We start from the raw sequence: 57,671 nt of genomic DNA, 5'->3' as shown, positions 1-57,671 counted from the left end.
AACCCTTTTGGCCGATTCGACGTTGGGAAGGTATTTGGATAATATGATTTACTTGTTTTGAAAGAAGCAAAAGAGAGCTTTGCGAATGGTCCTATTCGCATGGCTTTTTTATATTAGAGATTTAAAATATCTGAATTTTTAATCTAGCAAAAAAAGATAGTCTCTTGTATAGTAAATAGAGGAGGGATGGAGTATATATGAAAAAACATATCGCATTTTTTATTGGGATTATCTTTTTATTTTCCACATTTAGTACTGCTTCAGCTGCTCCATTGTTCAAAGATGTGGGGGACGATTATTTAGCAAAAGCAGAGCTAGATTTTTTAGCTTCTAAAGGAATATTAGTTGGAAACCCTTCAAAAAACTTTGGAGTCAATGAAGCGATTACCCGTCTTGAGGCGGCTGAAATGATAGTAAAGTCATTGGGGCTGGCTCCCACAGAACAGATGGAAGTAGACTTTACGGATGTAGATGCGACTCATCCAGGTTACCCATTCATGGCAGCAGTTTCGAATGAAGGAATTATGATAGCAGATGCGAACGGTGCGTTTAACCCAAATGCCCCTTTTACAAGAGGAGAGGGTGCCGTCTATCTCGTGAGGGCTTTTAATTTGAAAGGCACTACAAAGACATCTTTCGTTGATGTACTTCCTGAATATTGGGTATCAGAGGCGATTAACACATTACAATCACTACATATTGCAACAGGTTATACAGATAATACATATAAGCCTTTAGACAATATAACAAAAGGCGATTTTGCCACTTATCTTGCACGTGTGTTGCATCCTGATTTCCGCAAAGCACTTCCTCCTACGCAAGAGGTTAGGGCATGCGAAAAACCAAGTAAAACAAAAACATACAAGGTAAATGTACAGGCAACTTCTCTTTGGCATAATCCAAACATAGCTCGCTCTGTCGATCGCCCTTCCATTTCCACCCCTGTAGATATTTCTAAATGGACGAAAAGTATGAACTTAAAACAAAAATGGTGGTTGGTTGATAAAGTCGATACACAAGCACTGTATGGAGATCAGGTAACTGTGTTAAAAACGAGTGGAAATTGGGTTAGAATAGCGATTAATGATCAGTTCGTACCATATCAAAAAGAAGGATACCCCGGATGGGTCCCTAAAGCACATATCGTGGAAACGGCTACAGACTATAGCAATTGTTCGATTGCTGTTGTAAATGCAAAAAGTGCTACTTTATATAACGATATGGGCAAAAAGAAAAGCTTTATTCAAATCAGCTATTCAACTATCCTACCTATTGTGAAAGAAGAAGGCGAATGGCTACATGTACAAACACCAGCAAACGGTGTTAAATATTTACTGAAAAAGGATGCCAAACCCTTTAAAAATTACGCAGCTATCCCAAAACCAAGCCAAAAGGATATTGTAAACAGTGCAAAAATGTTCTTAGGTCTTCCTTATTTATGGGCAGGAACATCTTCATATGGTTACGACTGTTCGGGAATTATTTACTCTGTTTATAAAAATCATGGAATCCTTATTCCGCGCGATTCCTTTTACCAAGCAACAAAAGGGACAGCAGTCGCAAAGAAAGATCTACAACCTGGAGACTTGGTATTTTTTGCGGGCAATAAAGGAAAAGGAAAAGTATATCACGTCGGTTTGTATATAGGAGATGGGAAAATGTTACACGCTCCAAATGCATCAGACAAAGTCAAAATTGAATCGATTTCCGCAGGAGTTTACAAAACGAATTATTCAAGTGCAAGGAGATATTTAAAATAAAGAAAACCAGTGTCCTCGTAAAAATACTGGGACACTGGTACTTTGATAAGTTGTCTATGTATTTTACACATTAATATCGTCTGCATAACGATACATCAACGAAATATCAGCTTTATTTTTCAGCGGTTGAAATCCCAATTCGCTATAATAAGGAAATTCATTTGTATTTCTAGCTATTAAAACCATGATCCCTACATTTAAAAGTGTTAGTTGTTCGATCATTTTCTTTATAAAAGCTTTGCCTAATCCTTTTCCACGCCAATCTTCTTTTATATTTATGAAATGGCCAGTTGCCACTAATCCCTGGATGCTCTCTACATCACAAATATCTCTTAAACTTATCAATGAGTGAGACAAGTCCGAAGATATACAATCTGCATCCCCACAAACGTCTAAATAAGAACTTTTAACAGGATTAATTAAATAGAAGGAGGCATGCCCCACATTCACCGATTGATCTAAATCCTCTGTAAATATTAAACACTGGGCCTCCACATTAAATAATGAAGTCCCTTCTTCAATATTCAACTTAAAATCAACATAAACATTTACGTTCTCCAAAAAAATCCCCCTAATCAAATCGCTAAACCAAGATAACCTCTGAAGTAATATATTAGCTATTTTTGAATAATATTGTACTTCTGGTTACTTCTAGACACTAGTATAATGGATAGAAAGAATTATTTAAAGTTCCATTATTAGGCACTAAGTAACTGCATCTATTTTTATTATTCAAGATAGTGAGTAAAGATTCTACATTCTACATTTATAAGAAATAATAGGATTGGATGCATTTCCTATTTAGTTGTCTACGTTTGGCATCAAAAGTTCGAATAAAGATTAACTTTGAGAGAGAAAAAAATTTATGATGACAATTATGTAGGCAGATGTTATTATGAACTCGTTCGACAATATTAATACAAAAGTTCTACCGTATAGTTAGGAGTGCTCATTATCGATTAAGTAATTTATATCTTAAAACTATTTCATTTTATCTAGGTTATCTTCAAAATGGAGACTTAGTAATTGCCAATGGATATATAGAGAATAAGTAAAATAGTGTTAGGGGAAATTATTAATAATGAGGAAAATTATCACTGGACTAATGGTTCTTTCAATAGTTTATAGTTTCGGGCATATAACTTCTGTTAAAGCACTTGAAAAAACTACTTATTTAATAACAGAAGAGAACAAAAAAATTGCAATTGGTTTACCTACTATGATTTCTAACGTTAAAACTGAAGCACTCAAAGAAACCTCCTATAGTAAGGTGATGGATGGAAATAGCGAAGTCCTGAACATTACCCTTGTTCCATCTACCTTGGGCACTAAAATTCAGGTACCCCTAGAACTTAATAAAGGTGAAACTGCTGTCTTTTACAAAAATGAATTTGGAAGGACTTTTAATTCGGGTAATATATATAATAAATATAATCATTCAATAGGAGTTATTGATGTAAAAGTAGCCAATAACGATGGAAATACACAAATTATCACTTCGATAGATAGCAACAACATTTTACTGTTAAACGTGAAAACAAAAAACGTTTCTAATTTAATCGATATTCAAGTAAACATGAAAGCAACCTCTTTCTCTACTTATTTCACTAAGAGTGAATGGATATATAGAGGTGGTATAACTTCATTAAGTTTGTCACAAAAACCAGATGTTGCTAGTTCAAAAAACTCCGATCTAAATAAAGTAATAAAAATAGATGCTTGGGATAAAATAAAATCTATACATACTAACAATAGTAAATGGTATAATTCGGAAGGTATGCAAAATCAATTTGATTGCCATTTTGACTTTGCTAAGAAGAAGGACCTTTGGAATTTAGAACCTGATAGACCAAATGTAGATTACTTCTCTACTGTGTTGGCATCATGTAACCCTTAAAAGTAACCTTAAATGAAAAAGAGCAGATTTCTTTTGTCTGTTCTTTTCTTTAACTATTCTGTAACTCAAATTCATTGATGCTATTTTGTAAGCAGATTTATTTATGTATCTATTTGAATTCCTTTCTCTTTTTCATGATACAACGACTTATCATTAATTAAAATAGGAGGCGTGTAGTCTTGCAGCTAAATTTTGATATGAAACTAGATAATATTCTTGGAACCCGCAAAGCTTTTCATATTATGGAATGTGAAATTTGTGGTTTCGATGAAATTTACTATAAAGATCCGAAAACAAATCAACAAATAGGTGTAGCCTGTGAAGGATGTAACTATATAAAAAAATTTGATTTTACTAATTAAATTTGGTTAAGTTCTACAACCAACACTATTCTTAATCACTTCTATTACCCTCATTTGTTGTTCAGCTGTCATCTTTGTATCTGATGGCAAGCAAATTCCATTAGCGAATAGAATTTCACTCACTTTTATTTCTTCATCGTGTGCGTAAAATTCACATTCCTGGAAAATGGGTTGAAGGTGCAGTGGTTTCCATACAGGGCGTGCTTCAATATTTTCTAAGTCAAGTGCATCAATGAGGTCATTGATAGAAATGCTAACCCGCTTAGGGTTTAAAAACATTACACTCAGCCATCTATTAGAAAACGTATTTGGTAATTCAGGACTAAAAGAAATACCTTCGATAGAGCTTAAGCAATCTTTATATCTGCCGAAAATTGCACGCTTTTGTGCTATACGTTCATTTAAAGCTTCCAATTGTCCTAGTCCAATTCCCGCTAACACATTACTTAAGCGATAATTATATCCGATCATACTATGCTGATAATGCTTCGCTTCATCCCGGGCTTGAGTAGCTAAAAAACGAGCATGCTTTATAGCCTCCACGTCATTTGAAATCAGCATTCCTCCACCTGAAGTTGTAATTATTTTATTGCCATTGAATGAATAAATCCCAAATGTACCGAATGTCCCACTTTTTTTTCCTTTATACAGTGAGCCAAGTGATTCTGCTGCATCCTCTATAATTGGTACATCATACTCATTACATATCTTTATTAATTCATCCATTTGTGCACTTTGTCCGTATAAATTAACGATAATAACAGCTCGTGGAAGTTTTTTCCTATCCGAAGCTGCGATAAAAGCTTTTTTTAATGCTTGCGGTGACATATTCCATGTATCGAAATCCGAGTCAATAAAGACTGGAGTTGCCCCTCGATAAACAATCGGGTTTGCGCTTGCAATGAACGTTAAACTTGAACAAAATACAATATCCCCTACTCCTACACCAAGTATATTTAATGCTAAATCAATTGCTGCTGTACCAGAACTAACTGCAGCCGCATCTGCAATTCCTACGTATCTTGCTAATTCTCGTTCAAACTTCTCCACATTTGGACCAAGAGGGGCGATCCAATTCGTTTTAAATGCCTCATTTATATATTTTTGTTCATTTCCACACATATGCGGGGAAGATAATAAGATTCGATTATTCATATTAAACCTTCTTTCTTTATCGACTTAGCTGGCACTCCAACAGCAGTAACATTAGATTCTATATTTGAAATAACAGAACTGCCTGCTCCTATATTTACCCAAGAACCTATTTCAATTCCTGGAATAACAGTGGCTCCTGCTCCAATATGGCTTCCTTCACCGACTTTTACATTTCCCGTTAAAGTAGTCGCAGGGGAAATATGTACATACTCTTCAATTACACAATCATGCTCTATTACACAGTTAGTATTAATAATTGCATGATTTCCAATAGAGACATCAGCATTAACTATTGCTCCTGGCATCACAACCGTTCCAAAACCAATGTTCGCCGAATCACTTATTATCGCACTGTTATGTACGATCTTTGCATATCTTTCTATCGAAAGATCTAATCTTTCCACTAGTTGTTTTCGCACAGAATTGGAGCCAATAGCAATAACAACCTTAACGTCATCTACAAGAATTTCTTCTAGTTGATGTATTGGTCCCTTGAGAATTTGATGTTCATAAGTATTCTTTTGATATTTATCATCTAACTTAGCGATAATTTTTCCATTTTGAGATCGAATGGAATCTGCAATTACCTTTGAATGTCCACTATCGCCAATAAGGATAATCTTCTCCAGGATGTCCACCTACTATCAATTAATTTTGTTTCCTAAAAATTTAGTAATCGTTGCTTGTCCTTCTTGATTAATCCCTTCTCTTATAAATACTTTCTTCACAGTTTTAAGCAAAATCTTCAAATCTAACAAGAAAGACTGATTCTCTACATACCATATATCCAATTCAAACTTTTCTTCCCAAGAGATTGCATTTCTTCCATTAATCTGTGCCCAACCAGTTATACCTGGTCGCACCTCATGCCGCTTTGCCTGCCTCGCATTATATAAAGGTAAATATTCCAATAATAACGGCCTTGGTCCGACAAAACTCATATCACCTTTTAATACATTCCAAAGCTGAGGAAGCTCATCTAAGCTTAACTTTCTTAGAAACCTACCAAAAGACGTCAAGCGAGCATAATCCGGTAGCAGTTCACCTGTTTCATCATGCTCTTGTGTCATAGTTCTAAATTTATATACGACAAACGAGCGCCCCTTTAACCCCGGTCTTTCTTGCTTGAATAAAACCGGAGATCCAATCTTGAAATAAATTAATAGAGAAGTTATCCCTATCACAGGTGACAACAGAATTAGGGCAAAGAAACTAATAATAAAATCAAATATTCTTTTCAAATAAATCACTCTTTATTAAATTATTTTTGTTGAACTTGTTTACATCACTAATCATTTGGGCCTCTAGCTTAGTTGCTAACCTCTCCCAGGAATGATTCTTTTCCACATAGTTTCTAGAATTATTACCTAATCTAACTAACTCTGATTTATCAATATGAGTAAGAAAGTTTACTAGCTCTTCTTCAAAATTCCCCCTAATAACTTGACCTCCGCTAGCTAATTCTACTGGGGTTCCTTCTACATCACATAAAATTACTACCGGCAATGAAGCACCCATATAATCAAATAATTTATTTGGACTTATACCCCATTTGAACACTGGAGAATTTACTAATGGCAATAAACCTACATCTGCATATTTTAAAATTTCGGGAATCATTTCTTTCTTTACAGGAGGGAGCATTGTAACATTAGTTATTTTTTCTCTTTTTATACGTTTTACTAGTCGTTCTTTTTCCGGTCCATCTCCAATTAATACAAAATGAATTTGTGTTTCTTTTTTCATGATTTGACTAGCAGTATTAAGTATGACATCCAGATTATTAGCTTTCCCGTGCGCACCTGTATATATAGCTATCATTTGTTGTTCTAAATTCTTTAGTACTTGCTTTATTTCTGTAGAAAGCTCTATCGAGTTAAAGGTCCTATCCATATCAAATCCATTAGGAATATACAAAAACTTCTCTCTTGAAATTCCTTTTGATTCTCCATAATTAACAGCTTTATCAAATAAGAATATAATTCGATTAGCTTTTCTGAATAAAAAAAGTTCTATTTTGGAAAGTATATAAATAACAGGATTCCTTGGAGACATTTTACCTAAATCTATTAAAGTTTGTGGCCATAAATCCCTTTCTTCGAAATAAAAAATACTATTATATTTTTTGGCTATGAGATAGCCGATGTAAGCTGCAAGTGGATGAACCAAGGATCCAATTACTATATCTGGACGGCTACTCTCTTTTCTTGCGATTGTATAAGCTCGCTTCGTATAAGAGAGCATATTAAAAACTCTTTTAAAATTATTTTTATAATATGGAGTTGTTTTGATCCAGACAAATTTAACACCTTCCGATATAGACTCTTTATGGATACTTTTACTCCCCACTAAGTGCTCTTCAACTAATAATTGATGATTAAAAGAAGATGCATATATTGTAACTGAATGTCCCATCTTCACTAGTTGTTTTGCTAAATCGAAATGCCTCGTTCCACCACTGGAATTAGCACCAGAAGCGTAATGATTGAAAATCCAAATATTCATTATAAAACCTCTCTACTACTTTAAATTTCCTTAGTAATTTCTAAGAACCAAAATATTTTATAAGACTACAAAATCTCCAAATCTTCCGATACTTTAAAAGGGAGCTACCTTACAATTTTTTTCAGATAGTACTTTACAAACCCAACGCGAAATCATTTACAAAAGCTCTTATATACTTCTATCATTTTCCTACTCTCTTCTTCCCAATTAAATTCCCTCTCTATAGCTATCCTCCCGTTCCTTCCCATTTCTTGAGCCACGTCGGGATTGTTCAATAGATAATTTATCGCATCTGCAATAGCCTTAGGATCTTCTGGATTTACACATATTCCGCATTTATACTTTTCAATAATAGTGCCCCATAATGGAAAATCTGAACAAATTACTGGAATTCCAGCAGACATATATTCAAACATTTTATTTGGTTGTGCGTTAACATTATTCGGCTCAGGCAAAAATGTAACAATACCAGCCACTGATGTATGTAATAATTCTCTAACTTCAGGACGTTTTAATATTCCTACATATTCTATATTTCTATGAGCACTTAAAGTTATCTCCATATCCTTCGGGTGCACTGGACCAGCAAATATGATTTTTCCCTCAATTAGTTCTGCTGCTTTTATTAATTCATACATCCCCCTAATGGGAACCAAGCCACCAATATAACAAACTTGTCCATATGAATTAAATAAATCCCTAGAATTCGTCATTAGCTCATCGAGGAGTGGAAAATTATTAACATTGACCGTATTTCGGTTAACTTTTTTAAATCTTTCTGTAATATATGGTGTTGCAGTTATCAAACAATCTAATTTACGAGCACAATAATTCTCAAAAATTTCAATAATAGTTGCTGTAGGCTTTCTCATAAATGAAGATATCCATGGTTTAGATAAGATTGCTCTAGGTAAATCTTCATGAATATCATAAATTACTATTTTCCCTCTTTTTTTTAAAGCTAATCCTACTGGAAGCAGTTCTGGGTCATGGAAATGATAGATATCAGCATTTATCTCCTTTGCCTTATTAAAAACTTCTAATACTGTTTTTGTCATTCTCATAAAACGGTTACCCTTTCCCTTCTTAACCCCTTTCACATTTACTCCATTGATTATTGAATTTTCAACTCCCGGAACGACATAGGTTACTTCAAATCCTGCGCTTACTAAAGTTAAGCATTCCTTCAGATATATCCTCGTATCATAAACAGTATGAACAGAAGTTAAATGACAAATTTTAATGTTTATTCACTACCTTTGCGCATGATTTTTTATTCTATATAATATTTTTATCATTAATGCCTTTATTCTATAATTAGTATTAATTAAGTACTTTTCCCATTTAGTGGATATATGCATCAAATAACTATTATTAGTTTTATGTGCGATAAATTTTAATTGGGTAACATGTAGCATATGATAGATTATTGTTGAAATATTTCTTACTTTTTTTCCCTCTAGATGTAAATCATAATAGGACCAAAATCCAGCATCCCATCTATCAATATTTTTTTCTAATGATGTCACTGCATTATTAATTAACTTACTAAGTTCGCGTGTTTCTAATTTTCTATCCTGTAATTTTTCTAGTACTTCCTTAAACTCTATTAAACCAATTAAAGAATATAAAAAACCATTTAACACATGTACGGGTTTATCTGTAGGGTACTCTTCAAAAAAAATAGAATCATCATTTACATAAGAAACCACCCCTTTATCTTTAATAGTTTTCTTGAATGGTTCTATCGCTTTAATAGCAAGATTAATATATTTTTCATCTGAAGTTAGTAGATATCCTCTAGTTAAAATACTTATTCCTTCTCCTTGTGCCATACAAGATATCCAATATTTCTCTAAATCGTTCCATTCAAATTCATAAAACCAGAGACCATTTTGGTTATTTTCACAAAACCAACAAAGTACGTTCATAAATGCATTTTTGTGTATTTCTTTCCCATTTGTTTGATATCTACCCCAATGAGCGAATCCATAAGAAGCGATTCTAGTAGGATTATATTGTTTTCCTTTAGATGAATAGATTTTCATAGGAATACCATTTTCATCAAAGGGATGGTAGTAATTTACTTCGTCATCTAGAGTGAAATCTAAATCTACTGGATAAATTGCTTTGCTAGGATCAGTCTTCAAGTTATATTTTTTTTTAACTAGCAAAAACTCAAAAATATCCTTACTAAACTTTTTAAATCTCATGTTTTACTCCTTTATATACACTATCTTTAACAGAAAAATAATTCTTCTGTGTAGAGATTATTTTTAATAGCAAGAATAACAAAGGGATGGATACGAATCCTCTACCGAGTGATACTGAATAAAAGTTGGAAAGCATTAGGTGAATCATTCCTAAAAGGACAATTACTTTCCCTGCTGTATAAAGAAAAGTAGTATTCAGCTTAAAAAAATAGTCTAATGAGACTAAAAACATACTAATAAATATGGTTGAAAATATAACTCCGTAAAGACCCCAATCTGCGTAAAAGGACGCAAAATAAGATGCATTTACAAGTCCCCCCTGTATAGTAGTGTTAAAATAATTTTCATATATATAACTTGGTATATTAATATATTCTTGACCTGTAAAAAAAGAAAGTACCTTATTTGATGAAAAACCCATGGATAAATTATGGTTACTAAAATAATCAAAATACACTCCACTTGCATAAGAAGGAACCCATGTAAGTCTTCTCCAAAGACTATCAATAAGGACTATCATGCTGTTCAGTCCAGATGAACCATACAACAATGGGTATATAGCGGCTGGAATTAAAAGAACAATAATTATTCCCATAGTTATTTTTTTAATCTTTAACCTTCCTTCAATTGCAAAGTTATACCCAAAGAGTCCACTTATCATAAAAATGACAACTGGTGACTTCGCGGTAGTGGATAAACAAAAGAATATACCTGTAAGCATAATCAGAAAGTAATGCCATTTTCCTATTTTCTTCTTCGCAAATAAGATGGATAGAAAAGAGAAATATAAGGGAAATATTAAAGTTCTCGAGTAAGCATAAATATAAGTTAGTAAAGGGGTAATGTTGGATGTTAATCCAGAAATTCTTTGATTCATTACTTCTATACTATTATTTGGACTAATAAATAATGTGAATAAAGCTATATTCGAAAAACCAATATCAACTATAAAAACCACTATTATCGTCAAAAATATCAATGAAAAGAAATGAATTCTGCTATATAAGAATTTATCTGTTGCATTGAAATGTAGATTACTAATCCTCAAATTAAAAGAGTATGTTGACTTTAAAACGACAATTTTTATAAAAGAAGCTACCAATACCACTATTAAAGGAATCATCCATACTGACAGAAGAAAATGAATATTTCCAAAAAGTTCGTACACCTCAAGTGCCCTAATATAGATCAAAAACAAAAAGGAATAGAGAAATATATGGACAAATGAAAAACTTAGAACCTGACCATAACTAATTTTAATAATCATTATACTTACTAGTGGTATTAAACAATGTATTAGAAATAGCAGCATATTTTATCCTTTCCACTTTCACTTTGATAAAGACTACTTACCTTTTTGCATCTCTTCTAAAATAAATAAGAAGCAACGAATAATTGTATAAACACTTAATAAGTATCCCTACTGAATAACCGTATGCAAAAGAAACTAATGAATTTTCATAGAATATTATAGATATACCAATAAAAAATAGAAGAGCAATTAAATCTGATATAACTTTATATCCTTCAGAATAGTATTTAATAATGAATCCCCTTAATAGGTAATCTACAACCAACAAGGCATTTCCTATATTCAAGACTTTAAATATACCCATAGCTTCTGTATAATACGTTGGATATAAAAGTTTGATCAGAATGGGGCCTAGAAAAGAACTAATAATTAATAGGAATATAAAGAGGAAAACTGGTATATATATTAGAAGCTTTAATAGGGTTTTTCCGATTGTATTTTTTTGTGCGATGTAACTGAATACCACATTGGAAAGAACATTAAAGGGTATAGCGAATATTAAACCAGTTATATTCGCAACATAAAAAATAGGTATAAATTCAATATTCATATAATGCCCGATTAAAACACGGTCAACATATTTATATAAAGTATAAAAAACAGATGAGAATAATAGTAAGAATACAGAATAATATAACTTTTTATCTTGAATTTTATTAACTATAGAAAATAATCTAATATGATTTTTATCTATTGCCAAAAAAACGATTAAAAATGATAACTCTGAAAAGAGGATTATTAAAAATACATTAATTGAAATATCCGCTTTTAGTAATAGCCATCCAACAAAATAAATACTAGAAACTATTAAATTCAAGAGAAAAATAACTTTATAATCTAGTTTTGCTCGAAGCCAGGTTGTTAAAATTACTCGCATTTGATTGAAAAAAGTAATCGCAAAAATAAACAAGATAAATCTATTAGATAGAGTAATTCCAAGTTGTTGTTGAATGCTTATAACCAAGAAGCCAAGAAAAATAACTATTAACAAAGCAATAGAAATGTAGAGTAAGCTACTAAACTTTTGATAGTAAGTATTATGGATTTTCCAAGAAGAATAGTTTTTTAAGAATACATTACTTATTGTTCCTCCGATTAAGGAACCTACTAAATTTATAATAGTGATGATATATATAAATTCTCCAAAAAATCCTTCACTGAAATGTTTTGAGATTTCTGGATAATATAGTATTTGTATAGCAAATAAAAAAACAAAAGAACTAAGTAGATTTATATAGACATCAGAAAGTATTTTTTTTTTCATTTTATCTTCTCTTTTTCTTAATTTAATTTTCTTTGAATGTTTGTCTTAACGCTTAATATGATCCCATTGGGAATTGAATATTTTCTTTATTCGCCAAACCAATTAATATGTCTTTCATCTCCTCGACTTTCATACCTTTCAATTTGTCCAATACATAATCAAGCTCCACTTCATTTATAGGATTAGCTTTTCCAATATGTATTTTAGGGAAGATGAATTTATCTTGAATTTCATTGTCATTTAATAACTCTTCGTATAATTTTTCTCCTGGGCGAGAGCCAGTGAAATAGATATCGATTTCGTCTTCGGTATATCCAGATAATTTTATAAGATTTTTGGCTAGATCTACGATTTTCACTGGTTCCCCCATATCAAGAACAAATATTTCTCCGCCATTTGCAAGAGTACCTGCTTGGAGAACTAATCTCGAAGCCTCTGGAATTGTCATAAAATAACGGGTCATATTTGGATCTGTTACAGTTATTGGTCCCCCCATAGCAATTTGCTTTTTAAATAGGGGAACGACACTACCCCTTGAACCGAGAACGTTACCAAATCGGACTGCTGCAAATTTAGTATTACTTTTCTTCGCAAGATTCTGAACTATCATTTCAGCAAAACGTTTTGTCGCACCCATGATGTTGGGAGGGTTTACTGCCTTATCAGTCGAAATCATGACAAAGTGTTTTATACCAAAAGTGTCGGCTGCTTCTGCAATATTTTTTGTTCCAAAAATATTATTTTTCACTGCTTCCATTGGATTATATTCCATTAAAGGGACATGTTTATGTGCTGCAGCATGATAGATGACATCAGGTTTGTGAGTAGAAATAATATCAAAAACTCTCTGTCTGTCTTGAATGTCCGCAATAATCGGAATAATTTTGATCACTGACGAAACCTTTTGCCTCAACTCCATGTCAATCGTGTATATTGAGTTTTCTCCGTGTCCCAACAAAATAATTTCACTCGGCTCAAATTTGGCTACTTGTCTACAAATTTCCGATCCGATTGAACCTCCTGCTCCAGTGACTAATATTTTTTTATTTGTTAACTTCATTGAGATAGATTCTGTGTCCAGCACTACTTCATCACGTCCTAGTAAATCTTCAATTCGTACATCCCTAATCTCATTAACTGATACTTTACCGGTCAACAAATCCTCAATAAGTGGCATTGTTTGAGTATGAATCCCCGTATCGAGACATTTTTGCATAAGGTAGGAACTTCTGTGTTTTTCTAAGGAAGGAATGGCAATAATGATATGCTCAATATCTAAGTCCTTTACGACATTCTCAATAAGTTCTGTTGGTCCCATTACCCTTATATTAAATATTTCTAAACCTTTTTTTGTGCAATCATCATCTAAAAAAGCAATTGGTTTTAATGGTGAATCCGTATTATTTAATAATTGACGTGCTATCATCGAACCAGCCGATCCTGCTCCAATTATTAACGTTCGCTTTTCGGCTTTATTTACCTTTTTTTCCCCTATCAAGTATGAATCCCTGAAAACTCTCCAAGATAGTCTAGACCCACCGATTAGTAACATATGGAGCATCCATGTAATGGACAATGCTCTTATTAAGATATCCCCCATGAAAAGAAATTGTATAGTGGCAACCGTTAGAATTGTAAAACATACAGCTTTAGCAATAGAGACTAATTCTCTGATTGATGCATACTCCCATACTTTCCGATAAAGACCATAATACAAAGCAAAAAAATGATGTGCCATAAAAATTGTTAACGCACTTAACAATAAAAAAGTATAGTTAAAAGGATTTTCTATAGGATGAAGTACAAAATACCCAATATATATGGAAAAGAACACAATGCAAGAATCTACAAAAATTAATAAAGATATTCTTTTTCTAAGAGACATTTCTTCTTCATTCCTTTCTTTAAAACATTTGTTCTTAATGAAATAGTTTCCACCATTTAGTTGCTGGGACTTCCGTTGGTTCAAGGAGAATGACATCACTATTGTTAAGTATTCTAAAATTGTTCTCTAAAAAGATGTCTACAGCGTCTAGTCTTTTATATTTTTCTAAGTAGCTTAACCCTTCATCAAATAGTAAAGGGCGATTCGTTAAGCTATGTACATCAGATCCATATGCATGTACTAAATTCGCATCCACCAATTGGAGTGAAATTTTTTGAATGTTTTTTCCAAAGTGTCCTGCCACACTACCAGCAGTAATTTGAGCAATCGCACCACTTTTTATTAATTTCATTAGGTGCTGTGGGTTATTTGCAATGGTACGATTCCTTTCTGGATGAGCTATTACTGGAATTTTATCTAATTGTATAATTTCCTGTATTACTGGTACTGTGAACAATGGTATCCCTTCACTAGGAAGCTCAATAAGGATGTATTTGGAGCTTGCTAGAGGTAGTACCTCTCCTTCAGAAATTTTCCTTCCTGTAGAATGTTGTATTCTTACTTCCTGTCCAGCGTGGATTTTAATCGGTAGTTCATATTTATTTATTTCCACAGTTAGTAATTCAATTTTCTCTTTTACCAGTTTTGCAGGCACATCATAATGAGGACTAAACGCGTGTGGAGTCACAATAATATCAGTGATTCCCTCTATAATAGATTGCTTTATAAGTTCCATAGATTCTTCTAATGTTTTTGGACCATCGTCGGCTCCTGGAAGAATATGCGCATGTATATCAACCATTTTTATACCTCTTTTTCTAATGTTTAAATAAAGCTTCGCATTCACTAGGCATTTCCGTAATATTGGTAGTAATAATGATTTTTTTGAAGCTGAAAATTATTTAACACTACTCCCAATATATTGGCTTTCGATGATTTTAAAGTTTCTTTCGCTTTTAAAAGAGCATTTTTTTCTGTTTTTCCAGAGTTTAATATTAAAACCGTCCCTTCACATTTGTTTGAAAGAATTTGTGCATCTGTGACCGATAAAACAGGTGGAGCATCGAAAATAACAAGATCATATTTATTCGACATTTCTCCCAAAAGCTTTTGCATTGTTTGAGAGCTAAGTAGTTCGGCTGGATTAGGAGGTATTGGACCACATGTAATAATAGACAAATTATCAATTTCACAAGTTTTTACTACATCTTCTAATACAGATTTCCTAGATAACAAATTAGAAATACCTTCTGTATTGGTTACATGAAAAGTGTGATGTACAGTAGGTTTTCGCATATCTGCATCCACTAAGAGGACTCTTTTTCCTTCTTGTGAAAAAACCACTGCCATATTTGCTGCTACTGTCGATTTACCTTCTCCAGGAGAAGACGATGTGATAAGAAGTGTCTTCAATTCTTTATCAGGCATAGAAAAGTTTATATTCGTACGTAGTGTACGGAATTGTTCAGAAACTATTGATTTTGAACTCAAGCCTGTTACTAATTTCCTTGCTGCGGTTTGAAAAGACTTTTTCTTTATATCCTTTTTTTTCCTAACCATCTAACTACCTCTTTCTGCGGATTGTCACTTCCGCCATAGTATTTTTAATATCCTTATTAGAGATAGGACTGATTAGTCCAAGTATTGGTAAGTTTATAAGTTCATCCACATCCTGTTCGTTCTTTATCGTTGTATCAAAATACTCTATTAAAAAAGCCAAACCTATCCCTACCATTAATCCTACAACTGCTGCAATAGCCATATTGATCCATGGATCAGGTTTTACAGGTACGGGATTTTCCGGTAAAAACGCAGGTGTTAGAATACTCACATTGTCTACTTTCATTAATTTTTTTATCTCAGTCTGAAAAACTGAAGCTGTTTTATTGGCGATTTCTACAGCTAGTTTGGGATCTGAATCCTGGACAGTAATATTTACCACTTGAGAGTTTTGTTCGTTATTGACTGTGATTTTACTATTTAAAGCTGCTGGTGTAGTATCTAGTCCTAATTCTTCAATCACCTTCGATAAAATAGCAGGACTTTTGATTATCACGTTGTATGTATTGATGAGTTGTAAATTTGTTTGTATATCTTGTGCGGTGAATGTAGTAACATCTACCTTTTCTTGATTGACTAGTATTTGTGTAGAAGACTGATATATAGGTGTTAATAATGTAAAACTAATGACACCACTAATTACAATTGCTACAATCGTCGAAAGTACAATTAAAGTAAATCTTTTTTTAATCGTTTTAAATATATCCTGGAGGCTGATTGTCTCTTCCATTAAATTCTTAACTCCTTTAATTTCAATTTCTTCTCTTTTTAAATACTGTTTAATATTTATTAAATTGAGCTGAAATTAAACATCGTAAAAATAAGCACTTCTTTTGTTTTTAGCGATTGCCAAGGGCTTTACTTATTAAACTATCTCTTCTTGCTTTTTTCTTAGCTTCGTATTCATCTTTCAATATTTGCACGTTAGATTTGTCAAATGCATTTGCCGCTAACTCCTTTTCAATTACTTTTATAACAGAATTAAAGACCCTATCTGTATTTGCTTCTAGATTATTAGCCGCAGACATGTACTTATTGTAAAAATAAGCGAAGTCTATTTTCTCGCCGTTTGTTTTCTTTTCTTGATATTCTCCCACTGCTCGTCCAATGAGTGCATTAATTTTTGTATCTGCTTGTCCTTCCAGCCCTTCTAATGCTGGTTTATATTTTTCAATTATTGTTTCAGCAGAAGATGGCTTTACACTCGAGATTTTGGTTTGAGTAGTATTTCCACTTGTGGAGGTTGTATCCTTTCCCTCCGTTTCTATAGCGCTAGCTACTTCTTCCGTAGTTACAGTAATAGAATCTGTTTTAGTAGTATCTTTTTCAATGGACTTTGATGTTCCATTACTTTCTTCTAAAGGTTTGTCTATTATAAGCAGGTTCCCATCTGGAAGTTCGACTTTATAATCATCTTCTATAATTTTCTCTACTTGCTCATCAGCGACATCATAGTCTTTAAATTTAAACGTATAGAGTAGATAACTACCCATCCCTACAACAATCACAAGTGCTGCGATTAAGAAAATTTTTAATTTCTTCATAACGTTCCCCTTTCCGATTAAAAGTACCTAATCTATTTGAGTAAAGCTAGACAATTAATATCCCGAATATCTTTTACTAATTGGATGGATAGATATTCGGGATGTGGTAGGTATATATTAGTTTTATTGAAAATGAATTGTAAAGTTAACTTCTAGTTCTGAACCATTGTTTACAGTTAAAGGAATAACTAAAGATTTTCCTTTCATTTCATGCGTAGTTGTCACACCTGGAAAAAGGCTAGCCAGATATGTTATAGCCTGTGGAGAAGTAGGCGCATTTCCATTTACTTTAGTTACTCCGAGTTGGCTCGTAAATGCTGAATAGAATCCTTTATCTAGAAATTCAACAACACTAGCATTCTCTTTCACATGAATCACAATAGAATTTGTAGCGTTTGTCGATATAGTAAAATATGGACTTTGTGTATTATTTAAAAATGTTGTTAAACTGTCCACTTTCTTATTTAGAACATCTTGCGGTGAACTCTGTAGATCATCAACAGCGGCCTTAGCTTTAGCAACTTCTTCTAATAAAGCAGCAACAAATTTATTGGTAGATGCGTTCGGAAGACGAGATAAAAGCGCTTCAATTTCAGCATACGATGAAATAGCATCTTCATTTCTGCCATTAGATACGTAGTCATTAATTTTGATTGTCTCCATATAAATTGTTACAGGTACCATTAACTCATCACGTTTTGCATCTGCTGTTTTTTTGTATCTATCTAACAATAAATCACGAGCCGCTTTTCCAGAAAAACGATATAAAATTGCAGATCTACCTTTTAGTTGATAGGAAAGTTTATGATATTCTTTTTCGACGGCAGCAAAGTCCTTTCTGTCCTGAGCATCTTGAATATTGCTCATAATTGGAGCCAAATATTTTACTGCATAGTTATATGCATCTATATAAGGAACCAATCCTTCTGTAATTTTTTCGTTATAGAGGTTATCAATTTCCTCAATCATTGCTAGTTTTTGTGCAGTAGAAACTGAGGACGAGTGTATAAGACTTCTAGTCCTCTCATATTTTTTCTTTGCACTGTTTAAAGCTGGATATAATGCTTCACTTGAGATAAGTTTTCCTTCAATAGCTGGATATACATAGTGCATAGTTCCCTTACTTAGTTCTGTTTTCGTTCTGTCGATAGATTGATTCAATGAGGTGTTTCCATATGCGATTGTGGAAAATGATAAAACTGAAGTTGATAACAATACTGCAACTGTTGCTTGCTTCAAGATTCTTCCTCTCATTTTGCTCCTCCTCTTAATCGAATAGTTATTAAAGAACACACCCCAATAACTATCAGAATATTACCCAATTACCCCATTTTCAGATTATTAGACATAAAAATATAATTTTTTTATTATTTGTGCTATTTTTCCCTTATAATCAGCTAATATTTAGTGCTTTTTGGATGGTTAAAATTTGTTGAAGGTTTAGTTAATTAACATTAATTTGCTTATGTTCAAAGGATAATATTTTATTTCAGAATTTGTTAATAACTGGAATCATCACCAGTTTGCCAATGCTATTTTAAGATCGTTCCTTCGCTGGATGATTAAAAGCCCATATACTTTTTGAAACCAAAAGGTCATTGGAATATTATCCCAATTACCTTTTCGACAGATCCACTCAAGGAAAAGGATACTTGGGTGGATTAATTGCAAATTATTATAAATAGATTGCTATAAGGGCCATGAATTTCAGAATTCCACATCGTTATAGTTCATCTACTTAGAATCCTTCGGGAAAATAAGGAGAATATATTCATCATAAAAAAACAGCAAAGAATCTCTCCCAAGCTGTTTCTTTTAATATAGTCATCTAATGGGGGATTCGATTGTTGGTTTGGGGAACTCGATGGATGGTTTGGGGGACTCAACGCTGGGTTTGGGGAACTCGGGGGATACTTTGGGGAACTCGGATGGTTCTTTGGGGGACTCATGGTTTACTGGGGAACTCGGATGGTTCTTTGGGGAACTCGACGCTGCGTTTGGGGAACTCGGAGGATACTTTGGGGAACTCGGATGGTTCTTTGGGGGACTCATGGTTTACTAGGAAACTCGGTGCTGGGTTTGGGGAACTCGATGCTGGGTTTGGGGAACTCGGGGGATACTTTGGGGAACTCGGATGGTTCTTTGGGGGACTCATGGTTTACTGGGGAACTCGACGCTTGGTTTAGAGAACTCAACGCTGGGTTTGAGAGATTGAGTAGGTAAAGAGTAAAAAAGAAACAGCAAGGGAACTGTCCCAAGCTGTTTCTTTTAGTCACACTTATAGGGTTGGAATTGCTGCTCCAGTTCCTGGCATCAAGAAGTCAAAACTCGGTATAGAGTATTCTGGACTAGGTATTAATAATTCTGGATTTGGCACTAAGGACTCAGCATCTGGAACTAACATTTCGGAGCCTGGTACTACTGATTTAATACTAGCTTCGTTAACGTTAACATTTACAGTCAATTCTTTTCCGCTATATTTAACCGTAATCGATGTGCTACCTGCTTTTAGTGCTCTTACTAAACCATTGTTTACAGTAGCCACTTTTTTATCCCCTACTTTATAGGAAGCAGCTGATGTCACATCTCTTTCACTCGCTGTGCCATCTGCTGTTGTGGTTACTTCTTTAATAGTCAGTTGCATTTCTTTTCCTGCTTCCAGATCAATTTGCGTAGTGTCTGCAAGTAGGGTTACTTCAGGTGCTGTCACAGATACATTTACAGTAAGTTCATTTGAACCGTACTTAACAGTAATTGCTGTGATTCCTGGATTTTTTGCTCTGACTACACCATTTGTTACAGAAACTACTTTACCATCTGCTACTTTATAAGTTGCAGCAGTTGTCACAATTTTTTCATTTGTTTTTCCATCAGCTGATGTTGTTACTTCTGTAATTTTCAGAAGCGCCTCTTTTCCTGGTTCCAAATCAATTTGTGTTGCATTTGAAACGAGGGTCACTTCTGGCTGTGTTACATTTACATTTACAGTAAGTTCTTTTTTATCGTATTTAACAGTGATTGTTGTAGATCCAGCATTTTTTGCTCTTACAACACCTTCTGTTACAGAAGCTACCTTACCATCTGCCACTTTATAAGTTGCCGCTGTCGTCACGTTTCTTTCCTTTGTTTTTCCATCTGCTGTTGTTGTTACTTCCATGATTTTTAGTTTTGCTTCTTTTCCTGGCTCTAGATCAATTTGTGTAGTATTGGTAGTTAGTGTCACTTCTGGCACTGTAACTGCTACATTAATAGTAACTTCATTCTTACCGTATTTAGCAGTGATCGTTGTAGTTCCAGCTGCTTTTGCTTGCACTAAACCACTAGCATTTACAGTTGCTACTTTATTAGTTGCAGATTTGTATGTTGCAAGTGATGTTATATCTGTCTTTTTCGTTTTACCGTCTGCAGAAGTGATTACTTCTGTAATTTTTAACTGCGCTTCTTTTCCTGGTTCTAGGTCAATTTGTGTTTTGTTTGCTTCTAGTGTCACTGCTGGTTCTGTAACTGTTACATTGATTGTGACTTCATTTTTACCGTATTTAGCAGTAATCGTTGTAGTTCCAACAGCTTTTGCAATTACTAGACCGTTCGTCACCTCAGCTACTTTACCATTTGCTACTTTATAGGTTGCAGCTTTTGTTACGTCTGTCTTTTTCGTTTTGCCATCCGCTGTTGTTGTTTCTTCGGTAATTTTCAGTTGCGCTTCTTTTCCTGTTTCCAAATTCACTTCTGTTTTATTCGCCGTTAAAGTAACAACTGATTCTGTAACAGTTACTTGTACGGTTACTTCATTTTTACCGTATTTAGCAGTAATTGTAGTTGTTCCTGCATTTTTTGCAGTTACTAAACCACTCTTTACAGAAGCTACTTTGTTGTCTGCTACTGAATATTTTGCAGAACCGGTTACGTCTACCTTTTTAGATTTTCCATCCGCAGTTGTCGTTACTTCCGTAATTTTCAGCTGCGCTTCTTTTCCTTTTTGCAAATCAAGTTCTGTTTTGTTTGAAGTTAGCGTCACGCCTAGTTCAGTAACTGTCACATTTACAGTAAGCTCGTTTTTACCATATTTCACAGTAATCGTTGTGCTTCCTGGATTCTTCCCTGTTACTAAACCATCTTTTACAGTAGCAATTTTACCGTCCGCTACTTTATAAGTTGCAGCTTTTGTTACATCTTGCTGTTTTGTTTTACCATCAGCAGTTGTTGTTACTTCTTTGATTTTCAGTTGGTCTTCTTTACCTTTTAACAAATTCACTTCCGTTTTGTTGGCAGTCAGTTTAACACCTGGTACAATAACGTCTGAATCTTTTACAGTTACATTAACTGTCACTGTATTTTCTCCATGAGAAACAGCAATCGTAGTTGAACCTTTTCCTACTGCAGTTACTAAACCATTTGTAACCGTTGCGATGCTTTCATCAGCTACAATATACGTAGCATTATTCGTTACATCGACTACTGTTGCTTCGCCTTCTTTAGGTGTTGAAGTTTCCTTAACAGTAAGTTGAGCTGTTTTCCCAGTTGTTAAATCTAAATTCGTTGGGTTAACCGCAAGCGTTACTACCTGTTCTTCTTTTTCATAAACTAATTTTTCCCCTACATTACCCGCTGCATCTTTAACAATAACTTTCACAGAGTCAGCACCATCTGCTACTGGGAATGTAAATGAGCCATCTTGTGCCAAATCAAAGTCTACCGCAGGTGTTGCTTCTCCATTTACCGTTGTAATATAAGAAGCATTTAGTTTTTCATTTAAGTCATATTCTAAGCCATACAAATATAGTTCTTCGTTATATTCAATATACTTATCAGTTACTTGCCCTGTCGCTACTCCTTCTTTAACCGAACCTGTAACTTCTGGTTTCGTTGTTTTAACTATAACTGGTCCAACATAGTCGCCAATTGCTCCAGATGCTGCTAGTCCGTTAAAGTCGATTGTATATAGGCCATCTGGAATCGTAGTAGCTGGTTTACCACTCCAAGGTTGGTACTCACCATCTACAGTTAGCTTCCAAGAGCCTGCCGCAAGTGAAGTTCCTGCATGTAAATACCCGATATAGCCGTCTCCGTATTCTCCACCTTCAGGGTCCATAATATCCCAAACTTCAATATAGTTTGTTGTAACAGGACCTGTCAGTGTGAATCGAAGCTCTGCTGAATCTTTCACACCGTCTCCGTCGAAGGATAAGTCTGTTTCTGTAATACTCATATCTTTTATTTCTGTTGCTGCTACACCACTAAAGTCAGCTGCAAATGGCAATGAAATTTCTGAGCCGCCTCCGTTAATGTAGATATAACCTAATATTTCAGATCCTTTTGGTGGTGCCGTTACTTTGGAAGCAGTCAATGTTACATTAATCACTTGTTCCCCAGCAAGAGTAAACGAAGGTTTATCAACCGTCACCTTAGCATCACCGAAAGTTTTCGTTGTATCTACTGTTACATTGTAATTTCCACCAGCAGCCTTAATATCTTTTACAAGAATTTGTTTAGTAACAGATAGATTTTCTTTTAATGACTGCGGACCAAATGTAACAGTTCCTTTTAAGTTGTCAACGATTGCTCCACTTCCGTCTAGCACTGCTGTATCAAGCGCATAAGCAAGTACATCCGGATGAGCTGCTGCATAAGCATTTACTCGTCCAGCACCTTGAGCAAAGACATCATATTTTGACTTATCAAGCACTTTCGCAGTATTAGATAGCGCTACTTTTACATCGAATGCGCTCCAGCTTGGATTTGCTTGTTTGATAAGTGCCGCAATTCCTGCAATATGAGGTGTAGCCATGGATGTTCCTGTTTTACGATCGTATGCTTCATCATAAACTGCATCTGGGAAATCTGCCTTGTACATAGGAATGGTAGACATAATATTCGTTCCTGGTGCACTTACATCAGGTTTGATATCAAAGTTTGGAGTAGATGGTCCACGTGAACTTGAATCATTTACCTCATCTCCAACAGTCGCTGTAGAGTTAAAATTACCAAAGGAAACCTTTCCTGCTCCCCCTTTTAACGCTGCACGAATTGCATCCCCATCCGTTTGGGACATATCAAATGTTGGAAGAAATGCAAATGAGTCACCTAGGAATGTTCCAGATGCATTTGGTGCATTCGTACCACCTGCAAAGTTATGGATAATAGTTGCAATTGCACCGTTTTCTTTTGCATATGCAATTTTATCGACAAATGCAATGCTACCACGGGAGATCAATGCAACTTTGCCGTTTACATCGATTCCTTGATAATCCTTTGCTTCTCCATTTCCAGGAACTGCAACTAAGTCAAATTCCCCTTGAAGTTGTGTTGCTACATCTTTACCGAAAGTTGTTCCCATTAACTGTAATTGTTTTGTGAGATTATAGTCACCAACCGTAACATTTACTTCTCCGTTATACATCGTTTCTGGATTAGTTGTGTTACCAACCGCAATTCCTAAACGAGAAGTAGCCGGAGTTCCCATCGTTCCACGGTTAGGACCATCATTACCAGTTGCAGTTACTGTAATTGTTCCAGCCATCATTGCGTTATTAAGAGCAAACGATCCGCCGTCTGTTTCTGTGTTAGCACCACCACCAAGTGATAGATTAATAACATCCATTTTTTCAATAACAGCTGTGTCAATTGCTTTTATGATACCTGAAGAAGATCCACTACCATATGCACCAAGTACACGGTAAGCGTAAAGATCTACTTTTGGAGCGATCCCTTTAATACCGTATTCGTTTGCACCGATTGCTGCAATTGTCCCAGCAACATGCGAGCCGTGAGAAGTATAGAACGCACTTCCTGTAGTAGGATGAAATTCAGGCGTTCCTGCTGGACGTTCTACAGGAGAAGTTTCCGATGCATCATTGTCCGCACGAGTTCTTGTATAAGTAGATGAATTTGGAATAAAGTTCTTTCCACCTTTATAAATACCTGCGAACTCTGGGTGGTCCGCATCAATTCCTGTATCAAGGACTGCAACTTTAACACCTTGTCCTTGGATGCCTTCGTTCCAAAGCTTTTCAATTCCTAGAAAGGAAATACTTGTATTCATTTTTGCATCTACGATTTTGTCTTTATTAATCGTAGAAGGTTTTGTCGGTTTCGTTTTTTGTGGTTCCTCTGAAGCATAAACGATCGTGTCAGGTTCTACGAGAGTCACTCCTTGAACTGCAAGAAGTTTTGGAAGATCGTTTGCTTTCACAACCGCTGCAAACCCGTTCAATACTGTATCAAATGAGTATCCCTTTTTAACAGAGATATTTTTAACAGTCAGTTCCTTTTGGACGGATGTTTGTTGGGCTTTTACTTTAGATCTAACTTGGCTTTCTTGAGAAGCGGAGAATGCCTTCCCTTTTAATTGGCTTATACCTTTTTCAAGGGCAACAGGTTTTTCAGATAAATGTACGATTACTGCAACGTCTTGGTTACCAGATAGGTCTTGTAAATCCTTGTGTAGTTTTGGTCCACCATCCAATACATTTAGTTGTTCCGCGATCGCTGCTTTTAATTGCATTGTGCTTTCGCTTGGCATGTTTTGTTTGAATGGCTTTACTTCAGAGTTTGCAGAAGCGGTAATGGCCGGACTCAACATCGTAAAGACCATAGCTAGTACCATAAATAGGCTAAATAACTTATTTAATGATTTGTTCTTCAATACATTTCCCCCTTTTTCCACAGTTAGTTACTCTACGAACCTATAAGTTTGTCCATTTCTATTGCTTTTCTATAAAAACCGCTTCCCTCCTATGAAAATAATTAGAGTTACATACGCTAGAGATTTGCATCATGTAATGCTGTCTATAGTGTATGTGCTAGTCCATGTTGATATGACATGTCCTTGCTCAAGATTAAATTCAGCTCTCTTCTGAAAATTTCTTCTCCTCTTCGCTCATTGTATTATAAATATTCAGAATGTTGAAACACTGTTTTTATACCTAATTATGTGAAATAAATAGTCTTTTAATTTTTATTAATAGGAAAATATATCTTATTGTTTCAAAATTAGATAAAAAGATTTTATAAACGACAAACAAAAGGGAAAGAAATCCAACTATATTTTTCTATATAAAAAAGCTGACACTTTCTATTCTTAAATGAATAGTAAATGTCAGCTTTTGAAATTAAAATGTGTCCCAGTTTATAACACTGTTTTATTCTTTTCCAGAAATATAAGCCCATTTATAGCTATAGTCGCCAGTGAACGGGTGAGCAATAATCCCATGTACATAAGGCTTTTGCAACGACATAGAGCCCGTTTGGTACATGTTTGCAATACCTGCTTCTTCTTCTACAATTATTTTTTCAGCTTCAGCCAATGCTTTCCAACGTGCAGGAGGATCTAATGCCAGTTCGCCTTTTGCTTTAGCTAAAAGTGCATCAAATTTTTCATTAGAGAAAGACATATTATTTTGAGATGATTCTGATTGGAATAGATCCACAAAAGTGATTGGGTCCTGGAAGTCAGGTGCCCAACCAGTGCTTTGGATATCATAGTCTTGAGCAGCGTCTAGGTCTAATTTAACATTGAAAGGAACGTTTTTCACATTAAGAGTAAGTCCTTTAAGGTTTTTCTCCATCTGTGACTGCAAGTAAGCGTCCATGTTTTTTGCGAGATCCGTATCACCACTAATATACTCGAGTGTCAGCTTAGTTAAGCCTTCCTCTTTCATGCCTTCTTCCCATAACTTCGCTGCTTCTTCCGCATTAAATGGGAGCATATCGCCATTTACTTCACGGAAATCTTGTTGATTTTCATCGTATGCAAACTCTGTCGGCACAAGGAAATCCGCTGGAATAGAGCCATTTGCTAGAACAACATCGACTAAGTCTTGTTTATTGAAAGACATAGCTAGCGCTTTTCTTAGCTTTACATTTGAAAGCGGTGTTTTTACTCCATTACGTTCTTGATTGAATTTTAAATAGTACACTGTCGGTTTTAGAACTTGATCTACTTCTTTGTCACCTGCATATTGCATCGCAAATTCACCAGAAAGTCCCACGCGATCTTTTTCTCCGTTATTATACAAGTTAACAGATGTACTTGCTTCTTTAATAACATCTACGTTAATTGTATCAAGTTTAACTGTGTCTGCATCCCAGTATTCCGGGTTCTTTTCCATTGTCCAAGAAAGACCATTCCCATCCCAATTTTTCAATATAAACGGACCGTTTGACAACAGGTTTTCCGAATTGGAAGCATAGTTCTTACCTTGAGCAACAACGTACTCCTCTTTTTGTGGATAAAAAGTCCCGAACGCCATAAGAGATTCAAAATAAGGAATCGGCCGTACTAGTGATACAACTAATGTTTTGTCATCTTTTGCTTCTACCCCAAGTTCCGACTTGTCCAATGAGCCAGCAGATATTTCCGTAGCATTTTTGATAGTGCCAGACATCATGTAAGGTCCATAAGTCGAACCGGTAGCCGGATCAACTGCACGTTGCCATGCAAATACAAAGTCGTTAGCAGTTACAGCTGTACCATCAGACCATTTCGCATCACGTAATTTGAATGTATACGTTAAACCATCTTCACTAACTTCAGGTTTACCCTCAGCCATAGCCGGGATCGCTATATTATCTTGGTTCAGACGAAATAATCCTTCTGCTACATTATTTAGAGCATTGAAGGAAACAGCATCATCTGCAAGAACTGAATCCATTGATGGAATTTCTGCGCGCTCTACTAAATTTAATATTTGTTCATCATCAAGTTCTTCACTTATTTCCTCTTTCGTGCCAGTGGAATTATCCGGTTCTTTTGTATCATCAGAAGTACTTGCGTTTTCTCCTTTTCCACATGCCACTAAAAAAATACCGAGAATCATTACAATTCCCAAAAGCCATATTAATTTATTTTTCTTCATTAAACATTCCCCTTTATGTTTTCGTAAAATAATAATCCCCTTTTTATTATACCTTATACGTTTAAACTATCTAGAATGATTTTCAGAATTTCAAAAATTAAGAATCCATTTACATATAAATAATCTATTTAAATCCACACTCAATTATTTCAATATAGTATTAATCTTATATATTTATGACCGATATTATAGTTTAGACAATAATATATTAATATAGAATAGGAAGTAATAGGATGTATACAATTAAATCGAGTAAAAGAACGCAAAGTGTAATAGCTGATTCAAGGCACGTCCCTGTTCTTATCATTTTTGCTTTCATAATTTTAGTGAGCATTATTACGGCATTTATCATGAAAATACCTTTTTTACTAAACGCTTTTATGGTACTAGTTGGAATTCTGTTAGTAGGCACAGGTTGGCAATTAGCCAAAAAGAAATACTGGACGTTAGTTATTCCTTATATCAGTATAATAGGCGTAATTGTTTTTTTTACTATACTAATCATTTATTCGGGGGTTTTCTACTCGATCATTTTGCTTTACTTAGGTCTTATTTTTGCGACCATTTATTATAATTACAAGCATACAATTGTCGCAATGATCCTTTCTAGCATAATTTTAATCGTACTTTTCATGACACTGCAAACCACCGTCTTCCTTGGTTATTCGAGTTTGAAAGTACTGCTTATATTATTTGCACTTTTAATTCTCACCTTCATCATCGCAATTTTATTTACCTTTATAGGAACTGCATCGATCAATATGGCCATCGCTTCTGTAGACCGGGCAAAAAGTTCTGAAGAAAGGATAATAACTTTGCTGGAGCAAGTTTCCCACTCTGTTGACGGACTAAATGAGTTCTACTCCGTCTTACGGAACAATGCCGTATCAACTGGTGATATTTCATTAGAGGTGAAAAACGCATTTACCGCTGTTGCTAAACAAATTGAGGAACAAGTAGCGAGCACAGATGCAATTAAAAATTCGATTAACGTCTTTGATTATGAAATCCAAAATGCAGCGGTCGCATCAGATAAGATGCACTCAATTTCATCAACTACAGGTGGGTTAACACAAAAAGGATTACAGGATTTTCACTCACTTACTACTGAAATAAATACGATTGGTATAAACACAAAAAAAACAGCGGTGCTTATGGACGAATTAAATGCTGAAAACCAAGTCATCCTGACAATCTTAACGACCATCGAGGATATTTCCAATCAAACGAATTTAATTGCCTTGAATGCCTCCATCGAAGCTGCTCGGGCTGGAGAATATGGGAAGAGTTTTGCCGTTGTTGCCAATGAAATCCGAAAGCTTGCTGAGAATAGTCACCAAGCTGCTTCTCAAATTCATAACATCTTAACTACAATCCGTACTAAGTCGGATGAAGTTACAACAGGTGTTTATCAAAGCCTAGAATCAGCAAATATGATTACAGAAAAGACAAATCAGGTGAAAGCTGTTTTTGAACAAATTGAAGACAATACAAAACAAGTAATCAGCCAATCCACCAGTCTAGAAGAAATGCTACAGAAAACTACGCAATCTTCGCGAATTGCAACAGCAGGGGTCAACACAGTTGCCCAAATCACGGAAGAAAATGCAGCAGCTGTTGAAGAGGTTGTTTCCCGTTCAGAAAGTCAGTATACACTAGTCAACCAAATCATCTCTAACTTTGAGCAACTCAACGAATTGCTTATAGGTTTACAGGCGTTGACACGAAATTAATAAAAAATAGAAAGCAGAACCCGTATTTAAAATGAAATCGGGTTCTGCTTGTTTAGTTCGTGCTTCTTTCTATTGCTAGACAGTATTGATGAAGCACTTTAATATTGTAGGTTATACAATTTAAAGAAATAATACCAGTTCAATCATATTAAATTAGAATAATACATTTATTCAGTATATTTAGACTATACTTTCATATAGGTATTTGCTAATATATTTATAGGAGGTATATTAAGGGGAGGAAAAATTTTGAAGAATTTTTGTTCTAACTTAATTAGTCGAAAAGTTTTGTTAGTGAAATCAGCTTTTATCGGGGATCATAAATCAGAAATCATGACAACGAACGGTATTATTTATTCGAATATGTCCGTACTTAACCTGCTTAATAACGCTTGTATCCGCTATGCTTCCACTTTAGAAGGTCGTATACATGCTGCAAAGGTAATGATGAATTATGCGCATAAAACACCAGTGATTATTGCTCCAAACGAAATCGGCGCATTCCCAACGACATCCTATAAAAATGTAGACTGTGTCTGGATTTTTAATCATCTATTTTCGGTAAATGATTTAGGAAACGGTATATCCCAGATCGTATTTAATAATGGAATTCAGACTACAGTAAGAGTTTCCAAGAATGTTTTATTAAAACAACAACAACGACTTCATACGCTATTAAATATATTTAGTAATCTCGAGCGTGAAGGTTAAGGATTAAGCTGTAAAAAAATCAATATATCTCCTGATGTTAATCAATGAAGAAAAGTGGCTAGGTTTCATCATAGCCATTTTTTTTATGTCTATTTTTTCTATTAGTCTTTTAAAAAGTGTATAGAACTTCTAGCCATACTCTCCGTTTCATAGTAGCAAACTATCTATTTATCCACTCGAACATCTATTACATTCTGTCTATTCTATAGGTACCTAGGAATAACCGAATCGTGCACGACTCAAAAGGAAGCCATGTTGAGAGAGTTTGAGGATATACTTACACAGTATGAGCCAATGATTTCAGCCTGTATGCGCAAACTGAATATCTATAAAAATCATGAACTATATAAACAATCGGGAAGAATAGCTTTATGGAGGGCTTGGATGAAATTCGATGAGCAAAAAGGTAACTTCCCCCCTTATGCCTACCGCAGTATATATGGGGCAATGCTAGATGAGTTAAAAAAGGAAGTACATCGGGAAGAATATATCGATCCAGTGGAAGATGAAAAACTAGCGGTTATTATCGAACAATCATTTACGACAAGTTTCATCCATGAAGAGTTGGGCGACGTAATCGACAAGCTATCACGTACCGAACAGGATTTACTACTTTGGATTTTTGTCGAAGGAATATCTCTTTCTCAGGCTGCAGACCGTGCTGGCATCACTATCTCCGGTATAAAAAAACGACGAGAACGTCTGTTGAATAAGCTTAGGGAAAGGTTGGCTTAGGTCTATTATTAGTAATAAAAATCAATAACCTTCTTAGCCAATGCGAAAAATCCCTGAAAAGCAATGTTGCTCTTTAGGGATTTTTATTTACCTTCATATTTTCTAACATTTACCACAACGAAAAAACTTTCCAATTAAAATTAAAAAAGCAACTAAAGATTTACTCTAGCCGCTTTTCTATCTCCTATTCTATTAAATGTTTTTAAACGGTAAAACGATCGGGTGCAACTTTCTTTTTAATCTTCATAGATATAAAATATATTGCTATCGAAACGAATAGTGATTGAACAGCAGGTAAACCCATCGGACTAACATATTGTGTAATGTAACCGACAATAACACCTGCCACGACTGCAATGGTTGCCATCCAGTTCCAGCCTGGAATGTCTTCCCACTGTTGTCTACGGATGAAGAAAAAGTCACCCATCATAACTCCTGCAATCGCTGGATATAAAAGTGCTGTTAAATATAAGAAGTCTTCAAAATATTGTAGAATACCCATTAATGCTATGATGATGGCAATGATTGTACCGATTAATGTAAGGAGTGCTCTACCTTTACTTGAGTTAACATTTAATACGTTGGCTAATGCCAAGCCCATACTGTAATTATTTACAAGCTGAGATGTCCAAGTAGCCAGCCATAAGATTAGAAAACCCCATACAGGAAATCCAAGGTTCATCATTACATTTACAATATCCGCATCGCCGACTCCAACAGACATGATTGCCCCAACAATAAATAAAGGAAAACCAATTACAACGATACCGCTTGGAATAATCCAGTTATCTTTCCATGTTGGTTTTGCATAACGCGTATAGTCAGAGGCAATTACCCATTGAGAAACATTCACCCCAATTACTAAGCTAATCGCAGTAAAAATGGTCATCGTAGGTTCAGGGCTCCACGATACAATCGTATTCCAACCTGTATTTTTAAATGCTAGGTAAATACCACCAATTATTAATAAAAGTCCAGAAGGAACAGCTAGGTAATCTGTCCACTTCATAGAGTCATATCCTATAATAGAAGGTAATGCAAAAAGGATTCCTGCAATCGTTGTTACAATCGCCCAGCCAATCCAGTTAGTTTCGTAGTCAATCCCAATCATTGCGGACATCGCATTTCCCGCCACGGCAGTTTGAAGTGCCCACCATCCGAGAGACACGATGAAAATTGTTAGTCCTACTATAACTTTTGCTTGAACCGATCCAAAGCTTGCTTTAGCTATTACGGAAGAAGATCGACCAGTTTTCGCACCAATATAGCCTTGTAACGTGTTTCCAGTCCATTGAAATACAAATAATGCAATAATAAGAATTAGCAATATTTTACTTAAACCAAAACTAGCTGTAAGTGCTGCCCCTACCATTAATACTGGTATTGTAAATTCTAAACCTCCAAAAATCATTGCCGGCGTTATCCAGTGCTGACGATCTTTTTCAGGAATTGCCGAAAGAGCTGGGTCATTTCCTAAAAAGGATTTCTTCTCTGCTGACTGATTTTTGTCCATTTTATTTCACCCCTTTTATATTTGTATAATAATCGAAGGTATTTCTACCTTCGATTTCTATATTTAAGCTTTCACTAATGCAAATACTAGTTCGACTGATTCTTCACCATTATTCACACACCAATGCTGTTCACCTGCGGGAATAAAAGATGCCTCTCCAGCACTAATTTCATATGCTTCTCCATTTGATTCACCACGTAGAGTTCCTTTTAATAGATAGGAATACTCTTGCTCTTCATGTGCATTGGTCCCTTCGGAAGGAAGACGCTCCCCTGCTGGTATTGTTACATAACCAAATTTAACTTCTGCATTTGGATATTGATCGTGGAATAAGTTTTGAACAATTTCATTCGATGCTTGTAGTGTTGTTTTTTTCATCATGTGATTCCCCTTTAATCATTTTCTACCTGCTAATTCCTCATATTCAAATGTATCCCCGTTTACTTCTACTAAAAAATACTGACGCGCTTCTTCAACGGTGAAGTACCCATTTTTCACATCTTCTGCTACTTGTGCAGCCGGTCGTTCCAAAGGATTACCATAGCCTCCACCTGTTCCCGTCATCAGCTGAACTACATCATTCGTGTTTAGTTTGTATCTTGGGTAAACACCATAAGGACCATCTACTTCTCCAGACGATTTTTTTACATAGAATTCGTTCGGAGACCCATCATGACCTTTATCGATTCCCCATGGTAAAAACTTATTGCGACCAAATGTCACAGTTACCGCCTGCCCATCTGAGAGAGCACGATAAGAACGAATAACACCTTTACCACCGATAAATTTTCCTGCTCCTGCCCCATTTCCATCTTGGCGAAGACTATACTCATCTAGTAGTACGCCATATCTAGTTTCTGCAACCTCAACTGGTACATTATAAGTTTCCCCATCTGAGAAACAGAATTGTCCAGAAGCTCCGTCCTTATCTATAGAACCTCCCCACCCACCAACAGATGGTTCGACGATTAGAAAAGGTTCGTCTGTATCCTGATGATTACCGGACAATGTTACCGCACAAACAGATAAAAACTGTCCTGCATTTAAACGAGACGGGATGTGGGGAGCCATCGCTTTCCAAACTAAATCTAAGCTGCCCAAGAGTGTTTCAAAATAATTGGATACTGGTACTGGACGCTCAGCTGACATTATAGATTTGGTATCTACTATGATTTTCAACGGACGGAAAACACCATCGTTTACGTCTTGTGCAGGGTTTGTAATTGCAAGGAAAATTGCACGTACAGCTGACACAAGCCCTGTGTAAGAACAGTTCATTGGTCCTGGCACTTGTGGTGAACTTCCTCTAAAATCACAAATAAATTCATCATCTGTGATGGTAACCTTTACTTTGATAGGGAAAGGACCATTGCCAATACCATCTGTATCGATAAAATCCTCCGCATAGAAATCACCCTTCGGTAATTTCTTTAACTCTTGACGAGAAATGAGCTCTCCGTGATTAAGATGATATTCAATCGCTGCTAAAATCGTTTCCATTGAGTGTTTCTCACATAATTCTCTTACACGTCGCTCCCCTGTACGAAGTGCGGCAACCTGTGCAAACATATCTCCGAGAGATAAGTCTGGAAAGCGAACGTTTGACCGTATAATTTCTACAATTCCTTCATTCAACTTTCCTTCGTCATAAAGCTTAATGCAAGAAAATTGAAGTCCTTCTTGGAAAATATCTACTGAATCATTTGTAAACGATCCCGGATCTTTCCCTCCCACTTCTGTCCAATGGGCTTTATTCGCAGAAAATGCTACGAGCTCTCCCTGATAGAAAATAGGCATAACTAGACCAACATCGGAAAGGTGAGAACCCCCTCCTTGGTAGGGGTCATTAATAATAATGATGTCTCCTTCTTTCAACTTTTCACCTGGATACTTATTTAGCGTTTCTTTTACCATAAACGTTAGCATCCCAATGAAACCTGTTACCCCGTTCCCTTGTGTCAATAAGTTCCCATGTGCATCCGTCAAACCACTCGCATAGTCAAGTACTTCATATATAATAGGACTCATCGAAGTACGCGCAAGTGCTACAAACATTTCATCCCCAGCTGATAAAAGAGAGTCTTTCACAATCTCCAAAGTAAATGGATCTAGTTTAGTCATCGTAGTCATGTTAGTTTTCCTCCTTCTCAATGATAATGTTTCCGTAATCATCCAAATAGAGTTTTTGTTGCTTATAAATAACCGTTACTGCAGCCTTTTCTTCCACAATTGCTGGACCTGTAATCGTTTGTCTAGTTGGTAACTTATCACGATCATAAATAGGAGTACTCACCCAACCATCTTCTTCATAGTAAACGTCACGTATTTCTTTCTTCGCTTCTTCTAGAGTTCCGGTTCGCTCTAATTTGAGTAGTTGTGGTTTTGGGACTTTTCCAAATGCCGTCACATGAATATTGACAATTTCGGTTTGTGCATCTGGTAAGTTGAATGTAAAGTTTTTCTCGTGTAGCATGTGAAAATCTTCAATTGCTTGCTGTTTTTGTGATTCCGTCCAATCACCGTTGGACACCGGGACTTTCACAGTATGCTCTTGACCAAGGTAACGCATGTCAGCAAAACGTTGGAATACTACATTACTAGCTTCCATCCCTTCTTCTTCAAAGTGAGCAAATGCATTACGCTCAATTTCATCCCATTGCCGATTGATTTCTTCGATGGTCAATTCATTCATACGTTTGATATACGTTTGAATATAGTCATGACGAAGATCCGTCATCAGCATTCCCCATGCAGAGAAAACTGGCGAAGCAACTGGAATAACTACTTTCTTCACTCCAAGTTCTAACGCTAGAGCCGGTGCGTGCATCGAACCACCACCACCAAAGGCAAGCAATGTAAATTCCTGTGGATTATGACCTTTTCGGATAGAAATGAGTTTTAGTGCATTTAACATATTAGAGTTCGCTATTCGAATAATGCCAAGCGCTGCTTCTTCAGCCGATATACCAAAATGATTGCCTATTTTTGTAGAAATAGCTGACTTCACGTTTTCTAAATTTACATCATAATCGAAATTCTTGGATGAAAGTCGACCAGTTAACAAGTTTGCATCTGTTGTCGTCGGCTCCGTTCCACCTTGTCCATAAGCAACAGGGCCAGGGCTTGCCCCTGCTGATTGAGGACCGACCTTTAAAGAACCTGCTTCATCTATCCAAGCAATCGATCCACCACCATTACCAATTTCCACAATATCAACAACCGGTGTTTTTATCGGATAACCAGCATTGCGGCTATCTTTTTCAATATAATAATCGGTAGATACTTTCACCTCTCCATCTTCGATAAGAGAACATTTAGCTGTTGTTCCTCCTATATCAAACGCAATAATATTTTTCTCTCCGATCATTTCACCTAAAACTGCTGCGCCAAGAATCCCTGCAACCGGGCCAGATTCAACCATGTTAATAGGAGACTCCTTCGCTTTTGCAAACTTGGTTGTGCCGCCGTTTGATTGCATAATATAGCGTTGGTCTATTTCCACTTGTTGTCGCAATTCCTGCTCCAGACGATCGATATATGTTGTAGCGGCAGGTTGAACGTATGCATTTAACACCGCTGTATTTGTTCTTTCGTATTCACGCCACTCTTGCGTAATATCACTTGACGCAGTAACTTTCACCTCAGGCCAAATTTCTTTTATCAGTTGCACTGTTTGTTGTTCGTGAAGAGGATTTACATAGGAATGAAGGAATGATACGGCAATTGCCTCTACTCCCTCCTGTTTAAAATAATCTACCGCTTCTTTTACCTCTTCCATATTCAGTTCGGTCAGAACCTCTCCTTTATAGTTCAACCGTTCGCTTACCTCTTTTCGCAAATAACGATCAACGAATGGTTTTGGTTTATCATATTTAACGTTAAATAAATCTGGTCTATTTCCACGTGCAATCTCTAATACATCTCGGAAACCTTTTGTCGTTATTAGTGCTGTTTTTGCCCCTTTTCTTTCGGTTAAAGAATTAATGATTACGGTCGTCCCATGAATAAACATGGTGAGTGGAGATTTATTTATCCCACTCTTTTCAATCACATCTAGTACACCTTTTTCGAAATGTGGAGGAGTTGTATTACTTTTAGCAATACCAAAGTTCCCATTATCATCGACATACACTAAATCTGTAAAAGTACCTCCAATATCCGTCGCTACTCTCATTTTTCCCACTCTCCTATTATTATTAAATTCGCCTTAGCAATCATTTTCTTGTTGAATAAAATTAAAAAATAATCGGCGTAACTATACTTAATACTTCTGATTCTGTTGATAAGGGATTTTCCCATTGATGACTAATGCTCGAGGGAAAGTGAATCGTATCCCCTTCGTATAAGTGAAACTTCTCCTTATTTAGATAAAAAATAACTTCACCCTTTAGAATGAAATACATTTCTTCTCCGTTATGGCTGTATGGGTGATTCTCGTTCATATGGGGAGGAAGTGTAACAATTAAAGGCTCCAGTTTCCTTCCTGGAAATGTGCCAGATAATCTTGTATACAATTGGCTACCTAAATTAGTACTGAAACTATGACGATTTTCTTTACGAACGACAAAGTTTTGATGGTCACTCTTCTCAAGAAAAAAATAATTGATATGAATATTTAAGGCGTCTGAAATCTTCTTTAGTGAGGTAATAGATAATGAAGATGCGCCACGTTCAATTTGCGATAGGAAACTTAAAGACAATCCTGTTTCCTCACTTAAATCTTTAAGTGTCATATTTAGCTCTTGTCTCAAGGCTTTAATCTTTAGGTGAATATCTTCCATGAAAAAAACACTCCTTTGAAATTACAGTATTACTGTAATGATTATGAATATAGCATAATAGTTTTTAGAATGGAAGGACTATTTATAATTATCAGTCAACAATAAGCAAATATATCTAGTTCTTCTTTAAGACTAAATACATACTCCCGTTTGAATATAATTGAATCTTAAAGTCAAAAAGAGTCTCTAAAGACCGTTAAATACATTAAACGGACTTAGAGACTCTTCTAACTTATAGATATGTGATTGGTTTTATAATTTTTCTTTCAATTCATATACAGCTACAGTGCCTGATACTTCATGGGTCGCTATAAGTAATGCTTGGCCAGTTGGACTTTTATCAGCTGTTACAAAACGTAGACCTTCTGGAGAAACGTCCCCTTTTATATCAGCATTGAAATCACGACTAGAAATAAGTTTTACAAAGGAAGGCTTTAATGGATTGGATAGGTCATATACGATAATTCCGCTAACTCGCTCTAATGCGATGAATGCATATTGAGTACCATTCACTTCACCTGTAACGACTGTTTCGGGTTCTGGTCCTTTTGCAGAGCTTCGTTTATCGTATGCAATTTCTTCATTGTCTGTATTAAAATATTTAGGCATTGCAGCGGACGTGATTTTCTCAAATTCACTTCCACTATCAAAAACAAGGTCCATCGTTTTGGCGTCAAAAATGGAGAAGCTTCTAGCACCAAATGAATAAAGCGCTTCGTATGTCCCTTCTTTTGTCTGCCCATTCTCCAATGTTATTTTTGTTTTTTTCATATCCTTAAAAAGTCCATCCGCTACCATTTTATCTAATTCCTGTTGAGTAAAGCCTTTATAATTTTTGGCATCTAATTTTATCTTGTCCGCTATATCTCCGATTTCAGCTTCTTCGGAATATGCTTTATAAGCACGAGAATCTCCTTCATTTGGTGTGATAATATACGTTTTACCTTCAACCGTAAATGAATCAATTGCATCAGGCATATATAGCCCTAAAAGTGGAAGACGTTCAATTTTTGTTTGCCCATCACGCTTTCCATCTAGTTCGTTTCCAACAACTGAATGATCTTTAACGCCTAACCCCTGTACATGTAGTATTTTCTCAGTAGTTAAATCTACTGTTGCGATCGCATTATTTTCTTGCATAGAAACATAAGCAAACTTACTATCTACTGAAACTGTCACATATTCGGGTTCTAGTTGTTGAAGAACAGTCCCTCTTGAACTAACCCGTACTTTTTCATCAAGTGGTACATTTTTGAACGAAAGATTATTTACATTAAACTTAGAAGGATTTGAGACATCAATGATGGATATTGTTCCTTCAGGGTCTACTTTATAATCATCACTTGGTTCGCCTTCATTCGCAATGATTGCTTTGTTTCCATCCGGTGTAAAAGTAACCATATCTGGCAAAGAACCTACTTGTGCAGACGCTAGATACTTCCCTTCTTTAGTTAGAAAAACAATATAGCCAGGGTTAGTTTTAGGGTCACTCACAACGGAAACCGCCAGTAAATCTTTTGTAGGATGTGATGCAATACTCGTTATGTCCTTGACATTTTCGATACCAAAATCTTTTAGAAATATTCGTTTCGTCGACTGTATATTTTCAAAATCCTTCGATTTCAGTGAGTTAAATGAAAGAATATCGATTGCAGATTTCGCTCCATTCGTAACAAATGCTCTTTTAAGCTGTTCATCATACGCTAAGATTTCGGTCCCACCAATCCCAGATTTGCTATCGTATTGAGCAATTTGGGATACATCCAATTGTTTCTTGTTATACTCAAATAATGGTTGTTGTTCCTTAGCTAAAACATTAAAAGACTGACTTCCTACCAATAAAATACTAGCTGCCGTAAAACTCACCAGTAACTTCTTATTCAATTTCAATATTGCTTCCCCCTCTATTCTTCTCATCTAGATTAAGTATATATTCCTAATGTAAAGTCCACGTTAACTTACTGTAATTTTTTTGTTCAGGAAATTTCCACCTGTGGAGGACGAAGACTTGAAGGACTTTTGCGAATAAAGAAAAGCTAGGAATTTTACAACACGTCCAATTAATTTGGTGGCTCTAGCGGGTGAACTGGTTGCTTTTTAATCATATTCGGTCTATTTTTATCACTTACTAGATTTTCATCAAGTATATAGTCCCGTTCTATAAGTTCCAAGGACTTCATAAGAAGATCAAAACCTGTATCAATCGTTTTCTAAGTGCTTTGGGAAGACTTATGCTATATGATAACCGGCTTTTTTTAAGAGATGTTGATCATGACTAACGTCATGGTCAACATCTCTTTTCTCGGTAATCTTATGCCGTTTGACTGTCCGCCGCCCTTCTAAAAATTTAGGAACAGGTTTCTTTCATGTTTGTGTAAGGAAAGAAAAGATTACTTCCAAATGAATAGAGTAAGCTCTCGAAAATGCAATTTCGTTCGCAATTTCGCCTCTTTATTTGGTAAATACTAACTATTACTTTATAATTCCGCTACTCCTCATAGCAATCATCAATCAATGACAAAAGAATTGGGAGTACAATCACTCTATTGATTGCAGTGATAAGCGGTGCTTTTAGTTTTTATACCCACCTGAAACGAAATCAGTAGTATTACTCTCTCTTAAAAGTATTAGAAATTCAGTGTACACCTTACATTTTTATTTATAAAAAAAAGAATGTAACCAAAACTCCCTTTGGTTACACTCTCGAAATAAGTTTATTTTTCTAATTTAATATATCGGCTATAAACATAACCTGTTTTCCCTTTATAAGAAATTTTATACCAGCCTTTTTCTTCTCCAAGAATTGTTATTTCTGTATTTCTGGAGATTGCTCCTATTGATTTGCCGTTGTTTGCTGGCTTAGAGCGAACATTTAAAAAGTAGGAAGTAACAATCCCTTTATCTTTACTTACTGTCGGTTTCGTAACAGTAGGTTTCGATTTATCTGGTGCTGGTTTGCTTGGAATCGTCGGCTTTTCTACTGGTTTGTTTGTTCCTTTGTCAACTACCGGAGTATTCATCACTTTGACAAGCTGTTGATAAAAATCTCCTGTTGTTTTTACTTGTGAGAGTTTAGTAGAATCTACTTTTGCTTTTTGCGCTAACTCTTTTATCTCTTCTTTTGTTATTGCATCGTTTACATTGATGGAGGAAATGTTTGTAAATTTGCCATCTTCCGTTGTAGGAATTGCTAAGATGCCTTTATTAATAAGTTCCACAACAGCAGCACGTGCAGGTGAATTTGTATCGACACCTACGATTTCCCAGTTATGTTGGATAACAGGTTCATATTTACCTTTCATCTCATCTTTCAAATATCTAATTGCTAGATTACGGATAGTTCCTCCAGTTTCTCCATATGCACTCTCATCTTTCGATGACCAAATCATGTTAAATTTACGTCCTTCAAGTGCCTGCCCTTTTGATAGAAGGAAGTCCATTCTATACGCATTCATTCCAAGTTTCAGGTTATCTTCCATCTGGATAGGTGTTTCATCTAATTTACGAAGATTTTTTATTCTATTTCCTGGTTGCTCAGTTAAATCGATTTCATATTTAACATTGCCGAAAAAGTCATTCGTACTATATTTAGAAGCACGTCGAGTTTTATCAAAACTAATCGTCACATCTCCATCGCGTGTACTGTTAAAGTAACCAACAGCCCACTCCATATAGTCCTTTAAGTCTTTCCCAGTTACTTCATATACCGATACTTCCCCGCCGGCAAATTGATAATTATAAGCTATATCCTTTTTCTTGATAGGACCAATATCTAATAATGCTTTGTCGTTATCAATCTGATGTGCAACTACATCTGCCTTACTATAGTGTAGCATCACCTCATGAAAGAAGTCAGACAAAGGTGTCTCTTGAATTTGTACAGCAGGTATTCCATTAATTTCATTTTTAGGAACAAGATTTGTTCCTTTTAGCTGTGCTACTTCAATATTAGCATCTGCACGAGCGAACTCATGGTATGGTTTTAATATCTTTTCAAGCTCTTTGTCTGATTCAACAAATGTCCCATCTTCGTTCTTTACTGGAATAGTCGAAGCATCTTTATTTGTTAACGTCAGCTGCTCTCCTTGGCGGGTAAATGTTAAATCGATTCGTGAAATATGTGTTCCGTATTTGTTAGGTTCTGTTATAAGGATTCCGTTAACATCTTCTTTATTGATAAGTACATGATTGTGACCTGCAAATATCGCAGCTAGTTCTGGAATAGCGTTAGCCATTTCCTTTACGCCTGTTCCTGGATTACCGTTCTCATTTTCCAATCCCATATGCATCAGGCCAATCATTACATCTACTTTACCTTCTAATTCTTTCACTGCTTTTTTAGTTTCATCTACGGGATTTTTTACGACTAATCCTTCTAGATGATTTGTGCCTTTCTCATATTCTGTAATCATTGGAGTCACCATACCAATAATTCCGATTTTAACGCCTTCACGCTCGATAATTGTATATGCTGGTAAATAGCGTTCCCCATTTTCTTTATATACATTTCCAGCTAGTTTGGGTCCTTTAAATTGACTAGAAACTTTGTCCAATACGTCCAAGCCGAAATTGAACTCGTGATTTCCATATGTCCAGGCTTCATAACCCATTGCATTAATAGCAACGGTCATTGGTGATTCTGGTTGATCATTGAATAATTCCGCAGAGTTATCTTGTATTAAATCCCCGTTATCTAACAAAATAGTATTCGGGTTGTCTTTACGAATACCTTTTATAATTGTATGTAATTGAGTTAAACTTCCAGTTAGATTAGGACCATCAATCGCATAATCCCAAGGCATGAAACGCCCATGAATATCTGATGTAGCAAGGAGTGTAATATTAATCTCCTTTTCTTTCTCTTGTGCATTTACAGGTGTTTGCTTAACGAAAACCCCTGCTGCAAGTATCAATACCAATGCAATAAGTATGGACATGCTCTTTTTAAATTTACCCATTTTCCAAACCTCCCCCTTTTGTTCTGAATTTTAAGACTAACTGAATAAGTATAGCATTCTAGTGCTTTACTCACAATATAGCATTTATTATTAAAATCCTTACTTCTCTAAGGTTTTGGAAATCACTTGCTATTAGTTACATTATTTGAAGGTTAAGTAGATGTCTTGAACTATATCTCAATGAAGTTTCTATTCGACAATTGAAATTTCTTCCAACAATAAATATCTGATATATTTTTATTTATTTGTCCTATTTAATGTAAAACAAACGTACCGATAGTAATTATATAAAGAAATTTTATACTAAGGTAAGTACGGTATTTCATTCTTTAACTACAACACGAGGAGATCAAGTTATATGACAATTGGAAAGAAAATTTATGGCGGATTCTTAATTGTTTTGCTTATTCTACTATCTTTTGCTGCCACTAGCATCATGCAGGTCGACAAAGTAAGTAAAGAATATCAAAATATGATTGATAATCGTATTAAGCAATCGCAATTAGCCAGCGCAATTCAGCTAGAGGTAGCATCACAAGGATTATTTGCAAGAGCGTATGTTTTAAGCAATGACGAAGTTTCACTTTCCAATTTAGAAGCAAAACAACAATTGTTAAAAGACCGCGTCGACGAATTATCTAAAATGGTTTCTTCTGACGAGATGAAAGGCTATATCAAACAAATACAAGATACTATTCCATTATTTGACGAAGGTGTATCAAAAGTTATTGACCGTGTAAAGAAAGGTCAAGAAGACCAAGCAGTTGTATTGATCAATACTGTAGTGAATGATGCTAATAGAACCATTAACGAAGCGGCTGAAGGTATGGTCACTTACCAGGATAAGCATATTGCACTGGAACGCAAAGTATCCGAAGAGGCGACGTTAATGTCAAAGCGTTCACTAATACTAGGCACTATTGTTGATATAATATTAGGACTCATTATTGCAACAATTATTAACCGGACTATTTCCCGCCCTGTGAGAAGACTCGCAGAAGCAACCTCTATCATTGCCGATGGTGACCTTACGAAGGAAGATATTGTTGTCAAGTCAAAAGATGAGTTAAGAGATTTGGCAAACTCTTTCAATACAATGAAGCAAAATTTACGTAATCTAATCGGTAGTGTGAATGATAATGCGCTTCACGTGACCTCTGCTGCAGAGGAGTTGTCCGCTAGCACAGAAGAGGTGGCAATAGCTTCAAAAGACGTCAGTAGCAATATGGAATCAATGTGGAGTGGTTCTCAAACTGCGGCAGCAGCTGCAATGGAAAGCTCACTAGCAATGGAAGAAACAGCGTCTGGGGTTCAACGTATTGCGGAATCCGCACAAGGACTGTTAGAGAATGCAATAGATACAGAGAAACTAGCCGGGGATAGTGTGAAATCTGTAAAATCGGCAAAAGAACAAATGAGTCTTATTTACGATTCATCTTATCAAACAAATGAGCTAATCAAGCAATTGAGTAAGCAAACAACTGAGATAGAAAATATCACAAAAGTTATCACAGATATTACAGAGCAAACGAATTTGCTTGCTTTAAATGCGGCAATCGAGGCAGCTAGAGCTGGAGAGCATGGAAAAGGTTTCGCAGTTGTAGCAGATGAAGTACGAAAACTTGCTGAGCAATCCAAATTTTCAGCTACACAAATTGTCAACCTGACGATGAATATCCAAAATGACACGAGAAACGTTGAACAAGCTGTTTCGGAAAGTCTGAAAAATGTGGAGCATGGCGTTCAAGTCATTGAGGACGCCGGCACCGCCTTCTCGACAATCGTGAGTGCAGTCCAAACAATGAACGGTCAAATCGAAGAAATATCTGCTGCTACAGAAGAAATATCAGCAAGTGCCGAGCAAGTCGTTGCTTCCGTGCATGAAATTGCTGCACAATCAACTACAGCTTCCACCCAAGCTGAACAAAATTCTGCTGCCGTCCAAGAACAGTTGGCGACAATGGAGGAAATCAATTCAGTCGCTAGAGATTTAAGCGAACAGGCTGTGAACTTACAGGATATTATTCAGCAGTTTAGGGTCTAGTTTTTGGAGGTGCCAGTTCAAACGATTTGTATATAACAGATTACAAAAAGCCCTGTAGATATTACTCCACAGGGCTTAACTATTTTATACAAACATACCATATTGGCAGAATTATATTAGAACCTGGTATCTCTGACTACGGTGTATGTGTTCCCATGTATCCATATGTTCCTTTAGGGAAAACGTTCCATTCACCGTTTAGGTTAAAGTTTTGTGAACCAGTATATATTTTAGATTTTCTAACAATGGTCCCACCATTTTTTAAAAATTGTTCTTGGGAATTAATATCTCCTAAAATATCTACAATGCGCCCGTTCTTCTTCAAAACAAAGGCTGTAACAGCATATTTATTTGGATTATAAATATCTAAAGAATCATCATTATAATATGTTGTTTTTGTAAGATCCATAAAATCATAAAAAATTCCACTTATTAGAATGTATGGTGAATTTACTTTATCAGAAAAAATAGGAGTTTTTGAAACTTGAATAGTTTTAGTAGCTTTTACATATTTATAAACTTCCAATTCATATCCAGTCAGTTCTGAATTCGTTATACCATTATAGTAAAGTTCCAATGCAATTCTTCCATCTCCACCATCCAGATATTCAGAAAAATATATTTCCGAAGTGCCTTGAGCAACTGAGGTAATATCTAATACTATTGCGGTACCATCATCTGCTATTAACCATACATATCTATCCATCGCGTTTCCTGTCCAAACATTCCCTTTTAATAATTCAGGATCGTGCAATACAAAATACCGTGTGCCTTCATATACCAAAAATTCACTCTGCCCGGGAAAATATTCACTTAGATCAAATGATATTTGATCTACACCTTGTTTTGTCACAACTTTTCTAAAACCATTATTTACAAGTGGTGCATTTCGGACGGTAACAGTTGTAGATGTTGTACCTCCTTTTCTATCGTCCGCTTCAATCGTAATCGTTGTCTCGCCAGCAATTGAACCTGGTGCAATAAATAAATTACCATTATTTATTGTTGCATTAGTAATGCCCAAATCATTATTAACAAGATTGTACGAAAGACTATCACCATCTGGATCACTAAACAATTGTGATAAATCAAAGCTTCGTGATTCTGTTATTCCCTCTGTAACTACTTGAGATGGAATTATACCTTCTACAATTGGATTTTGGTTACCGGATGGTTGTGGAGGAATAACCACAGATACACTTATTATTCCAGTATTCGCTTTTTTCCCAGAAGCAAGATGGGTTACTGTATATATAACTTCCGAAGTGCCGTTTGTTTGGATTTTACCATCCAAATCGTATATTACCTGATTTGAAGATGAACTTACTTCAATAGAGAAACCTTCTCTTACTGTAGGAAAAGAACTCGTACCCGCTTCTGCTGTTGGTGGAAAGAAAGTGCTTAGTATAGCGGCGGCCTCAGCGTTCACTATTTCTTGTTGTTCTTCCGCAATTGTTTGTACCATATCGATAGCTGTTTTGGCATTTGATAGTTCTTGAGTCACTTCAGTTGTAGTCGTGGCTAGCATAATAGCGTTTGTTCCAGTTGTCTTTGCAGCTTGAATAGTTAACCAGTTTACTGAACTATAGTCTGTTTCTATTTTGTAACCCATCAACTCTTCTATGGCTGAGGTTTTTGCCGTGTCTAGCTCGTTTTGTTGTTCTGTTTCCTCTTCCGCACGTGTTTTTACTGTATCGATAGTCGCTTTTGCATTCACTAATGCTTGAGCCACTTCACTAATAGTTATGGCTGTGGTAATCGCGTTTGCCCCAGTTGTTTGTAAGGATTGAATCATCAACCAATTTTCCGAACTATAGTCTGTTTCTATTTTGTAACTCATCAACTCTTCTATCGCTGAGTTTTTTGCTGTGGCTAGGACATCTTGTTGTTCTGTTTCCTCTTCCGCACGTGTTTTTACTGTATCGATAGTAGCTTTTGCATTAACTAATACTTGAGCCACTTCACTAATAGTCGTGGCTGTAGTGATTGCCTTAGTCCCAGTTGTTTGCAGAGATTGAATCATCATCCAATTTTCCGCACTATAGTTGGTTTCTATTTTATAACTCTTCAACTCTTCTATGGCTGAGGTTTTTGCCGTGGCTAGGGCATTTTGTTTTTCTATTTCCTCTTGGGAAAGTGTTTGTACCAAATCGATAGCTATTTTGGCATTTGATAATGCTTCGTTCACTTCACTTATAGTCGTGGCTGCTGTGATTGCGTTTATCCCGGTGCTTTTCGCGGATTGAACGATTAACCATTTTGCTGAACTATAGTCTGTTTCTACCTTATAGCTCGTCAACTCCTTAATAGCATTATTTTTTGCTATGCTTAATTTTCTATCTGCACCACTTTCGGAAGGTCCTTCGTTGTCCCCACCATTCACAGATGGATTGCTTGGAACTTCTGGTGTAGGGGTTGGATTAGTAGAGAAAAGTGCTTCTGCTTCCTTCACCTCTTTGGATAACAAAATTGAATAGTTTGTTTTCCCATTGTCGTAGGCTTTCGTAGCAAGGTCTAATACCTCATCCATCACTTTTCTTGCCTCTTCTATTTTTCCTTCCTTCCACAACCTCAAGACTTCGTTATTTTTCATATAGATTGTTACAGGAATTCGTAGTTCGTCTCTTTTTGCGTCAGACGGTTTTTTATATTTTTCTAACAATAGATCGCGTGGTGCTTTACCCGTAAAGCGGTATAAGATCGATGTACGGGAATCTAATTGGGACGATAACTTGTGATATGCACGTTCAACGCCGTCTAAATCCCCTGTAGCATGGGCATCTAACATTTCTTTTAATATCGGATCCAAATATTTTACCGCATAATTGTATGCATCAATATATGGTATGACTCCCTTGATGATTTTTTCCTCATACAATGCATCTAATTCTGTTATCTTTGCCTTCTGTTCTTTTGGAGAAAGTTTCGAAGATTGTATTTGTTGTTTTACCTCTTTATAATGCTTTTTCACATTATTCAGTACAGGATATAATTCTTGACTTGACTCTATTACACTTTTAAATGCGGGGTCTACATAATAGAGAGGAGCCTTTTTCATCTCTATTTTCAGAGCATCTATTGATTGCTGGATAGTCGTCTCTTTACCGTAAGTTACTGAAGTAAATGAGAAAATAGATGATGTGAGTAAAGCAGCAACAACGGTTTGTTTAACTATTCTTTTGTTCATTCTGGATGTCCTTCCTTCCGTATTTTTCTTTATTTCAAAAGTAGTGAAAAGTTCGATAGGCATGAACTTTTCACTAAAATTAAATGTTATTTAGTTTTTTGCAGAATTACTGATTCACCTTGCACTACATATTTTCCGTTCCCGATACTATACATTCCAGGAACATATCGATATACACGATATTGCTCACCTTTTTTCAAAATACGAGCAATTTTATTAGTTTTATTGATTTTTTCCCAAATAACAGTATCTGCTAAAATAGTGACTTTGCCGATTTGACCAGGACGGAGCTCCAGTCCTTTCCATATTTGCTTTTGTCGACTCGTCCCAGTAAGAGCATTTTTCTCAAGCATGGATTTGGAAGGTGTTTCGTAACGAATAGCGTTTGTTCGTTCCACCCAAATATCTCCGCCTAATCCAAGCATAGGTGAAATGTTATCATATGCTGGAACTGCTTGCCCTTCTTTCAATACATCCACTTTTTTCAATCGATTGTTTACAAGTTCATATACAGGTACAGATTTTTTAATGCTCAAGCAACCAATTGAACTTGCTGAAAGTGTGTCAGTTCCACAACCTTTACCATCAAAAAATGCTTTTGCACCATCCATGTATACGATTGAGAAGGTACTGAACTTAGAGATTGAAAACTCAAGACCTAGCTCGCTATCTTTTTGATAAGGAACCACTTTTCCTCTAACAATTTCTTTAGTCCCATCACTATGTTCAACAAAAATCACGAGGTTTTCCAACATTGTACCACGTGCTTTTGCATCTGTTGGCAAGCCTTCTTTCAATGGAAGTACAATAGAAACTTCTCTACTTTGCATATTTGTATCTATTTCCATTGGACGCCCTAAGAGTTGAACTGTTTGATTTTTAGCTACATCTTGGATTAATTTCTCTTTCTTTGCACGCTCTTCCACTAGATTTTGTTGTTCCTTAGATTTGATTGGAACAACTTTGAAATATAGATCTTCGTTAAATGTGGATAATGAATTAGTTGGAATCGAAATTACAGCGTTTTCCGTTGCTATTTCTAGTTTCATTTTTCCATCGTTTAATTGTTTTAATGCTGTCTTAGGAATCTCTACTACTACTTCAGAAACTTTATCATTCGTGTCTGGAATGATAATTCGTGCAGTATCAGTACCTTGCTGTTTTGCTTTATTTACAGTTTCTTTCGCGATATCCTCTGACATGGAAACGTGGTCTTTCACTTTTCCACTTGAATCTGTTGTACGAGTAATTGGTGTTTTTGTTAGGTTTGTCCCGTCTTTCCCATCAACGTCGACGACAATCTTTTCCGTGTTAGAAGACGATGATGACTGCCCTCCATTATCCTCACTAGAAGAAGCTGGGTTTTTCGTAAAGATTACTACTGCAACTTTTCCAAATGGTGTACTTCCAGTTGCCTTCACTCGGATTTGTACGGTTACATTTCCTGTGAATGTTGGGGCTTGTTCTGGATTATAGTTTATCCAACTAACACCCCCGTCAGTTGAATATTCCATTGTATTGTCTACTCCGATAAGCTTGTTTGTCACATCATCCCCATTTACATTTGGGGCAGATGGTGTTACTGGTGGAAGATTATTAGCAGTGAAGGTTACTGTTGTTATCTCTCCCGCCGGTATGTTTCCATTAGCTTTCACACGGATTTTTACTGTTACATTTCCTATAAATATTGGAGCTTCCTGTTCCGTATAAGTTGTCCAACTAATACCGCTATCTGTTGAATATTCCATTGTCTCGTCTGCGCCGATAAGTTTGTTTGTCACATCATTGCCACTTACATTCGGTGTTGACGGGGTAAAGAAACGATCAAATGCCATTTGGATTTCTAAATAATTTGCATACCCTTTTTCTGGTCGCTGATTTATCATCCATTGAGCGAGCTCCTGATACCTAGCGAAAGTAAAGTCGGGGTCATCTACTTTCTTTAAATCAAGTGCAAAAATATCCATACCATATTGAGGATAATCTAAAATAAGTTGACTAGATTCTTTTTGCAATAAACGTAGATTGACTAAGATATTATACATATCAACCTTTTTAATCACTCTATTAATTGGTCGATAAGTAGAAAATGTGGCAGTTAGGGTTTCAAGTATTTGATCTCTCGTAATTTGTGCATTTAAAAAATGAAATTTTGTTCGATAGGCAAAAATACTTTTATCGATATCAGACATGTTAACATAGGATTCACCCATTTGAGATAAAGACTCAAATTGATCATTACTAGGGAATATTTCCTTACTTTGTGCAAACATCGTAAAATAAGTTATTAAGTTATTATTAATACTATCAAGCTCTATGTCATCGAAAGCTATCATTGGAAAAGTAGCAAGATCTACAACATATTGTACTTGTGCCTTACTTTCATAATCTTCGTCTATTATATACATAACTGTTTCTGCTACAGAATTTTTTAAATCAGTTCCCCAACTTAAAAAGTCATTCGGAAGGCTCAAATCTAGTGCTGGATTTGTTATTGCAGCCAATGCATTCTCATTACTATTTGTTTTCTTAGCGGCATTCACCTTTTCCAAAGGTGTTAAATCATTAGAGGTAGAGTCAAACTTACTTACTTTAGAAGTACTAATAGTAATATCTTCATTATCACCTTCCATACCTCCATACTCTACAATATACCCCTCGACACGTTCTGGCAGACTATCCGGAAAGTCGTTCCATTTACCATATCCTGCTGGGTCATTGTTGTTCCAAAAAGCTCCGTCTGTACCTAGAATATGTGCGTAATGTTCACCACCACTATTATTAGGTTCACCGCGTACTCCATTGGTATCAACATACCAATTCTCATAACGACCATCTACCGAGGAACCATAACTTCCCCCTTGCCAAAATTGGGTACCAGTTTCAGGGCCTGTCACCCAGTACCACTGTCCTTCAGCTTGGTTTTGATTACTATAATTTTTGCCTGAGACTCTATTAAGTTCTGTATAATAATCGGATGCACCTATCCAACCATTTCCGCTAGTTTTTTCTTTAATAAAATCATTTTCTCCTTGTGTTGTAACTGTTGCTAAATAGCCCTTTCGACCAAAAAATGATTTTGCTTCAGCAGCTACCCTTGCTTCGGTCCAGGAAATCCCACTAGCTTTTATAAACTCATAGTAATGATTATTGTAAGAAAGGGAGCTTCCAAGATTGAAAGTGAATGTTCTATCTGAAATATTCTCTGATATAGTTGAATATAAAACAGAACGTAGTGCTTCTTGATAGTCTACTGAACTAGCGCTTCCTTTTAATACCAGTACACCGTTTGTTCGATTGAACTCACCAGTTATGTTTTCAGTATTAGTAAAATTAAGCTGATCACCACTATTAAAATTATTGATAACAATTGAAGCGCCATCTAATTCATCCGTTATACCTAAAATTTTTAAATTAGGATCAATTGAAACAGCTACTCCATTATTTCCAAAAGTTGAAGAATAATTAGAATTAAATATTCCTTTCGATTCAAATTCTATTTCTTCTTCTGATTCAGACTGCCTTTCTTCATGCAATTCAGTTGCAGCATTTTCTTCACTTTCTGCGCTTACTACGTCAATATTGTATGATAATAATGAAATTAGCATCATAGCGATTAGTATACATGCAAACATTTTTCTTCTAATCAATTGATATTCCTCCTAGTCTTTTTATAATAGTGCTATTTAATTATTTTAGCACTTTAGTCTAGACATTTTCTGAACAACGCTTACAAAAAACGACAAAAAATCCACCTTATCGATAAAATCGAGGTGGATTTAGTCATTTTTATATGCTTTTCATTAAATTTATTAGTTCTTCCTGTGGCTTTATCCCTAATTGTTTCCAAAGAGTAAGCTTATACTTATTATAAACTTCTAGTGCAGCCCGGTTGTTTCCTTGTTGAATATAATATTGAACTAACAGCTTTGTATATCGTTCTTCCCAAGGATCCATCTCTATTAGCTTTTCAATCGCTTCTTTCAATAAACTCTCTGTTTCCATAAAATACTGTTCAACGAATTTCTCTAAAAACTGGGCAACTCTTTTTTGCAACTGCTCTCGTTCTTCCATTGCCCAGTCATAATATTCTTCGGCTAAGTAATGATTCTTATATAAATCTATCAGCTTTTTTGCTTCTTCTGTTGCAACTTGTGTTTGGTTTACTATTTTTTTTATGACCTGCACATCACTATTAATCTCTATCGATAAGGAATAGCGCTCATCTACATACTTGACGGAATCATGATATCCATGATTTTTTAGTTCTTTTCGTAAATGATATACACTTGTGTGTAATGCTACGGATGCCTTATCTATAGTTTTTTCAGACCAAAGCTCTTCCATAATTTTTTCTCTGTGTACAGGTTTGTTTTGATGGATGAGATAGGCACAGAACTCTTTTACCTTTTTCGTTCGCCATTTGATAGGTTCCTGTTGGGGATCAAGTAGTCGGAAGCTTCCAAGAAGACTTGCTTTTAAAGATGGCTCGTGTTGAGGTGAAGAAACAGGTTGTCTATGCCGTTGTATTCGTTTCACGGTTTTTTCTAGGCGACTCTTTTCAATCGGTTTTAAAATATAGCCCACAGCATCGACATTAAACGCTTCTAGTGCATATTCATTGTACGCTGTAACGAATACGATATCCATTTGAGCATCCAATGATTCGATTTTTTCTGCTAGTTTTATACCGTTCATTTCTTTCATTTCTATATCAAGAAATAGGATATCAGGTTGAAGAGCAGACAAGTTTTCTAATCCTTCTAGTGGGTTAGAAAACTTGCCTATAATTTCGATTCCTCCAATTTCCTTTAGCATTGCTTCTAATAACTCGAGGGCCAACAGTTCGTCATCAACCAATACAGCTTTTAACATTTAATGTCCCTCCTTTTCAATGTGTATGAATGGAAATATTACTTCCACTATTGTTCCTCTATTTTCCTCGCTATTAATATGAATAGAAGCATCTTCATAATACTTCAGTCGTTTTTCAATATTTTGTAGCCCTACACCTTGTCCATTATTCTTTTCTTTATTCCAAATTTCTTTTAACCGTTGCTCTGATATCCCAGCTCCATTATCCTTTATTTGGAAAACAATCATTTCATTTTCCCTTCTTACGTTAAGCTTCACAGTTCCTTGGCCTTCCTTCGTTTTAAGACCATGAACGATTGCATTCTCCACAATAGGCTGCAATAGTAATGGGGGTATAAGACAATGAAATGGCTCTTCCATTTGTATTTCCCATACTAACCGCTTTGGAAACCTAGTACGTTGTATATTTACGTATGATTGAATCAAGGACAGTTCCTTCTCTAATGGTACAAGACTATGCGTATTTTCAAAGGAGAAGCTGCCTCTCATAAAGTTTGCAAAATCCGTAATCATGACACGCGCCTTATCCAAATCTATATAACTGAGTGACAGTATTGAATTTAACACATTAAATATAAAATGCGGTTTGATTTGCGCCTGTAAAAAAGCTACCTCCATTTTCACAGCGTTTTCGGACGATTCTTTCATTAGAAGTAAATTTCTTATTCTCGTTTTTAACTCCGATGTATCTAATGGTTTGTGTAGAAAATCATTCGCACCGGATCGGAACGCTGCAATCATATCTTCTGGACGAACAGCCGCTGTCAGCATTAAAACAGGAAGCTCAGAAGGTAGATAAGACCTCCTCAATTGTTGACATACTTCATACCCAGAAAGCCCTGGCATCATAATATCTAAGATGACAAGATCCACATCGGGATGTTTTTTCACCTGCTCCAGAACCGCTTTTCCACTATCGACTGCAATGATGAAATAGTTCTCTGTCATAAGCGTATCTATCAAAACTTTCAAATTCACATGATCATCATCTGCAATAATGATTTTTTTCCGATCCTTATTTTCAATCATATAAGGTAGTGGAAGAGTAAATGGTTGCTGTGTAGATTCGTTAAATTTCATTGCTTTCGGAAGCGAAACTGTAAAAGTGGTTCCTTTATGAACGACCGATTCTACAGTGATGGTCCCACCCTGAATCTGAACAAGCTCTCTTGTAACACTTAAACCAAGGCCTGTTCCTCCAATTGAATTGCTGTACTGTCGAAAAGGCTCGAATACGGTTTTTAAATTCTCTGGAGCAATTCCAATACCTGTATCACTAACTTCTATTACTAAATTTCCTCCGTGTTCGAAGCACTTAATCTCTACTTTCCCTCGAACAGTATATTTAACCGCGTTATCAATTAAGTTATATAATATTTGTCGCAGTCTTTCCTCGTCAGCTAATACAAACTGCCCCCGCTGGATATGATTAACGACCTCCACATCCTTGTCTATCATATAAGCGAAAGTCTCAACTACGACATGTGTAATAGCAAACAAATCCACGGAAGTAATACGGACACGCAAATCCCCTTCCTTCAACTTCGAAAAATCCAAAATATCATTGACAAGATTAGACAAACGCTGGGCAGTGCCTACGATTAACCCCATCTTCTCTTCCTCATCCACTGTCAAAGAAGACTTTCTGTTTTCTAGCATCGATTGAGAGATAGCTATAATTCCATGCAAAGGGGTTCGAAATTCATGAGAAGTCTTTGCAAGAAACCCATCCTTCAGCTTATCCACACGTAGAAGCGCTTTGGACAACTCTTCTTTTTTCAGGAATGAATCCATGAAACGATGGGAAATGTAAAGCGAAAGCATCGTTAAACAAATAAAAGGAAATAAAGGTGGCAATGAATTAAGCGCATAATTTGCCGAAACATTTAACGTTCCTATAGTAAAATAAATAAAGATGGTGAAGCTGCTAAAGATTAGATAAGAAGCACCCACTGCCTTTTTGGATATTGCAATACTTTGTAAATAAATGATATATACTAAAATAATAAATATATAAAGTGAATAGTAGATTTGTAGGCTAGAGTTAATCTTTACTGGCAAAAGGGCTGAAATAGTCAGCAAGATACTTAGCAAATACAAAAACTTCACTATTCTTTTATGAGCAAAAGGTTTTAAAGATATTGCAAAAAAACATAACATAAACAAACCTATCCAAATACTTGATAATGATTGAATTCTTTCAAAAACCGCATAAGAAATGGAAGGTAACAGCCCCATCAATACCTTTTCTCCATGAGAAACTGCATACAACACATTCACGAAACAAAATAGAGAAAAGAAAAGCTGTTCTGGACCTATCCTTGCGTGTAGATAAGAGCCTAAAAAGTAAACAAACATGGTTGAAAAAGCGGCAATAGTTATCCAATCATATGCAAGGGAACTTTCACGTAGTTTCCCTATACTATCTTGATCCCCTATTAGGATAGAGCCCAAAATCCCCCCACCCGATGCGTAGTCAAAATTCGCAACCTGTACAATCAACTCTATCTCATTCCCGTTGGGGGAAAAGTAAGAAACAAACGGGGTATTATGAGGTGTATAAGAAGAGTCTTCTGCAGGATTTCCGCTTTTACCTAACAGTTTTCCATCTATATAAACGGCATTCGACATACGAATATTAGTTGTTTTTATCCCTAACACTTCGGGCGAATCACTTAACAGGATTCTTAGGCGATAGGTTCCACTAGTATATTTGGGTACTTGTTCACCATCCCATTCGTAGTGAGTCCAGAGTGATGGAACTGGAACAAGATAGGATGGTTGCCTATCAAATGTAGAAGAGTCTACTAGCTTATTAGGAACAAACTCCCACTTCCCATTCATTTCAACTGGTTCGTTTCCATTAAAGTCGTAATTACGTAAATCTAAAACACCATCTATTGCTTTTGGGGAAACATTTTTATCTTTCACTAAGATAGAATTCAGGGCAAATCCACTTATGAATAAAATTCCTATGATGGCAACGATTTTGATAAAGTTTTTTTTCATGCTTTTTTGTTTCCTTATATTAATTATTTGATATGTTGATTGTATGTGGAAATGTCGGTTTATACAATGTTTTTTTATATTGTTTTGGTTCTTTTGTCCCTGTGCAAGATACAATTCAGACATTATTCTGAACTGTATCCTGCTGGGACATAAAAAAGCCCCCCAATCGATTTCTCGATCAAGAGACTTCCTCCTTCTCACAACCTGGCTTTCTCAATCCTTATTGTCAGAATCGCTTTAGAAGTATCGCTCTTCTCTTATAAAGGAAACGTCGGGAAAATCACTTCTAATGTAATTTTAAGGCAGAGAAAATGAATCAAAAATGGGCAAGTGACGTGACTGAATTCCATCTCTTTGGAGAAAAACGTTATTTGTCACCTATTCTAGATTTATGTAATGGTAAAATCATCGCATATAAAGTCATGAATCATCCAGTCTGCCAACTTGTAGGGAAATATGTTAGACGGAAGCTGTTCCGTGCCAGCACCAAGGAGAAGAAGTCATCCTTCATTCCGTTCAAGGCTGGCATTCTCAAACGAAAAAGTATCAACAGACATTACAAGCACCACCAATAAAGTAGTGACTAATATTGTAATAAACCAAAGTGTGAAAAATAGGGAATATATAGATTATCCCGAGACATCGGAGGAAAAAGAAACTTACAAACACTTATTTATGCCTGATGACGCAATATTCGAATACGCGGAAGTATACAAACATGACAGTATTCCAAAGTACGGTGATATATATACAAGCCAATAAATTGGTGAGAGCAAAACTATACATCCATCCTATTATGAGTACAAATCTAATCCATCGCGGTTTGTAGTAGCTTCTAAACATAATACGCAAGGCAAAAACGAAATGCTCTTATATTATCTTTCAATCGATACTAATCCTTGGGAAGAAGGCCATGAAATAATTGAATGCACAGAGTGACCCATTTAGGGTGTTTTTTTGTTGTTGCTAGGTCCCTGTGTAAGACACTATTCTGAATTGTGTCTTACACAGGGAACTTTAAAAAAGGAAAAGAGTATTGCCAAAGCAATTCTTTTTCCTTTCTTTTTTCTTTAGTCTAGGCTCGTCCACTCCACCTGACACCCTATTTCAAAACTTTACAATTGTCGTTTCAATATTGTTTCCGTATAAAAATAGTAAGTCTTCTACAAGTAAGCTTTTTCTTACGCTAAACTCATAATCCGATTCATGTACTGGTGGATCTGGTAAATTGAACAATTGCGTCGTTTTTCCTGTAGCAATATCGTATTTCATATATTGGCCTATTCTTGTATAAACTACGCTTTCTCCATTAGTAGTAGGAAAAAATACATTAGCAATTTGACTTTCTCCAGTAAATGCTCTTTTTATAACCGTTTTTGTTTCACCTGTTTTCATATTGTATAAATACACACCATCAGATTCATAGACGATCCAATCTCCTGCCACTTGAAAGTTAATCGGACTTTTCATATTTTCTAATATTCGGTGTTTTCCTGTCTTCACGTTATAAGCAAAAAATCTTACAACTTTATTTTTACTTGTATCTACCATTTTCCCATCAATAATTATTTTAATACCAATTTTATTCGTTTCTTCTTCAAAATCCGAAATGCCTTGATATATTAATTCATCCCCGCTCCATGGATTTAATGAATCTATCTGGGAATCTTCATAGAGAGGTATCATTTTATTTTTTTCTACATCGTAAAGATATTTACGTTTTTTCTTTGGACTTCTATCTTCATAATAGATAGAAATAGCGATAAACTTTCCATCTGGTTTTACACTCAATCGATAAATAAAACCATTGTCAGGAGCGTCCACTTTTTTCTGTTTCTTTGTAGTCAAATCATATAAGGTAATTGTCTTTCGACTGTCAGATGACCAGACAACAATGTTACCCCCTATTGACATATGCAAATCATTTCCAAGAACTTTAGAGACCTCATTTTTCTCCATATCAAATATTCTTACCTTGTTATCGTGCTCAAAACTAAAATAGCGACCACCTTTATAATCTAAATAGCGAATTGATCCAGGCGGAGCATCTCGGTCATTTCGATGTGCCTTAATAGTATCTGGAAGCGGCTGCCATCTTTCCATTACTTTTAAAGTTGAAAGTTTCGAAGTTTTTTTCGTTTCGAAACCTATTAATGCATTCAATTTTGCTTTAGATGGCGTCTCATATTGCACTAATTTGCTCTTTTGAACAAAGCTTTCTCCTCCAATCCCATATAAACCACCTTCTTGCCCTTTAAAGTTGTATACACGGTACTCGTCCCCTTTTTTCAAGGTACGAATAGTTGATAGAGAACCATTATTCGCGATTCTGACTAGTGGAGTATCATCTAAGATTGTGACTTTTCCAATCTGGCCAAGCTTTAGCTCCGTTTTTCCCCACATAACCTTTTGTGCCGCTTGTGCATTTAATGTTGTCGTTGTCGAAAAAAGAAGTAAAAATGCTATAAATGTATAAAAGAGTATATTGAATTTCTTTGCTGACAATTTATTTCCTCCTTATCTATGTAACAAGTTATCATATTACTATTTTTAAAACGTGACCTTGATGCAAGATTGTGTTTTTTAAAATTAAAAAACTAGATTGTATGAATTATATATGTAATTTCTTCTTCTCAAAAATAGTATAAAAGTTATACCCAGCATATAATACTAGGCAACAAGAAGCAATAGGGGATTGTATTTTGATGTAGTATATATAAAGTATCCCTGTGTAAGACACGTTCTGAATTGTGTCTTACACAGCGTTTAATGTTAAATAAGTCAAGTGTTAAATAAATAGATTTTTGGCCG

38 protein-coding genes and 1 pseudogene (1 of these 39 running past the window's edge) are annotated in these 57,671 nt (G+C 35.6%); 10 read left to right on the top strand and 29 right to left on the bottom strand.

Translation table 11 applies throughout. The features are described from left to right. Together FS486_RS16065 and FS486_RS16060 are read left to right on the top strand one after the other, a co-directional pair. A protein-coding gene (locus tag FS486_RS16065) for a hypothetical protein (RefSeq protein ID WP_144512797.1) crosses the window boundary here: on the top strand, nt 1-61 show its 3' portion. The gene continues 707 nt to the left of window position 1, outside the view; only the last 61 of its 768 coding nucleotides appear in the window; the start codon falls outside the window, past its left edge; it ends in the stop codon at nt 59-61. Between the two features lie 136 nt (nt 62-197). Further along, nucleotides 198-1,760: an NlpC/P60 family protein gene (locus FS486_RS16060; RefSeq protein WP_144512795.1), complete on the top strand. Its 1,563-nt coding sequence runs from the start codon at nt 198-200 to the stop codon at nt 1,758-1,760. 63 nt (nt 1,761-1,823) lie between these two features. Here FS486_RS16060 and FS486_RS16055 read toward each other — a convergent pair whose 3' ends face one another. Next, complete coding sequence (locus tag FS486_RS16055; RefSeq protein ID WP_186321484.1) at nt 1,824-2,321, bottom strand: GNAT family N-acetyltransferase; 498 nt, start codon at nt 2,319-2,321, stop codon at nt 1,824-1,826. Between the two features lie 520 nt (nt 2,322-2,841). Here FS486_RS16055 and FS486_RS16050 point away from each other — a divergent pair. Together FS486_RS16050 and FS486_RS16045 are read left to right on the top strand one after the other, a co-directional pair. Then, nucleotides 2,842-3,657, top strand: coding sequence for a DUF2599 domain-containing protein (locus tag FS486_RS16050; RefSeq protein ID WP_144512791.1), 816 nt, complete (start codon nt 2,842-2,844; stop codon nt 3,655-3,657). A gap of 179 nt (nt 3,658-3,836) precedes the next feature. Next, on the top strand, nt 3,837-4,019 hold the full coding sequence (locus tag FS486_RS16045; protein ID WP_144512789.1) for an acyltransferase: 183 nt from the start codon (nt 3,837-3,839) through the stop codon (nt 4,017-4,019). Nucleotides 4,020-4,025: 6 nt separating this feature from the next. On the opposite strand, the gene FS486_RS16040 is transcribed toward FS486_RS16045, so the two are convergent. The 16 genes from FS486_RS16040 to FS486_RS15965 all read right to left on the bottom strand — a co-directional run bounded on the left by FS486_RS16040 (nt 4,026) and on the right by FS486_RS15965 (nt 27,314). Then, on the bottom strand, nt 4,026-5,174 hold the full coding sequence (locus FS486_RS16040) for a DegT/DnrJ/EryC1/StrS family aminotransferase (protein ID WP_144512787.1): 1,149 nt from the start codon (nt 5,172-5,174) through the stop codon (nt 4,026-4,028). Beyond that, nucleotides 5,171-5,803 carry an acetyltransferase gene (locus FS486_RS16035; protein ID WP_144512855.1) on the bottom strand — a complete coding sequence of 211 codons (633 nt, stop codon included), beginning with the start codon at nt 5,801-5,803 and terminating at the stop codon, nt 5,171-5,173. The genes FS486_RS16040 and FS486_RS16035 overlap by 4 nt, the downstream gene beginning before the upstream one ends. Before the next feature lie 15 nt (nt 5,804-5,818). Beyond that, complete coding sequence (locus FS486_RS16030; protein ID WP_313957008.1) at nt 5,819-6,415, bottom strand: sugar transferase; 597 nt, start codon at nt 6,413-6,415, stop codon at nt 5,819-5,821. Next, nucleotides 6,399-7,679, bottom strand: a complete 1,281-nt coding sequence (locus FS486_RS16025) for a glycosyltransferase family 4 protein (RefSeq protein WP_144512785.1) — start codon at nt 7,677-7,679, stop codon at nt 6,399-6,401. The genes FS486_RS16030 and FS486_RS16025 overlap by 17 nt, the downstream gene beginning before the upstream one ends. A gap of 152 nt (nt 7,680-7,831) precedes the next feature. After that, nucleotides 7,832-8,869, bottom strand: coding sequence for a glycosyltransferase family 4 protein (locus tag FS486_RS16020; protein ID WP_260858133.1), 1,038 nt, complete (start codon nt 8,867-8,869; stop codon nt 7,832-7,834). 63 nt (nt 8,870-8,932) lie between these two features. Continuing rightward, on the bottom strand, nt 8,933-9,892 hold the full coding sequence (locus FS486_RS16015; RefSeq protein WP_144512781.1) for a D-glucuronyl C5-epimerase family protein: 960 nt from the start codon (nt 9,890-9,892) through the stop codon (nt 8,933-8,935). Continuing rightward, entirely contained in the window at nt 9,882-10,769 is an 888-nt protein-coding gene (locus FS486_RS16010; RefSeq protein WP_144512779.1) for an O-antigen polymerase, read from the bottom strand. The genes FS486_RS16015 and FS486_RS16010 overlap by 11 nt, the downstream gene beginning before the upstream one ends. Nucleotides 10,770-11,241: 472 nt before the next feature. Further along, nucleotides 11,242-12,468 (bottom strand): lipopolysaccharide biosynthesis protein, encoded by a 1,227-nt coding sequence (locus FS486_RS16005; RefSeq protein ID WP_144512777.1) that lies wholly within the window; start codon nt 12,466-12,468, stop codon nt 11,242-11,244. A 52-nt stretch (nt 12,469-12,520) separates the two neighbouring features. Beyond that, on the bottom strand, nt 12,521-14,353 hold the full coding sequence (locus tag FS486_RS16000; RefSeq protein WP_144512775.1) for a polysaccharide biosynthesis protein: 1,833 nt from the start codon (nt 14,351-14,353) through the stop codon (nt 12,521-12,523). A 34-nt stretch (nt 14,354-14,387) separates the two neighbouring features. Further along, nucleotides 14,388-15,155 carry a tyrosine-protein phosphatase gene (locus tag FS486_RS15995; protein WP_144512774.1) on the bottom strand — a complete coding sequence of 256 codons (768 nt, stop codon included), beginning with the start codon at nt 15,153-15,155 and terminating at the stop codon, nt 14,388-14,390. 44 nt (nt 15,156-15,199) lie between these two features. Continuing rightward, nucleotides 15,200-15,913 carry a CpsD/CapB family tyrosine-protein kinase gene (locus tag FS486_RS15990; protein ID WP_144512772.1) on the bottom strand — a complete coding sequence of 238 codons (714 nt, stop codon included), beginning with the start codon at nt 15,911-15,913 and terminating at the stop codon, nt 15,200-15,202. 4 nt (nt 15,914-15,917) lie between these two features. Next, entirely contained in the window at nt 15,918-16,643 is a 726-nt protein-coding gene (locus FS486_RS15985) for a YveK family protein (RefSeq protein ID WP_144512770.1), read from the bottom strand. Nucleotides 16,644-16,752: 109 nt separating this feature from the next. After that, a complete protein-coding gene (locus FS486_RS15980) occupies nt 16,753-17,457 on the bottom strand; it encodes a hypothetical protein (protein WP_144512768.1) in 705 nt (234 codons plus the stop codon). Between the two features lie 123 nt (nt 17,458-17,580). Further along, the gene (locus FS486_RS15975; protein ID WP_144512766.1) at nt 17,581-18,711 is read right to left on the bottom strand and encodes a hypothetical protein; all 1,131 of its coding nucleotides are present in this window, start codon (nt 18,709-18,711) and stop codon (nt 17,581-17,583) included. 1,024 nt (nt 18,712-19,735) lie between these two features. Continuing rightward, on the bottom strand, nt 19,736-25,102 hold the full coding sequence (locus FS486_RS15970; protein ID WP_313957007.1) for a S8 family serine peptidase: 5,367 nt from the start codon (nt 25,100-25,102) through the stop codon (nt 19,736-19,738). 496 nt (nt 25,103-25,598) lie between these two features. Continuing rightward, the gene (locus tag FS486_RS15965; protein ID WP_144512765.1) at nt 25,599-27,314 is read right to left on the bottom strand and encodes a peptide ABC transporter substrate-binding protein; all 1,716 of its coding nucleotides are present in this window, start codon (nt 27,312-27,314) and stop codon (nt 25,599-25,601) included. 233 nt (nt 27,315-27,547) lie between these two features. Between FS486_RS15965 and FS486_RS15960 the strand changes: the two genes are divergently transcribed. From FS486_RS15960 to FS486_RS15950, 3 genes are all read left to right on the top strand, one after another. Next, nucleotides 27,548-29,047, top strand: a complete 1,500-nt coding sequence (locus FS486_RS15960; protein WP_144512763.1) for a methyl-accepting chemotaxis protein — start codon at nt 27,548-27,550, stop codon at nt 29,045-29,047. 249 nt (nt 29,048-29,296) lie between these two features. Continuing rightward, a complete protein-coding gene (locus tag FS486_RS15955; protein WP_186321482.1) occupies nt 29,297-29,758 on the top strand; it encodes a competence protein ComK in 462 nt (153 codons plus the stop codon). A gap of 252 nt (nt 29,759-30,010) precedes the next feature. Then, nucleotides 30,011-30,493, top strand: a complete 483-nt coding sequence (locus FS486_RS15950; protein ID WP_260858132.1) for a sigma-70 family RNA polymerase sigma factor — start codon at nt 30,011-30,013, stop codon at nt 30,491-30,493. A gap of 202 nt (nt 30,494-30,695) precedes the next feature. Here FS486_RS15950 and FS486_RS15945 read toward each other — a convergent pair whose 3' ends face one another. The 7 genes from FS486_RS15945 to FS486_RS15915 all read right to left on the bottom strand — a co-directional run bounded on the left by FS486_RS15945 (nt 30,696) and on the right by FS486_RS15915 (nt 41,745). Next, a complete protein-coding gene (locus tag FS486_RS15945) occupies nt 30,696-32,006 on the bottom strand; it encodes a purine-cytosine permease family protein (RefSeq protein ID WP_144512759.1) in 1,311 nt (436 codons plus the stop codon). Nucleotides 32,007-32,069: 63 nt separating this feature from the next. Next, a complete protein-coding gene (locus tag FS486_RS15940; RefSeq protein ID WP_260858131.1) occupies nt 32,070-32,384 on the bottom strand; it encodes a cupin domain-containing protein in 315 nt (104 codons plus the stop codon). Between the two features lie 18 nt (nt 32,385-32,402). Next, entirely contained in the window at nt 32,403-34,136 is a 1,734-nt protein-coding gene (locus FS486_RS15935; protein ID WP_144512756.1) for a hydantoinase B/oxoprolinase family protein, read from the bottom strand. Nucleotide 34,137: 1 nt separating this feature from the next. Then, nucleotides 34,138-36,180: a hydantoinase/oxoprolinase family protein gene (locus FS486_RS15930; protein WP_144512754.1), complete on the bottom strand. Its 2,043-nt coding sequence runs from the start codon at nt 36,178-36,180 to the stop codon at nt 34,138-34,140. Nucleotides 36,181-36,241: 61 nt separating this feature from the next. Beyond that, on the bottom strand, nt 36,242-36,787 hold the full coding sequence (locus tag FS486_RS15925) for a helix-turn-helix domain-containing protein (RefSeq protein ID WP_144512752.1): 546 nt from the start codon (nt 36,785-36,787) through the stop codon (nt 36,242-36,244). Nucleotides 36,788-37,039: 252 nt separating this feature from the next. After that, nucleotides 37,040-38,677, bottom strand: coding sequence for a choice-of-anchor I family protein (locus FS486_RS15920; protein WP_144512750.1), 1,638 nt, complete (start codon nt 38,675-38,677; stop codon nt 37,040-37,042). Between the two features lie 824 nt (nt 38,678-39,501). Beyond that, nucleotides 39,502-41,745, bottom strand: coding sequence for a 5'-nucleotidase C-terminal domain-containing protein (locus FS486_RS15915; RefSeq protein ID WP_260858130.1), 2,244 nt, complete (start codon nt 41,743-41,745; stop codon nt 39,502-39,504). Between the two features lie 358 nt (nt 41,746-42,103). Between FS486_RS15915 and FS486_RS20720 the strand changes: the two are divergent. Then, a pseudogene (locus tag FS486_RS20720) lies at nt 42,104-42,847 on the top strand (HAMP domain-containing protein); the annotation flags it as partial. Continuing rightward, the gene (locus FS486_RS20715; protein WP_395940864.1) at nt 42,842-43,789 is read left to right on the top strand and encodes a methyl-accepting chemotaxis protein; all 948 of its coding nucleotides are present in this window, start codon (nt 42,842-42,844) and stop codon (nt 43,787-43,789) included. The pseudogene FS486_RS20720 and the gene FS486_RS20715, both read left to right, overlap by 6 nt. Before the next feature lie 136 nt (nt 43,790-43,925). On the opposite strand, the gene FS486_RS15905 is transcribed toward FS486_RS20715, so the two are convergent. From FS486_RS15905 to FS486_RS15890, 4 genes are all read right to left on the bottom strand, one after another. Continuing rightward, nucleotides 43,926-46,976, bottom strand: a complete 3,051-nt coding sequence (locus FS486_RS15905) for an albumin-binding GA domain-containing protein (protein ID WP_144512748.1) — start codon at nt 46,974-46,976, stop codon at nt 43,926-43,928. Nucleotides 46,977-47,062: 86 nt separating this feature from the next. After that, nucleotides 47,063-50,626, bottom strand: a complete 3,564-nt coding sequence (locus FS486_RS15900; RefSeq protein ID WP_144512747.1) for a DUF4073 domain-containing protein — start codon at nt 50,624-50,626, stop codon at nt 47,063-47,065. Between the two features lie 139 nt (nt 50,627-50,765). Continuing rightward, complete coding sequence (locus tag FS486_RS15895; protein ID WP_144512746.1) at nt 50,766-51,851, bottom strand: response regulator; 1,086 nt, start codon at nt 51,849-51,851, stop codon at nt 50,766-50,768. After that, nucleotides 51,852-54,860, bottom strand: a complete 3,009-nt coding sequence (locus tag FS486_RS15890) for a hybrid sensor histidine kinase/response regulator (RefSeq protein ID WP_144512744.1) — start codon at nt 54,858-54,860, stop codon at nt 51,852-51,854. Nucleotides 54,861-55,337: 477 nt separating this feature from the next. Between FS486_RS15890 and FS486_RS15885 the strand changes: the two genes are divergently transcribed. Next, nucleotides 55,338-55,622: a hypothetical protein gene (locus FS486_RS15885; RefSeq protein ID WP_144512742.1), complete on the top strand. Its 285-nt coding sequence runs from the start codon at nt 55,338-55,340 to the stop codon at nt 55,620-55,622. Between the two features lie 345 nt (nt 55,623-55,967). Here the strand turns inward: FS486_RS15885 and FS486_RS15880 are convergent, their stop codons facing one another. Further along, nucleotides 55,968-57,365, bottom strand: a complete 1,398-nt coding sequence (locus FS486_RS15880) for a WD40 repeat domain-containing protein (RefSeq protein ID WP_144512740.1) — start codon at nt 57,363-57,365, stop codon at nt 55,968-55,970. Between the last annotated feature and the right edge of the window lie 306 nt (nt 57,366-57,671).

The organism is Bacillus sp. FJAT-22090 (genome assembly GCF_007676755.1).
In the GTDB taxonomy this organism is placed as follows: Bacteria; Bacillota; Bacilli; order Bacillales_A; family Planococcaceae; genus Psychrobacillus.
This window is presented reverse-complemented; position numbering and strand designations above follow the sequence as displayed.

Bases quoted from the DNA above. Each gene is read 5' to 3' on its own strand.
- FS486_RS15985 (WP_144512770.1), bottom strand. From the start codon at position 16,643: ATGGAAGAGACAATCAGCCTCCAGGATATATTTAAAACGATTAAAAAA.
- FS486_RS15980 (WP_144512768.1), bottom strand. From the start codon at position 17,457: ATGAAGAAATTAAAAATTTTCTTAATCGCAGCACTTGTGATTGTTGTA.
- FS486_RS15960 (WP_144512763.1), top strand. From the start codon at position 27,548: ATGTATACAATTAAATCGAGTAAAAGAACGCAAAGTGTAATAGCTGAT.
- FS486_RS16005 (WP_144512777.1), bottom strand. From the start codon at position 12,468: ATGAAAAAAAAAATACTTTCTGATGTCTATATAAATCTACTTAGTTCT.
- FS486_RS15935 (WP_144512756.1), bottom strand. From the start codon at position 34,136: ATGACTACGATGACTAAACTAGATCCATTTACTTTGGAGATTGTGAAA.
- FS486_RS15895 (WP_144512746.1), bottom strand. From the start codon at position 51,851: ATGTTAAAAGCTGTATTGGTTGATGACGAACTGTTGGCCCTCGAGTTA.
- FS486_RS16025 (WP_144512785.1), bottom strand. From the start codon at position 7,679: ATGAATATTTGGATTTTCAATCATTACGCTTCTGGTGCTAATTCCAGT.
- FS486_RS16010 (WP_144512779.1), bottom strand. From the start codon at position 10,769: ATGAATCAAAGAATTTCTGGATTAACATCCAACATTACCCCTTTACTA.
- FS486_RS16040 (WP_144512787.1), bottom strand. From the start codon at position 5,174: ATGAATAATCGAATCTTATTATCTTCCCCGCATATGTGTGGAAATGAA.
- FS486_RS16000 (WP_144512775.1), bottom strand. From the start codon at position 14,353: ATGTCTCTTAGAAAAAGAATATCTTTATTAATTTTTGTAGATTCTTGC.
- FS486_RS15905 (WP_144512748.1), bottom strand. From the start codon at position 46,976: ATGAACAAAAGAATAGTTAAACAAACCGTTGTTGCTGCTTTACTCACA.
- FS486_RS15930 (WP_144512754.1), bottom strand. From the start codon at position 36,180: ATGAGAGTAGCGACGGATATTGGAGGTACTTTTACAGATTTAGTGTAT.
- FS486_RS15990 (WP_144512772.1), bottom strand. From the start codon at position 15,913: ATGGTTAGGAAAAAAAAGGATATAAAGAAAAAGTCTTTTCAAACCGCA.
- FS486_RS15925 (WP_144512752.1), bottom strand. From the start codon at position 36,787: ATGGAAGATATTCACCTAAAGATTAAAGCCTTGAGACAAGAGCTAAAT.
- FS486_RS16060 (WP_144512795.1), top strand. From the start codon at position 198: ATGAAAAAACATATCGCATTTTTTATTGGGATTATCTTTTTATTTTCC.
- FS486_RS15940 (WP_260858131.1), bottom strand. From the start codon at position 32,384: ATGAAAAAAACAACACTACAAGCATCGAATGAAATTGTTCAAAACTTA.
- FS486_RS16050 (WP_144512791.1), top strand. From the start codon at position 2,842: ATGAGGAAAATTATCACTGGACTAATGGTTCTTTCAATAGTTTATAGT.
- FS486_RS15945 (WP_144512759.1), bottom strand. From the start codon at position 32,006: ATGGACAAAAATCAGTCAGCAGAGAAGAAATCCTTTTTAGGAAATGAC.
- FS486_RS16015 (WP_144512781.1), bottom strand. From the start codon at position 9,892: ATGAGATTTAAAAAGTTTAGTAAGGATATTTTTGAGTTTTTGCTAGTT.
- FS486_RS15965 (WP_144512765.1), bottom strand. From the start codon at position 27,314: ATGAAGAAAAATAAATTAATATGGCTTTTGGGAATTGTAATGATTCTC.
- FS486_RS15995 (WP_144512774.1), bottom strand. From the start codon at position 15,155: ATGGTTGATATACATGCGCATATTCTTCCAGGAGCCGACGATGGTCCA.
- FS486_RS20715 (WP_395940864.1), top strand. From the start codon at position 42,842: ATGAAGCAAAATTTACGTAATCTAATCGGTAGTGTGAATGATAATGCG.
- FS486_RS15915 (WP_260858130.1), bottom strand. From the start codon at position 41,745: ATGGGTAAATTTAAAAAGAGCATGTCCATACTTATTGCATTGGTATTG.
- FS486_RS15890 (WP_144512744.1), bottom strand. From the start codon at position 54,860: ATGAAAAAAAACTTTATCAAAATCGTTGCCATCATAGGAATTTTATTC.
- FS486_RS15975 (WP_144512766.1), bottom strand. From the start codon at position 18,711: ATGAGAGGAAGAATCTTGAAGCAAGCAACAGTTGCAGTATTGTTATCA.
- FS486_RS15950 (WP_260858132.1), top strand. From the start codon at position 30,011: ATGTTGAGAGAGTTTGAGGATATACTTACACAGTATGAGCCAATGATT.